58 protein-coding genes, 1 tRNA gene and 1 pseudogene (2 of these 60 cut by a window edge) are annotated in these 54578 nt (G+C 61.3%); 38 read left to right on the top strand and 22 right to left on the bottom strand.

From position 1 onward, the window contains the following. A protein-coding gene (gene ung / locus AB4Z20_RS11605; protein ID WP_258690535.1) for a uracil-DNA glycosylase crosses the window boundary here: on the top strand, positions 1 to 159 show its end. 534 nt of this gene lie to the left of the window's left edge; only the last 159 of its 693 coding nucleotides appear in the window; the start codon falls outside the window, past its left edge; the stop codon is at positions 157 to 159. Positions 160 to 288: 129 nt separating this feature from the next. Here the strand turns inward: ung and AB4Z20_RS11600 are convergent, their stop codons facing one another. From AB4Z20_RS11600 to AB4Z20_RS11585, 4 genes are read right to left on the bottom strand one after another with little or no spacing between them, the layout of a single operon-like run. Further along, the gene (locus tag AB4Z20_RS11600) at positions 289 to 1329 is read right to left on the bottom strand and encodes an AbrB family transcriptional regulator (protein ID WP_258690536.1); all 1041 of its coding nucleotides are present in this window, start codon (positions 1327 to 1329) and stop codon (positions 289 to 291) included. Further along, the gene (locus AB4Z20_RS11595) at positions 1322 to 2836 is read right to left on the bottom strand and encodes a tripartite tricarboxylate transporter permease (RefSeq protein WP_442089903.1); all 1515 of its coding nucleotides are present in this window, start codon (positions 2834 to 2836) and stop codon (positions 1322 to 1324) included. Before AB4Z20_RS11595 ends, AB4Z20_RS11600 begins: the two co-directional genes overlap by 8 nt. A gap of 1 nt (position 2837) precedes the next feature. Then, entirely contained in the window at positions 2838 to 3299 is a 462-nt protein-coding gene (locus AB4Z20_RS11590; protein ID WP_253472222.1) for a tripartite tricarboxylate transporter TctB family protein, read from the bottom strand. Between the two features lie 55 nt (positions 3300 to 3354). Next, positions 3355 to 4347: a Bug family tripartite tricarboxylate transporter substrate binding protein gene (locus AB4Z20_RS11585; protein WP_003198777.1), complete on the bottom strand. Its 993-nt coding sequence runs from the start codon at positions 4345 to 4347 to the stop codon at positions 3355 to 3357. A gap of 424 nt (positions 4348 to 4771) precedes the next feature. On the opposite strand from AB4Z20_RS11585, the gene AB4Z20_RS11580 reads away from it, so the two are divergent. Next, a complete protein-coding gene (locus tag AB4Z20_RS11580; RefSeq protein WP_253472224.1) occupies positions 4772 to 5443 on the top strand; it encodes a response regulator in 672 nt (223 codons plus the stop codon). After that, positions 5436 to 6821 (top strand): sensor histidine kinase, encoded by a 1386-nt coding sequence (locus AB4Z20_RS11575; RefSeq protein ID WP_214512093.1) that lies wholly within the window; start codon positions 5436 to 5438, stop codon positions 6819 to 6821. Before AB4Z20_RS11580 ends, AB4Z20_RS11575 begins: the two co-directional genes overlap by 8 nt. 176 nt (positions 6822 to 6997) lie before the next feature. On the opposite strand, the gene AB4Z20_RS11570 is transcribed toward AB4Z20_RS11575, so the two are convergent. Next, on the bottom strand, positions 6998 to 7819 hold the full coding sequence (locus tag AB4Z20_RS11570; RefSeq protein WP_258690537.1) for an HDOD domain-containing protein: 822 nt from the start codon (positions 7817 to 7819) through the stop codon (positions 6998 to 7000). Positions 7820 to 7854: 35 nt separating this feature from the next. Then, entirely contained in the window at positions 7855 to 8796 is a 942-nt protein-coding gene (ygfZ, locus tag AB4Z20_RS11565; RefSeq protein WP_320390030.1) for a CAF17-like 4Fe-4S cluster assembly/insertion protein YgfZ, read from the bottom strand. Between the two features lie 149 nt (positions 8797 to 8945). Here ygfZ and AB4Z20_RS11560 point away from each other — a divergent pair, with 149 nt between their 5' ends. Both AB4Z20_RS11560 and AB4Z20_RS11555 read left to right on the top strand, forming a co-directional pair. Then, positions 8946 to 9200 carry an FAD assembly factor SdhE gene (locus AB4Z20_RS11560; protein WP_003184348.1) on the top strand — a complete coding sequence of 85 codons (255 nt, stop codon included), beginning with the start codon at positions 8946 to 8948 and terminating at the stop codon, positions 9198 to 9200. Further along, positions 9184 to 9636, top strand: a complete 453-nt coding sequence (locus AB4Z20_RS11555; RefSeq protein ID WP_442089901.1) for a protein YgfX — start codon at positions 9184 to 9186, stop codon at positions 9634 to 9636. The genes AB4Z20_RS11560 and AB4Z20_RS11555 overlap by 17 nt, the downstream gene beginning before the upstream one ends. Here the strand turns inward: AB4Z20_RS11555 and nadB are convergent. Continuing rightward, positions 9605 to 11221: an L-aspartate oxidase gene (gene nadB, locus AB4Z20_RS11550; protein WP_253472232.1), complete on the bottom strand. Its 1617-nt coding sequence runs from the start codon at positions 11219 to 11221 to the stop codon at positions 9605 to 9607. The genes AB4Z20_RS11555 and nadB overlap by 32 nt on opposite strands. Before the next feature lie 559 nt (positions 11222 to 11780). Here nadB and rpoE point away from each other — a divergent pair. From rpoE to AB4Z20_RS11530, 4 genes are all read left to right on the top strand, one after another. Then, a complete protein-coding gene (gene rpoE / locus AB4Z20_RS11545; protein ID WP_003172477.1) occupies positions 11781 to 12362 on the top strand; it encodes an RNA polymerase sigma factor RpoE in 582 nt (193 codons plus the stop codon). A gap of 31 nt (positions 12363 to 12393) precedes the next feature. Continuing rightward, positions 12394 to 12981 (top strand): sigma-E factor negative regulatory protein, encoded by a 588-nt coding sequence (locus tag AB4Z20_RS11540; protein WP_057449745.1) that lies wholly within the window; start codon positions 12394 to 12396, stop codon positions 12979 to 12981. Positions 12982 to 12993: 12 nt separating this feature from the next. Then, positions 12994 to 13941, top strand: coding sequence for a MucB/RseB C-terminal domain-containing protein (locus AB4Z20_RS11535; RefSeq protein ID WP_253472234.1), 948 nt, complete (start codon positions 12994 to 12996; stop codon positions 13939 to 13941). A 234-nt stretch (positions 13942 to 14175) separates the two neighbouring features. Continuing rightward, complete coding sequence (locus AB4Z20_RS11530) at positions 14176 to 15606, top strand: DegQ family serine endoprotease (RefSeq protein WP_072347114.1); 1431 nt, start codon at positions 14176 to 14178, stop codon at positions 15604 to 15606. A 62-nt stretch (positions 15607 to 15668) separates the two neighbouring features. On the opposite strand, the gene AB4Z20_RS11525 is transcribed toward AB4Z20_RS11530, so the two are convergent. Beyond that, positions 15669 to 17102, bottom strand: a complete 1434-nt coding sequence (locus tag AB4Z20_RS11525) for a M48 family metalloprotease (protein ID WP_258690541.1) — start codon at positions 17100 to 17102, stop codon at positions 15669 to 15671. Positions 17103 to 17200: 98 nt separating this feature from the next. On the opposite strand from AB4Z20_RS11525, the gene AB4Z20_RS11520 reads away from it, so the two are divergent. Further along, positions 17201 to 17440 carry a sulfurtransferase TusA family protein gene (locus tag AB4Z20_RS11520; RefSeq protein WP_014337032.1) on the top strand — a complete coding sequence of 80 codons (240 nt, stop codon included), beginning with the start codon at positions 17201 to 17203 and terminating at the stop codon, positions 17438 to 17440. 29 nt (positions 17441 to 17469) lie between these two features. Continuing rightward, positions 17470 to 18540, top strand: a complete 1071-nt coding sequence (locus tag AB4Z20_RS11515) for an AI-2E family transporter (protein WP_442089899.1) — start codon at positions 17470 to 17472, stop codon at positions 18538 to 18540. A gap of 130 nt (positions 18541 to 18670) precedes the next feature. On the opposite strand, the gene AB4Z20_RS11510 is transcribed toward AB4Z20_RS11515, so the two are convergent. Next, on the bottom strand, positions 18671 to 19144 hold the full coding sequence (locus AB4Z20_RS11510) for a peroxiredoxin (protein ID WP_024616115.1): 474 nt from the start codon (positions 19142 to 19144) through the stop codon (positions 18671 to 18673). Between the two features lie 10 nt (positions 19145 to 19154). Further along, entirely contained in the window at positions 19155 to 19715 is a 561-nt protein-coding gene (locus AB4Z20_RS11505; RefSeq protein WP_214512086.1) for a glycine cleavage system protein R, read from the bottom strand. Between the two features lie 315 nt (positions 19716 to 20030). On the opposite strand from AB4Z20_RS11505, the gene dapA reads away from it, so the two are divergent. From dapA to AB4Z20_RS11480, 5 genes are all read left to right on the top strand, one after another. Beyond that, a complete protein-coding gene (dapA, locus tag AB4Z20_RS11500; protein ID WP_253472239.1) occupies positions 20031 to 20909 on the top strand; it encodes a 4-hydroxy-tetrahydrodipicolinate synthase in 879 nt (292 codons plus the stop codon). Between the two features lie 17 nt (positions 20910 to 20926). Continuing rightward, positions 20927 to 22042 (top strand): outer membrane protein assembly factor BamC, encoded by a 1116-nt coding sequence (gene bamC / locus AB4Z20_RS11495; protein WP_253472240.1) that lies wholly within the window; start codon positions 20927 to 20929, stop codon positions 22040 to 22042. 4 nt (positions 22043 to 22046) lie between these two features. Continuing rightward, positions 22047 to 22805 (top strand): MBL fold metallo-hydrolase, encoded by a 759-nt coding sequence (locus AB4Z20_RS11490; protein WP_214512083.1) that lies wholly within the window; start codon positions 22047 to 22049, stop codon positions 22803 to 22805. A gap of 27 nt (positions 22806 to 22832) precedes the next feature. After that, positions 22833 to 23546, top strand: coding sequence for a phosphoribosylaminoimidazolesuccinocarboxamide synthase (gene purC, locus AB4Z20_RS11485; protein WP_018606833.1), 714 nt, complete (start codon positions 22833 to 22835; stop codon positions 23544 to 23546). An 83-nt stretch (positions 23547 to 23629) separates the two neighbouring features. Continuing rightward, positions 23630 to 23719, top strand: a tRNA-Ser gene (locus AB4Z20_RS11480). A gap of 207 nt (positions 23720 to 23926) precedes the next feature. Here the strand turns inward: AB4Z20_RS11480 and AB4Z20_RS11475 are convergent. Then, a complete protein-coding gene (locus AB4Z20_RS11475; RefSeq protein ID WP_041475780.1) occupies positions 23927 to 24193 on the bottom strand; it encodes a hypothetical protein in 267 nt (88 codons plus the stop codon). A 343-nt stretch (positions 24194 to 24536) separates the two neighbouring features. Here AB4Z20_RS11475 and AB4Z20_RS11470 point away from each other — a divergent pair. The 3 genes and pseudogenes from AB4Z20_RS11470 to AB4Z20_RS11460 all read left to right on the top strand — a co-directional run. Then, a pseudogene (locus AB4Z20_RS11470) lies at positions 24537 to 25313 on the top strand (MCP four helix bundle domain-containing protein); the annotation flags it as partial. 69 nt (positions 25314 to 25382) lie between these two features. Then, positions 25383 to 26171 (top strand): methyl-accepting chemotaxis protein, encoded by a 789-nt coding sequence (locus tag AB4Z20_RS11465; protein ID WP_442089928.1) that lies wholly within the window; start codon positions 25383 to 25385, stop codon positions 26169 to 26171. A gap of 13 nt (positions 26172 to 26184) precedes the next feature. Next, entirely contained in the window at positions 26185 to 26931 is a 747-nt protein-coding gene (locus AB4Z20_RS11460; RefSeq protein ID WP_442089898.1) for a phytanoyl-CoA dioxygenase family protein, read from the top strand. Positions 26932 to 26942: 11 nt separating this feature from the next. Here AB4Z20_RS11460 and AB4Z20_RS11455 read toward each other — a convergent pair whose 3' ends face one another. The 3 genes from AB4Z20_RS11455 to AB4Z20_RS11445 form a co-directional block, all read right to left on the bottom strand. After that, positions 26943 to 27311 (bottom strand): cupin domain-containing protein, encoded by a 369-nt coding sequence (locus AB4Z20_RS11455; RefSeq protein ID WP_258690544.1) that lies wholly within the window; start codon positions 27309 to 27311, stop codon positions 26943 to 26945. A gap of 102 nt (positions 27312 to 27413) precedes the next feature. Then, on the bottom strand, positions 27414 to 28220 hold the full coding sequence (locus tag AB4Z20_RS11450) for an AraC family transcriptional regulator (protein WP_014337048.1): 807 nt from the start codon (positions 28218 to 28220) through the stop codon (positions 27414 to 27416). Positions 28221 to 28429: 209 nt separating this feature from the next. Beyond that, on the bottom strand, positions 28430 to 28621 hold the full coding sequence (locus AB4Z20_RS11445; protein ID WP_014337049.1) for a YegP family protein: 192 nt from the start codon (positions 28619 to 28621) through the stop codon (positions 28430 to 28432). 302 nt (positions 28622 to 28923) lie between these two features. On the opposite strand from AB4Z20_RS11445, the gene AB4Z20_RS11440 reads away from it, so the two are divergent. The 6 genes from AB4Z20_RS11440 (at position 28924) to AB4Z20_RS11415 (ending at position 34703) form a co-directional block, all read left to right on the top strand. After that, positions 28924 to 29892, top strand: a complete 969-nt coding sequence (locus AB4Z20_RS11440; protein ID WP_214512077.1) for a glycosyltransferase family 2 protein — start codon at positions 28924 to 28926, stop codon at positions 29890 to 29892. Between the two features lie 2 nt (positions 29893 to 29894). Next, the gene (locus AB4Z20_RS11435) at positions 29895 to 30605 is read left to right on the top strand and encodes a class I SAM-dependent methyltransferase (protein ID WP_253472250.1); all 711 of its coding nucleotides are present in this window, start codon (positions 29895 to 29897) and stop codon (positions 30603 to 30605) included. Between the two features lie 44 nt (positions 30606 to 30649). Next, positions 30650 to 30985: a GtrA family protein gene (locus AB4Z20_RS11430; protein ID WP_442089927.1), complete on the top strand. Its 336-nt coding sequence runs from the start codon at positions 30650 to 30652 to the stop codon at positions 30983 to 30985. Beyond that, positions 30982 to 33069 carry a DUF6311 domain-containing protein gene (locus AB4Z20_RS11425; RefSeq protein WP_442089897.1) on the top strand — a complete coding sequence of 696 codons (2088 nt, stop codon included), beginning with the start codon at positions 30982 to 30984 and terminating at the stop codon, positions 33067 to 33069. The genes AB4Z20_RS11430 and AB4Z20_RS11425 overlap by 4 nt, the downstream gene beginning before the upstream one ends. A gap of 241 nt (positions 33070 to 33310) precedes the next feature. Then, positions 33311 to 34234, top strand: coding sequence for a LysR family transcriptional regulator (locus AB4Z20_RS11420; RefSeq protein WP_253472254.1), 924 nt, complete (start codon positions 33311 to 33313; stop codon positions 34232 to 34234). Positions 34235 to 34337: 103 nt separating this feature from the next. Continuing rightward, on the top strand, positions 34338 to 34703 hold the full coding sequence (locus AB4Z20_RS11415) for a 5-carboxymethyl-2-hydroxymuconate Delta-isomerase (RefSeq protein ID WP_214512073.1): 366 nt from the start codon (positions 34338 to 34340) through the stop codon (positions 34701 to 34703). Positions 34704 to 34706: 3 nt separating this feature from the next. Here the strand turns inward: AB4Z20_RS11415 and AB4Z20_RS11410 are convergent, their stop codons facing one another. Continuing rightward, a complete protein-coding gene (locus AB4Z20_RS11410; RefSeq protein WP_442089895.1) occupies positions 34707 to 35639 on the bottom strand; it encodes a LysR substrate-binding domain-containing protein in 933 nt (310 codons plus the stop codon). A 536-nt stretch (positions 35640 to 36175) separates the two neighbouring features. On the opposite strand from AB4Z20_RS11410, the gene AB4Z20_RS11405 reads away from it, so the two are divergent. The 6 genes from AB4Z20_RS11405 to AB4Z20_RS11380 all read left to right on the top strand — a co-directional run bounded on the left by AB4Z20_RS11405 (position 36176) and on the right by AB4Z20_RS11380 (position 42672). Then, positions 36176 to 37543: a glutamine synthetase family protein gene (locus AB4Z20_RS11405; protein ID WP_258691211.1), complete on the top strand. Its 1368-nt coding sequence runs from the start codon at positions 36176 to 36178 to the stop codon at positions 37541 to 37543. Positions 37544 to 37709: 166 nt separating this feature from the next. Further along, the gene (locus AB4Z20_RS11400; protein ID WP_253472259.1) at positions 37710 to 39359 is read left to right on the top strand and encodes a phosphoethanolamine transferase; all 1650 of its coding nucleotides are present in this window, start codon (positions 37710 to 37712) and stop codon (positions 39357 to 39359) included. Between the two features lie 68 nt (positions 39360 to 39427). Next, positions 39428 to 40069, top strand: coding sequence for a class I SAM-dependent methyltransferase (locus tag AB4Z20_RS11395; RefSeq protein WP_253472261.1), 642 nt, complete (start codon positions 39428 to 39430; stop codon positions 40067 to 40069). 121 nt (positions 40070 to 40190) lie between these two features. Continuing rightward, entirely contained in the window at positions 40191 to 41324 is a 1134-nt protein-coding gene (rnd, locus tag AB4Z20_RS11390) for a ribonuclease D (protein WP_442089894.1), read from the top strand. Continuing rightward, a complete protein-coding gene (locus AB4Z20_RS11385) occupies positions 41321 to 41614 on the top strand; it encodes a YcgL domain-containing protein (RefSeq protein ID WP_003198853.1) in 294 nt (97 codons plus the stop codon). Before rnd ends, AB4Z20_RS11385 begins: the two co-directional genes overlap by 4 nt. 125 nt (positions 41615 to 41739) lie before the next feature. After that, entirely contained in the window at positions 41740 to 42672 is a 933-nt protein-coding gene (locus AB4Z20_RS11380; protein ID WP_253472263.1) for a D-2-hydroxyacid dehydrogenase, read from the top strand. Positions 42673 to 43077: 405 nt separating this feature from the next. Here AB4Z20_RS11380 and AB4Z20_RS11375 read toward each other — a convergent pair whose 3' ends face one another. Then, on the bottom strand, positions 43078 to 43671 hold the full coding sequence (locus tag AB4Z20_RS11375; RefSeq protein ID WP_442089893.1) for a nitroreductase family protein: 594 nt from the start codon (positions 43669 to 43671) through the stop codon (positions 43078 to 43080). A 160-nt stretch (positions 43672 to 43831) separates the two neighbouring features. Between AB4Z20_RS11375 and AB4Z20_RS11370 the strand changes: the two genes are divergently transcribed. Next, positions 43832 to 44281 (top strand): YcgN family cysteine cluster protein, encoded by a 450-nt coding sequence (locus AB4Z20_RS11370; RefSeq protein ID WP_018607524.1) that lies wholly within the window; start codon positions 43832 to 43834, stop codon positions 44279 to 44281. Between the two features lie 31 nt (positions 44282 to 44312). Further along, on the top strand, positions 44313 to 45548 hold the full coding sequence (locus AB4Z20_RS11365) for a hypothetical protein (RefSeq protein WP_442089892.1): 1236 nt from the start codon (positions 44313 to 44315) through the stop codon (positions 45546 to 45548). Between the two features lie 98 nt (positions 45549 to 45646). On the opposite strand, the gene AB4Z20_RS11360 is transcribed toward AB4Z20_RS11365, so the two are convergent. The 4 genes from AB4Z20_RS11360 to AB4Z20_RS11345 form a co-directional block, all read right to left on the bottom strand. After that, a complete protein-coding gene (locus tag AB4Z20_RS11360) occupies positions 45647 to 46024 on the bottom strand; it encodes a YgaP family membrane protein (protein WP_258690548.1) in 378 nt (125 codons plus the stop codon). A gap of 77 nt (positions 46025 to 46101) precedes the next feature. Then, positions 46102 to 46572, bottom strand: coding sequence for an RNA methyltransferase (locus tag AB4Z20_RS11355; RefSeq protein WP_003198862.1), 471 nt, complete (start codon positions 46570 to 46572; stop codon positions 46102 to 46104). A gap of 202 nt (positions 46573 to 46774) precedes the next feature. Continuing rightward, positions 46775 to 47149 carry a YajD family HNH nuclease gene (locus AB4Z20_RS11350; protein WP_003184246.1) on the bottom strand — a complete coding sequence of 125 codons (375 nt, stop codon included), beginning with the start codon at positions 47147 to 47149 and terminating at the stop codon, positions 46775 to 46777. A 49-nt stretch (positions 47150 to 47198) separates the two neighbouring features. Next, complete coding sequence (locus tag AB4Z20_RS11345) at positions 47199 to 47885, bottom strand: spermidine synthase (protein WP_003184244.1); 687 nt, start codon at positions 47883 to 47885, stop codon at positions 47199 to 47201. A 72-nt stretch (positions 47886 to 47957) separates the two neighbouring features. Between AB4Z20_RS11345 and AB4Z20_RS11340 the strand changes: the two genes are divergently transcribed. After that, complete coding sequence (locus AB4Z20_RS11340; RefSeq protein WP_253472271.1) at positions 47958 to 48245, top strand: hypothetical protein; 288 nt, start codon at positions 47958 to 47960, stop codon at positions 48243 to 48245. Between the two features lie 134 nt (positions 48246 to 48379). Here AB4Z20_RS11340 and AB4Z20_RS11335 read toward each other — a convergent pair whose 3' ends face one another. Together AB4Z20_RS11335 and AB4Z20_RS11330 are read right to left on the bottom strand one after the other, a co-directional pair. Continuing rightward, positions 48380 to 48853 carry a cyclic nucleotide-binding domain-containing protein gene (locus AB4Z20_RS11335; RefSeq protein ID WP_003184242.1) on the bottom strand — a complete coding sequence of 158 codons (474 nt, stop codon included), beginning with the start codon at positions 48851 to 48853 and terminating at the stop codon, positions 48380 to 48382. 246 nt (positions 48854 to 49099) lie between these two features. Next, positions 49100 to 51154 (bottom strand): S9 family peptidase, encoded by a 2055-nt coding sequence (locus tag AB4Z20_RS11330; protein WP_253472273.1) that lies wholly within the window; start codon positions 51152 to 51154, stop codon positions 49100 to 49102. A 135-nt stretch (positions 51155 to 51289) separates the two neighbouring features. Between AB4Z20_RS11330 and AB4Z20_RS11325 the strand changes: the two genes are divergently transcribed. From AB4Z20_RS11325 to AB4Z20_RS11310, 4 genes are all read left to right on the top strand, one after another. Continuing rightward, positions 51290 to 51787 (top strand): MFS transporter, encoded by a 498-nt coding sequence (locus AB4Z20_RS11325; RefSeq protein WP_214512060.1) that lies wholly within the window; start codon positions 51290 to 51292, stop codon positions 51785 to 51787. Between the two features lie 32 nt (positions 51788 to 51819). Then, complete coding sequence (locus tag AB4Z20_RS11320) at positions 51820 to 52596, top strand: class II glutamine amidotransferase (protein WP_014337068.1); 777 nt, start codon at positions 51820 to 51822, stop codon at positions 52594 to 52596. A gap of 12 nt (positions 52597 to 52608) precedes the next feature. Beyond that, positions 52609 to 53151: a DUF2937 family protein gene (locus tag AB4Z20_RS11315; RefSeq protein WP_018607553.1), complete on the top strand. Its 543-nt coding sequence runs from the start codon at positions 52609 to 52611 to the stop codon at positions 53149 to 53151. Positions 53152 to 53437: 286 nt separating this feature from the next. After that, positions 53438 to 54578, top strand: partial view of an MFS transporter gene (locus AB4Z20_RS11310; protein ID WP_253472275.1) — the 5' portion only. The gene runs 146 nt beyond the window's last position; the window shows 1141 of its 1287 coding nt (coding positions 1–1141); its start codon is at positions 53438 to 53440; its stop codon lies off the right edge, out of view.

Raw genomic sequence — 54578 nt, 5'->3', positions numbered from 1 at the left:
CTGATCGACGCCACCAAGCACTTGGTGCTGACCTCGGTCCACCCGTCGCCGTTGTCGGCTTATCGGGGTTTTCTGGGGTGCGGGCATTTCAGTCGGGCCAACAAGTTCCTCGAGCAACATGGCGAGGCGCCTATTGATTGGCGGTTGCCGCCGCTTTAAGTGGTCGGCAGTAAGGGCCTCATCGCGAGCAAGCTCGCTCCCACATGGGTTTTGTGGTGGGATGCAAAATGGGTGCTCGCCGCAGATCCTCTGTGGGAGCGAGCTTGCTCGCGATGAAGGCAACTCGGTCTACAAGTCCGAACCCGGCTTGCGCATCCAATACCTGAACAACGGCTCCGCCAGAAACAGCACAAACAACAACCGCATCACCTGCAACGCCGTCACCAATGGCACCGACAGTTGCAACGTCTCGGCCGTCAGGCTCATTTCCGCGATACCTCCGGGCATCATGCCCAGGGTCAGTGAACGCAGGTCCAGCTGGGTCAGGGTGCTCAGGCCCAACGCCGCGAGAGTGGCGATCAGCATCGTCAACACCGTGCCGATCAGGGTACGCCCCATGAACGACGGCGCCCGACGAAAGAACTGCCGGTTGAAATGACAACCCAATCCGCTGCCGATCAACCACTGGCCGACCTGGCTGGCGCCGTTGGGCAGGCCGATGTGCAGGTCCCAACCGACGCTCACCGCCGCACTGACCAGCAATGGTCCGAACAACCAGGGATTGGGTTGGCGCAAGCGCTCCCAGACCCAGGCGAGCAGGGCACCCGCCGGGAACAGCATCGCCAGCCACAGCCAGTCCACCGTCGTGGCGTGTTGCACCGGTGCACCTTCGCCCAACAGGTACTTGAAGGCCGCCGGTACGCACAGCACCACTACCAGCACTCGCAGGCTCTGGCCCGCCGCAACACGACTGAGGTCGGCGCCGTTGCGGGCGCCGAGGTTGACCATTTCGCCGGAACCGCCCGGCATGCTCGAGAAGAACGCGGTGGCGCGGTCCTCGCCGGTGCGACGCATCAGCCAGACACTCACCACACTGGACACGCTGGTGATCAGCGCGCCGAAGAAGATCAGGCCGAAGTGGCTCAGGACCTGCTCCATCACCACCGGGGTGAAGTGCAGGCCGATGCCGATGCCCACCACCCATTGGCCGCATTTACGGCCACCGGGGATTTCCATCAGTTGCCACGGCGTAAGACAGCGCACCAGGATGATCGCCAGCAACGAGCCGACCATCCAGGGCAAAGGCCAGCCGATCAGGCTGGCCAGGTAACCGCCGGCCAGGCCGACCAGCGGTGTTCCCCACCATTGTCTGAATATCGCCTCAGACATTGGCCAGGGCGCGACGTTGTGCGGCGCGGCGCCGCCAGATCCGCAGCAATGGCATGAACAGCATGATCGCCGTCAGCACCCAGCAGCCGAAGGTGATCGGGCTCGACCAGAGGATCTCCAGCGCACCGTTGGAAATCGATAGCGCACGACGCAGGTTCTGCTCCATCAGGCCACCGAGGATGAAGCCCAGCAGCACCGGCGACAGCGGGAAGTCCAGCTTGCGCAGGATATAGCCGAAGATGCCGATACCGATCATCAGGAACAGGTCGAACGTGGTGGCATGCACCGCATAGACACCGATCCCGGTGATGATCGCGATGACCGGAACCAGCGCCCAGTTCGGCACGGCCAGGATCCGGGTGAAGATGCGGATCATCGGGATGTTGAGAATCACCAGCATGACGTTGGCGACGAACAACGACGCGATCAGGCCCCAGACGATGTCCGGCTGTTGCTGGAACAGCAGGGGACCAGGCGTGATGTTGTACAGCGACAGCGCGCCGATCATCACCGCCGTGGTGCCCGAGCCGGGAACACCGAGGGTCAGCATCGGCACCAGCGCACCGCAGGCCGCGCCACCGATAGCGGTTTCCGGGGCGGCGAGGCCGCGCTTGTCGCCCTGGCCGAACGTGCCACCGGCGCCGGCAATGCGTTTTTCGGTCATGTAGGCCACGGCACTGGCCAGGGTCGCACCAGCACCCGGCAGCACGCCCATGATGAAACCGAGTACGCCGCAGCGCAGGTTCACAGTGAAGACCGACGCGGCTTCCTTGAAGTTGAACATCATCCGCCCGGTGGCTTTTACCGCTTCCTGGCCGCGATGGGTTTTTTCCAGCAGCAACAGGATTTCGCTGATGGAGAACAGGCCCAGCACCAGCACGACGAACTGGATGCCGTCGGTCAGGTGGATGTTGTCACCGGTGAAGCGGTAGACGCCGCTGTTGGCATCGATCCCGACACTGGACAGGAACAGGCCGATCAGCGCCGCGATGAAGGTCTTGAGCGGTCGGTCGCCGGCCATGCCACCGAGGCAGACAATGGCGAACACCATCAGCACGAAATATTCCGCCGGCCCGAAGGCAATCGCCCATTTGGCCAGCAGCGGTGCGAACAACACCATGCCGCAGGTGGCGATGAGCGCGCCGATGAACGAACTCCACGCCGACAGCGACAACGCCACGCCGGCCAGGCCTTGGCGGGCCATCGGGTAGCCGTCGAGGGTGGTCATCACGGTGGAGGCTTCACCCGGGATGTTGAGCAGGATCGAGCTGATACGTCCGCCGTATTCGCAACCCAGGTACACCGCGGCCAGCAGGATCAGCGCCGATTCCGGCGGCAGCCCCAGGGCAAAGGCAATCGGGATCAGCAGCGCCACGCCGTTGATCGGGCCCAGGCCCGGCAGCAGGCCGACCACGGTGCCGATCAGGGTGCCGGTCAGTGCTGTGACGAGGTTGTAGGGAGTCAGTGCAACGCCAAAACCCTGGCCGAGATAATTCAGGGTATCCATATCAATTCTCCAGGACGTCGAGCAGGCCCAGGGGCAGCGGCACGTCCATCAGCTTGTCGAACAACAGATAAAGACCGATGGCCATCAGGCTGATGATCACCACGCTCGGCACCCAGCGACCGCCGTAAAGGCGCGCCATCGGCACGCCGATCAGGATGCTGGCAAGGATGAAGCCCAGGGGTTCGAAGGTCCCGGCGAATACCAGCAGCAGCACCACGCAGATGCCGATTTTCTGCAAGGTTTCGCGGTCCAGGTGCGGGTCTTCGTCGCTGTGCACGATGGGTGTAGGGCGAAACACCATGTACAGCAATGCCAGCCCCATCAGCCCGAGCATCAGCAAGGGAAAGGCGCGCGGGCCGACCGGTTCGTAGGAAAAGGCGGCTTGATAGGGCCAAGCCATCAGCGCCAGGCCGATACAGACCAGTAGCAGCACCGCGGCAAAAATACGTTGGATGGTGAGCATGACTAACTCCTGGGCGACGCCGACAGTGCCGGCGCCGCCGCGAGAACAGAGACGGTTACTGGATCAGGCCGAACTCTTTGGCCAGCACCTTGTAATCAGCCACTTGTTTCTTCACATAGGCATCCAGTTCCGGTCCGGTCATGGCGAACGGGAACAGCTCGCGCTGGTCGCGCAACTTGGCGAACTCTTCGGAAGCCAGCAGTTTGTCGAACGCGTCTTTCCACCAGGCGTAGTCTTCATCGCTGACCTTCGGCCCGAGGTAGAAGCCACGGACCACTGGCCAGAGGATGTCGTAGCCTTGTTCGCGAGCGGTCGGGATGTCTTTCATTTCCGGCTCGTCCAGGCGTTTATCGGAGAACACTGCCAGCAGGCGCATGTCACCACTCTGGATGTGCGGCATGGAGTCGGAAATGTCCGTACTGCCGACCTGAATATGACCGCCGAGCAGGGCCGTGGCGATTTCACCACCGCCTTCGAGTGCCACGTAGCGCAGTTTGCGCGGGTCGATGCCGGCAGCCTTGGCGATCAGGGCTGTTTGCATCCAGTCCTGGCTGCCGACGGTGCCGCCGGAGCCGATCACCACCGAGCCTGGATCTTTCTTCAGGGCCTGCACCAGATCGTCGAGGTTCTTGTAGGGCGAATCGCTTTTTACCGCGATGGCGCCGTAGCTGGTACCAACGGCCGCCAGCCAGCGCACGGCGTTTTCATCGAAACGACCGAACTTGCCTTGGGCCAGGTTCAGCAACGAACCACTGGACCAGGCCACCAGCGTGCCGGCGTCGGCCGGACGTTGGGCGACCACTGCGTTGTACGCCACCGCGCCAACACCGCCGGGCATGTAGGTCACGCGCATGGGTTTGGTCAGCAGCTTCTGGTTCACCAGCGCGCTTTGCGCCAGTTTGCACGTCAGGTCGAAACCGCCGCCCGGTGCCGCCGGGGCGATGCATTCGGGGCGCTTGGGCTCTTTGGATGGATCGGCGGCGAGCAACTGCCCGGCGAACATCAGGCATCCGGCGGCCAGGGCTACTTTACGCAGTGATAGGTTCATTGTTGTCTCCACAGGATTGTTGTTATGTGTGGTGAAAATGTGTCGTGACGGATCCCGCCCAGGTCATCGCTGATGGGGCGCGCAGGTCGTTACCGGGATTGAATACAGGGCGACACCGCCCAAGGCGGTCTGGTTGGAGCGAGAAGGGCGAGCAGGCGCTGGGGCCTGTAGCTGCATGGACAGCATGGTGAGTACTCCGCTTTTATTTTTCTTATTTTAGGACGAAAACGCTTCGTGGCATTTTTCATTCGCGATCGGGCCGCGGCGGTCAGTCGAAACTATCCGTAAAGTGACTCTAACGGCTCAACCTTTCGCTAACCTTTCAAAAGCTTTCAGCGTGTTTTTTGCCTTCACAGTCGCGGATGCGGCTGTAAACTCCGCGCCAAAGAATGGCGTCGGCCATCCCTGAATCGAGGAATAATCCATGCGTGTTCTGCTCGTCGAAGACCATCTGCAGCTCGCCGAAAGCGTTGCCCAAGCGCTCAAGAGCACTGGTTTGACCGTGGACGTGCTGCACGACGGCGTCGCGGCCGACCTGGCCTTGAGCAGCGAGGAATACGCAGTAGCGGTCCTGGATGTCGGGCTGCCGCGCATGGACGGTTTCGAGGTTCTGGCGCGTCTGCGGGCCCGTGGCAAGACCTTGCCGGTGCTGATGCTGACCGCTCGCAGCGACGTCAAGGACCGTGTCCATGGCCTGAACCTCGGCGCCGACGATTACCTGGCCAAGCCATTCGAGCTCACTGAGCTGGAGGCCCGGGTCAAGGCACTGTTGCGCCGCAGCGTGCTGGGCGGTGAACGCCAGCAGCGCTGTGGCGGGCTGGTCTATGACCTGGACACCCGCCGCTTTACCCTCGACGATGAGCTGTTGACCCTGACGTCCCGCGAGCAAGCCGTGCTGGAGGCGTTGATCGCCCGGCCGGGGCGGGTGATGAGCAAGGAGCAACTGGCGGCCCAAGTGTTCGGCCTGGACGAAGAGGCCAGCCCCGACGCCATCGAAATCTACGTCCATCGCTTGCGCAAGAAACTCGATGGTCGTGCGGTGGCGATCGTGACGTTCCGCGGCCTTGGCTACCTATTGGAAAATCGCAATGCATAAGCCCGACAGCCTGCGCTGGCGGCTGCTTCGCAACCTCGCACTGCTGCTGGTGGTCTTGATGCTCGCCAGCGGCTTGAGCGCCTATTGGAACGGTCGCGAGGCTGCCGACACCGCCTACGATCGGACCCTGCTGGCCTCGGCCCGGACCATCGCCGCGGGCCTTTCGGCGCGTGACGGCAGCCTCAGTGCGGATGTGCCCTACGTGGCCCTGGATACTTTCGCCTACGACAGCGCCGGGCGCATTTATTACCAGGTCAATGACATCGACAAGAAGCTGATTTCCGGCTACGAAAACCTCCCCGGCCCGCCGCCCGGCACGCCGCGCACGGACGATTACCCAGCCCTGGCGCGTTTTTACAACGCTCGCTATCAGGGCCAGAACGTGCGGGTGGTGAGCCTGCTCAAGGCCGTGAGCGAGCCGAACATGAACGGCATGGCGGAAATTCGCGTAGCGGAGACTGAAGAGGCGCGGGTCAGCATGGCCCGCGGGCTGATGGCCGACACGCTGTTGCGCCTGGGCATGCTGGCCGTGGGCGCGCTGCTGTTGGTGTGGTTCGCAGTCAGCGCGGCATTGCGCCCGCTGGAGCGCTTGCGCACGGCGGTGGAGGAACGCCAGTCGGATGATCTGCGACCGTTGCCGCTGGTGGAAGTGCAGCACGAATTATGGCCACTGGTGCGGGCCCTCAACCATTTCACCGAGCGTCTGCGCGGGCAATTCGAGCGTCAGGCGCAGTTCATCGCTGATGCCGCCCATGAGCTGCGCACGCCCTTGGCCGCGCTCAAGGCGCGTCTTGAGCTGGGCTTGCGAGCCAGCGAACCGGCGACCTGGCGTGAAACCCTGGAAACTGCGGCCCAGGGTACTGACCGGCTAACCCACCTGGCCAACCAACTGCTGTCCTTGGCGCGTGTGGAAAACGGCGCCCGGGCCATTGCCGAGGGCGGTGCGCAACTGCTTGATCTCAGTCAGTTGGCCCGTGAGTTGGGCATGGCCATGGCGCCGCTGGCCCATGCCCGAGGGGTGGCGCTGGCCCTGGAAGCCGACGAACCGGTATGGCTGCGGGGCGAGCCGACCTTGTTGAACGAGTTGTTGAGCAACCTGGTGGACAACGCCCTGGCCCATACCCCATCGGGCGGCAATGTAATCCTGCGGGTTTCTGCCCCGGCCGTGCTGGAGGTCGAGGACGATGGCCCCGGCATTCCGCTGCACGAGCGGGACCGGGTGTTCGAGCGCTTCTATCGACGCAACCAGCAAGTGGCCGGTTCGGGGCTGGGCTTGGCGATCGTCGGCGAAATCTGCCGTGCGCACCTGGCGCAGATCACCTTGCACGATGGGCAGGAGCGCGGGTTGAAGGTGCGGGTGAGTTTTATCCCAGGGTAACCCTGACGATGCAAAACCCTGTGGCGAGGGAGCTTGCTCCCGCTGGGGTGCGAAGCAGCCCTACGCTTTTGCGGCCGCTGCGCGACCGAGCGGGAGCAAGCTCCCTCGCCACAAAAGCGTCTCCTGACCACAAAAGAGCGGCATGGCCAGAGAGGCCTTCGTGGCTTCAGATGTCTCTAATAGAACATCGACCGCGCTTCTTCGATATCCGCGCAGCGGGCCTTGTTCTCCGGGTCGATGCCCAGTTTCTTGAAGGCGGGAACCCCGGACATGTCAATCATGCTCAGGGGATGGTCGGTGTCCTTGTAGCAATACAGCGCTGCGACCTGCACCAGGTCGACATAATCGATTTGCTTGGAATCCCGGGTGAAATCCAGATACAGCCCCGGCAGTTTCACCAGCCGCTCCGGAAACTCCCAGACGCTGAGTAGTTTGTCCCCCAGCACCGGGTGAATCGTTTCGATGACGTGGTTGAGGCTGACCGGGTCCGACAGCAATTCATTGTTGTCTTGCGCATACGTCAGGATCGGCAACACGCCGATCTGGTGCACCAGCCCACCCAACGCAGCCTGGTCGGGCTTGAGTTGGGTGTAACCGCGACACAGCGCATAGCTGACGCCGGCGATCTCCAGGCTCTTGCGCCAGACGTCGCGCATCTTCAGTTCCACCACCTCGGAGCGGGCGTGGAAAATCTGCTCCATGACCAGGCCGATGGCCAGGTTGCTGCTGTAGTTGACGCCCAATCGAGTGATGGCCGTGTGCAGGTCGGTGACTTCCTGGGTGGCGCGCAGCAGTGGGCTGTTGACCACTTTTATCAGGCGTGCCGAGAGGGCCGTATCGCGGCCGATCACTTTGCTCAGGTTGCTGACGCTGATTTCCGGGTCTTCGGCGGCCCGGCGAATCTGCAGGGCCACTTCCGGTAATGTCGGCAGAACCAAGTCATCGTTGTCGATGGCCTGCACCAAATCCCGTTGGACCTTATCCGCCAAATCGCTCATTTCGGTTCTCTAGGGTATTGCGGCAAATGCTGCGATCAGCGCTGGATTTCGCGGTCGCGATCCAGTTCGTAAGGCAGGTCCAACTGTTGAAGGCGTGGGCCTTCCAAGGTACCGAGGTGCAAATTGTCGTCTTCTGCTGCTTCGGCCTGCAATACCGCCAGTAGTTCGATGCTTCCTTCGCCGCGGGCGGCCATCACCACTTCGCCGATGGAACTGCCATGCGTGGGGGAGAACAGCGCCGTGCCGGGTTCCGGCAGTTCGCTGGCGTCCAGTTGCAAGCGGTACAGGCGTCGCTTGAGCTTGCCCAGGTATTGCATGCGGGCGACGATTTCCTGGCCGGTGTAGCAGCCTTTCTTGAAACTGACGCCGCCGACGGCTTGCAGGTTGAGCATCTGCGGGATGAACAGTTCGCGGGTGGCCGGCATGACCTGGCCGATTCCGGCGCGGATCTGGCCCAGCAGCCAGGGGTTCAGGTCCGCTTCGGCCAATTCTGCGCCCAGGCGGGTTCGCAGCTTCTGTGCCTGTTCGGCGGGTGCCCACAATTCGGCGCGACCGGGAGATACGCGGATGGCGATCAAGGCTTCATGACGAGCCACACTGTCGGTGTCGCTTGGCAGTTCGAGGCCCAGGCCAGTCAGCGCCTTGTCGGCGTTTTCCAGGCCGAAGCGAACCCAGGCCGCGCTTTCGTCGGTGAGCTTGGATTTGGAGAACACGGCATATTTTTTCAGGTCGGCCAGTTGCGGTTCGAGCAGTTCGGCGGCCATGGCCATCAACACACCGTCGCCTTCGAGCAGGATGCGGAAGCTCGATTGCATCCGGCCTTTCTGGGTGCAGCGGGCGCCGAGGCTGGCCCGGCTGTCGCTCAGGTAGTCGAGGTTGCAGGTCAATTGGCCTTGCAGGAATTTGCTGGCATCCACGCCGCGGACCGCGAGGACGCCTTCGTGGGACAGGGTGCAAAAAAAAGCGGAATCAGCCATGGGTCATCGCAGGATAAAAGGTCTGGTGGACATCATAAGGTGGCGCCCTTGAAATGGGTAGTTCACAAAGGATCGGTGGTGCCCGACCAAAGCTGTCTGTTCCACTGCGGCGGGGCCTGTATACTTGCGCTCTATTTGAGGAGCGCTCCATGGTCGAAGATGTTGAACTGAATCGCCTCTACTGGCACAGCCGCCGTGGCATGCTTGAACTGGACGTGTTGCTGGTGCCATTCGTCAAAGAGGTTTATCCCCATCTCAATGAAGTGGACCGCGCGTGCTATGTCCGCCTGCTCGAATGCGAGGATCAGGACATGTTCGGCTGGTTCATGGAGCGCAGCGAATCCGAAGACCCTGAGTTGCAGCGCATGGTCCGGATGATTCTGGACCGTGTCCAACCCAAGTAATCGCTTCGAATGCCGCTGGCAGGCCTCCGGGCAACTGCTGGCGGCCTATCTGCTGGCCCAGGTGTTCGCCCTGGGTTCGTTGTTCCTGTTGTCCGTGCCGTCCTGGTTCGCAGCGCTTGGCATCGTATTGTGCCTGGCCCATGGCGCCTGGGTGATTCCCCGATATGTAGTGCTGACCCATCGCCGGGCTTTCTGCGGGCTGCGTCGTAATGCCGCTGGCTGGCAACTCTGGAGTCGGGCCGATGGGTGGCGGGCTGTGCAACTGCGCCCCGATAGCCTGGCGTTGCCGATGATCGTCGTGCTGCGTTTTCGCTTGCAGGGTGAACGGCGGGTCCGGTCGGTGTGTGTGCCGCGCGACGCGCTGGCGCCGGATATCCATCGGCGCCTGCGGGTGCGGCTCAGGTTCAGTCGGCGTAGGTGGGCGGCACCAGGATAGTATCCCGTGCCTCGGGCAGCAGGTTCGGGTAGTCCAGCGTGTAATGCAGCCCCCGGCTTTCCTTGCGTTCCATGGCCGAGCGAATCATCAGTTCGGCCACCTGGGCCAGGTTGCGCAGCTCGATCAGGTCGCGACTGACTTTATAGTTGCTGTAGAACTCGTCGATTTCATCCAGCAGCAGGCGCACCCGATGTTGTGCCCGTTGCAGGCGCTTGTTGGTGCGCACGATGCCCACGTAGTCCCACATGAATCGCCGCAGTTCGTCCCAGTTGTGCGCGATGATCACGTCTTCGTCCGAATCGGTGACCTGGCTGGCGTCCCACGAGGGCAGGGCGGCTGGAACGGCAATCTGCGGCAATTGCGCCAGGATGTCTGCCGCCGCCGAGCGGGCGTAGACAAAGCATTCCAGCAGCGAGTTGCTGGCCATGCGGTTGGCGCCGTGCAGGCCGGTGAAGCTGGTTTCGCCAATGGCGTACAGGCCAGGCACGTCGGTGCGGCCCTGTTGGTCGACCATCACGCCACCGCAGGTGTAATGCGCTGCCGGCACCACCGGGATCGGCTGCTTGGTGATGTCGATGGAAAACTCCAGGCAGCGTTCGTACACCGTCGGGAAGTGGCTCTTGATGAACGCTTCGGGCTTGTGGCTGATGTCCAGGTAAACGCAATCGATACCCAGGCGCTTCATTTCGTGGTCGATGGCCCGGGCGACGATGTCGCGCGGTGCCAGTTCGGCGCGCGGATCGAAGCGCTGCATGAAGCGTTCGCCGTTGGGCAGCTTCAAGTGTGCACCTTCGCCACGCAGGGCTTCGGTGATCAGGAAGCTCTTGGCCAGCGGGTGATAGAGACAGGTGGGGTGGAACTGGTTGAACTCCAGGTTCGCCACCCGGCAACCCGAACGCCAGGCCATGGCGATGCCATCGCCGCAGGCGCCGTCGGGGTTGCTGGTATAAAGATAGACTTTTGCTGCGCCGCCGGATGCCAGGATGACGAAGCGCGCGCCGTAGGTGTCGACTTCACCGGTGCCGCGATTGAGCACGTAGGCGCCGAGGCAGCGATCGCCGTCCAGGCCCAGGCGTTTTTCGGTGATCAGGTCGACCGCGACGCGCTGTTCCAGCAATTCGATGTTCGGCCGCAGTCGCGCTTGTGCGAGCAGGGTCTTGAAGATCGCTGCTCCAGTGGCGTCGGCCGCATGGATGATGCGCCGATGGCTGTGACCGCCTTCGCGCGTCAGGTGGAACTCGAAACCGCCGTCTTCGGTGCCCGATTGTTCGTCACGGGTAAACGGCACACCCTGGTCGATCAGCCACTGGATGGCTTCCCTGCTGTGCTCCACGGTGAAACGCACCGCCTGTGGATTGCAAAGGCCACCGCCGGCGTTGAGGGTGTCGTCGACATGGGATTCAATGGTGTCGGTATCGTCCAGTACGGCTGCGACACCGCCCTGGGCCCAGAAGGTCGAACCGTTGGCCAGGTCGCCCTTGCTCAGGACTGCAATGCGCAAATGCGCGGGCAAAGTCAGTGCCAGGCTCAATCCGGCGGCTCCGCTGCCGATTACCAGAACATCGTGTTGAAACTGTTGGCTCATTCGAATGGTTTCCGCTCAAGGCGACCCGGGTCGGGGTTGGCGCAAGACACCGCTTCAACGGGTCAGGCAGCCACGCAGCCCACTAGTATATAGAGGGGGGGATCGGCACAATAGCCGGGCATTCATGGCAATGTGAAACCAGCGTGACAGAAAAGCGACACGCTTCGTCGGATCGCCGGTTTGGGTACAACATCGATAAGGCCGCCGTTTCGAGGACAGAACGCTGTTTATCTCGTCACGGTTGCCTGATATTCAGTGTGCAGCGCTATAAATAGCGGGAACTTTTGCCGAGCGCCTACGTTCAATAGACGGTTGTCTGCAAAAGGGAGCAGCGTCGGGTTGGTGCAAGATTTCGATTGGAGTCTCTGCCGTCAGTCCCGGTGACAGATTATTCGCGCAGCCGGGGAATCTCCTGCTGCGTTTTTCGTGCGTGCCGAGATCAGAGCGCGCCGGAAACTTGCTTGGAAGGGGGAGAACTTTTGCGAAAAGCCCGAGTCTATGTTTGCAAGCCCGGACAATTAGTAATGCAAGCCTCCTTCGAGCTTATCGAGGAGTGTTCATGCTAACCCAGGAAGAGGATCAGCAGCTGGTCGAGCGCGTCCAACGCGGCGACAAGCGAGCTTTCGATCTGCTAGTGCTTAAATACCAGCACAAAATTCTCGGGTTGATCGTGCGTTTCGTGCACGACACCCATGAAGCGCAGGATGTCGCTCAGGAAGCCTTCATCAAGGCCTACCGCGCACTTGGTAATTTTCGCGGGGACAGCGCGTTTTACACGTGGCTTTACCGCATCGCCATCAACACGGCGAAAAACTATCTGGTTTCACGCGGCCGCCGGCCGCCGGATAGCGATGTAAGTTCTGAGGATGCCGAGTTCTATGATGGCGATCATGGCCTCAAGGATCTCGAGTCACCAGAACGCGCGTTGCTGCGGGATGAGATCGAAGGCACTGTCCATCGAACCATCCAGCAATTGCCCGAAGATTTGCGTACGGCTTTAACTTTACGCGAATTCGACGGTCTGAGTTACGAAGACATTGCGAGTGTCATGCAATGTCCTGTAGGCACCGTGCGCTCCCGGATCTTCCGCGCCCGGGAGGCCATTGATAAAGCCCTGCAACCTTTGTTGCAGGAAAACTAGAGACAGCGGCGACAGCCAAGAGAGGAACGCCATGAGTCGTGAAGCCCTGCAGGAATCGCTGTCCGCAGTTATGGACAACGAAGCGGACGAACTGGAATTGCGTCGGGTATTGAATGCCTTCGACGATGTTGAAACCCGTGAGACCTGGGCTCGTTACCAGATCGCCCGGGCCGTGATGCACAAGGACTTGTTGCTTCCACGCCTGGACATCGCTGCGGCCGTTTCCGCTGCATTGGCTGACGAAGCCGTACCGGCAAAAGCCTCCCGCGGACCATGGCGCAGCCTGGGTCGCCTGGCAGTAGCCGCTTCGGTCACCGTGGCCGTACTGGCCGGTGTGCGCCTGTACAACCAGGATGAGATTGCCGGCGTGCAGATGGCGCAGCAGTCCAACCAGCCAGGCCTGGTCGCTCCACAGGTCAAAGGCCCAGCAGTACTGGCCGGTTACAGCGAAGGCTCGGAAACCGCAGGCCCGATGGTCAATGGTGTTCTGCAAGGCCAACCTGGCTGGCATGATCAGCGTCTGCCCAACTACCTGCGTCAGCATGCTCAGCAAGCTGCCCTGAAAGGTACTGAAAGCGCGCTGCCTTACGCCCGTGCAGCCAGCATGGAAAACCGTTAATAAGGAAAACCATTGCGCGCCATACCTCTATTCACGCTTCTGCTTGGTGGCTGGTGTGCGATTCCAGCCCATGCCGATGAGGCTCAGGATTGGTTGAACCGCCTGAGTCAAGCCGAGCAGCAGCAGAGCTTCCAGGGCACCTTCGTTTACGAGCGCAACGGTAGTTTTTCTACCCATAACATCTGGCATCGCGTCCAGGATGGCAAAGTCCGCGAGCGGTTACTCCAGCTCGACGGCTCGGCACAGGAAGTCATGCGCATTGATGGACATACTCAATGCGTCAGTGGCTCCTTGATCGCGGGGCTGGGCAATACGCCTGACGGCACCTCACGTGCGCTCGATCCGCAAAAACTCAAGAATTGGTATGACCTGGCCGTCATTGGCAAGTCGCGCGTGGCCGGGCGTCAAGCGGTCATTGTGGCGTTGACGCCCAAGGACCAGCATCGCTATGGCTTCGAGCTGCACCTGGACAAAGAGACCGGCTTGCCGCTCAAGTCCCTGTTGCTCAATGACAAGGGCCAGTTGCTCGAACGTTTCCAGTTCACCCGCTTGAATGTCGCCGCGCCGACAGACGGTGATCTGCAAGCCAGCGCCGAATGCAAGGCTGTCACGCAGGATTCCGTCAAGGTCGTCGCGGTGAAAGCCGCCTGGCACTCGGACTGGCTGCCGCCTGGTTTCGAGCTGTCCAGCAGTGCCGTGCGCAAGGACCCGGACACCCAGGTCCAGGTCAACAGCTTGATGTACGACGATGGCCTGGCGCGCTTCTCGGTGTTCCTGGAACCGTTGAACGGTGCCAACGCCACTGATACCCGTACTCAGCTCGGCCCGACGGCTGCCGTCTCCCGCAGGCTCACGACGCCCCAGGGCGAAATGATGGTCACGGTGGTCGGTGAGATTCCTATCGGTACGGCGGAACGGATTGCGCTTTCCATGCGCTCCGACGTCACGGCGACTCAATAGCCTGCTGGCTGCATGGGTGGTTCGATTGTGCGAGAGGCTGATGATGCCAGGGCTTGATCGAAATGCCGAAACTTCCTGTCAGTATTTTCATTTGCAAAAACCCAGCTTTTTTTCTATAGGTCAGAGCCGCTCGGCCCTGGCCTTGTCTGTTTCCGGAACAAAAATACCGGCGTATCTTTTCCTGGTATTCCTTGCTCCATATCGCTTAACCATGCTCGTCGTAACGGGAGCCGTATGTCGATACCACGCTTGAAAACCTATCTCTCCATCCTTGCCACCGTGCTTGTGCTCGGCCAGGCCGTTCCTGCCGTGGCGGTCGAGTTGCCCGACTTTACGCAATTGGTCGAGCAGGCGTCGCCCGCGGTAGTGAATATCAGCACGACCCAGAAACTGCCGGATCGCCGCGTATCGGACCAGCAAATGCCGGACCTGGAAGGCTTGCCGCCGATGCTGCGAGAGTTCTTCGAGCGCGGCATGCCGCAACAACCCCGTTCGCCCGGCGGTGGTCGCCAGCGCGAAGCGCAATCCTTGGGTTCGGGTTTCATTATTTCGCCTGATGGCTACATCCTGACCAACAACCATGTGATCGCCGATGCCGACGAAATCCTGGTACGCCTGGCCGATCGCAGTGAGCTCAAGGCCAAGCTGATCGGCACCGATCCACGTTCCGACGTGGCGCTGTTGAAAATCGAAGGCAAGGATCTGCCCGTGCTCAAGCTGGGCAAATCCCAGGACCTGAAAGCCGGCCAATGGGTCGTGGCCATCGGTTCGCCGTTCGGCTTCGACCACACCGTGACCCAGGGCATTGTCAGCGCCATCGGTCGCAGCCTGCCGAACGAAAACTACGTGCCGTTCATCCAGACCGACGTGCCGATCAACCCGGGTAACTCCGGTGGCCCGCTGTTCAACCTCGCGGGTGAAGTCGTCGGCATCAACTCCCAGATCTATACCCGTTCGGGTGGCTTCATGGGTGTGTCCTTCGCGATTCCGATCGACGTTGCCATGGACGTGTCCAACCAACTGAAAAGCGAAGGCAAGGTCAGCCGTGGCTGGTTGGGCGTGGTCATTCAGGAAGTGAACAAGGACCTGGCCGAGTCGTTCGGGCTGGAAAAACCGGCCGGTGCGCTGGTGGCGCAGATCCAGGAAGGTGGCCCGGCTGCCAAGGGCGGCCTGCAAGTGGGTGACGTGATCCTGAGCATGAATGGTCAGCCGATCGTCATGTCTGCCGACCTGCCGCACTTGGTGGGTGCCCTCAAGGCCGGTGCCAAGGCCAATCTGGAAGTGATTCGTGAAGGCAAGCGCAAGAACGTCGAATTGACCGTCGGCGCCATTCCTGAAGAAGGCAAGGAGTTGGATTCGCTGCCCAAGTCTGGCGTCGAGCGCAGCAGCAACCGTCTGGGCGTGGCGGTGGCCGAACTGACTGAAGAGCAGAAGCGCACCCTGGAGCTCCAGGGCGGTGTGGTGATCAAGGAGGTGCAGGATGGTCCTGCCGCCCTGATCGGCCTTCAGCCGGGCGACATCATTACGCACCTGAACAACCAGGCCATCGGTTCCGCCAAGGAGTTCACCGACATCGCCAAGGCGTTGCCGAAGAATCGTTCGGTGTCGATGCGGGTCCTGCGCCAGGGGCGTGCCAGCTTCATCACCTTCAAGCTGGCCGAATGACCGGTTAGCGGCTCAAAAAAAACCGCCTCGAGAGAGGCGGTTTTTTATTGCCTGGCAAATGCTCAGCCCATCATGTCCTTGACCATGCGTTCCTGCTCCATGAGTTCCCGCTGTCGGGCATCGATGCGTGACGACAGGGGAAAATTGGTGCCGGCGCGCCGTTTGGCGAAGTCCAACTGCTGAATGGCCTGACGGTAGTCGCCTACCAGTGCGAAGTACTCGGCACGAGCCTGATGCAGGCCGATGATGTTGCCCGACAGCCCGCGGGTCTCGGCCACCATGTACCAGACGTCCGGATCGTCCGGGCGGGTCTTGAGCAAGGATTCCAGGGCCTTCTCGGCATCGGCGGGGCGGTTCTGCTTGAGCAGCAGGTCGACGCGTACCTGGTTGAGTGGATAGTTGCCTGGGTATTGGCCCAGCATCCGCTCGACGCGCGATTGAGCGTCGGCCAGTTTGTTGTTGGTGATGTCCAGGTCCACCTGGGCGAGGTTGTAGATGATCTCGTTGGGCGATTTGGCCAGCAACGGCTGGAGGTTCTCCCGGGCTTCATTCAACTGGCCCCCCTTGATCTGCGCGATCGCCAGGCCATAGCGTGCCACGTCGTTCTTCGGGTTCTCATCCAGCTGCGCCCGGAAGCGCTTGGCGGCCAGGCCCGGGGTTTCTTCGTAGGTCAACTGGACCCGAGCGCGAATCAGTTGATAGCGCACACTGTCCTCGATACCGCCCGGCTTGGCCTGTTCGGCGCGGTTGCGGGTGTCGGCGATCCGGGATTCGGTCACCGGGTGAGTCAGCAGGAATTCCGGGGGTCTGGCGTCGAACCGGTACTGGCGCATCAGACGCTCGAACATGGTCGGCATGGACCGTGGATCATAGCCGGCTTTCTCGAGGTTCTGGATGCCGATGCGGTCCGCTTCCTGTTCGTTCTGGCGCGAGAAACGCCGTTGTTCCTGGATGGCCGCAGCCTGGGTCCCGGCGATGGCCGCGATCCCCGCGTCACCGCCACCGGCGGCGGCAATCACGATGCCGGCCAGCAGCGCGGCCATCATTGGCACTTGCATGCGCTGCTGGGCTTCGACGCCGCGGGCGAAGTGGCGTTGTGACAAGTGCGCCAGTTCGTGGGCCATGACCGAGGCGTATTCGCCTTCGGTCTGTGCATTGAGGAACAGGCCGCCGTTGACCCCGACGATTCCGCCAGGTGCGGCGAAGGCGTTGAGCTGCGGGCTGTTGATCAGGATGAACTCCAGGCGTCGGTCGTTGACCTGGCTGGTTTCCACCAGTTTATAGACGCTGGATTCGACGTAGTCCTTGAGCTGTGGATCGTTGAGCTGTGAAACCTGGCTGCGCAGCAGGGCCAGCCAGGCGCGGCCCAGTTGGTGCTCCTGTTCTGGCGAGACGATGGCAGAACTGGCATCGCCAAGTGACGGCAGGTCGTCGGCGAAGCCCGGTGAGGCAAGCAGGCAAGCGAGCGTCAGCAGGGTGGGGCGCAGAAATGTCATGCACGAAGCCTTAGTCGACAAAGACCTTACTGTAGCCGGACACCGGGCCCGGGACCAGATATTCTAGGCCGCTCAACGATCTGCCGCGGAGTGAACCCATGACTGATGCTGTAGCCCACGATGCCGAACTGGACGCCAGCGGCCTGAACTGTCCGTTGCCGTTGCTCAAGGCCAAGCTGGAACTCAATCGCCTGGCCAGCGGCAGTGTGCTCAAGGTGATCGCCACGGACGCGGGCTCGCAGCGTGATTTCCGCACCTTCGCCCGATTGGCCGGTCATACGCTGCTGCGTGAAGAAGACGATAACGGCGTCTACCGTTACTGGCTGAAAAAGGCCTGAAAACCGACAGCGTTTCTTAAGGATTTTTAATGTTCAAAGTGTTACGCGACTGGATCCAGCGCTACTTCTCCGATGAAGAAGCTGTGGTCCTGGCAGTGCTGCTATTCCTGGCCTTTACCGCCGTGCTCACCCTGGGCGGCATGCTGGCGCCGGTGCTGGCGGGGATGGTGCTGGCGTACCTGATGCAAGGGTTGGTCACGACCCTGGAGCGCTTGCGGTTGCCGGGTGCGGTGGCGGTGGGCTTGGTGTTCGCCCTGTTCATGGGCTTGTTGTTGGTGTTCATAATCGTGATCGTGCCGCTGCTCTGGCACCAGTTGGTGACGCTCTTCAACGAGTTGCCGGGGATGCTTGCCAAATGGCAGTCCGTGCTGTTGCTGTTGCCCGAGCGTTATCCGCACCTGGTGTCCGACGAGCAGGTGTTGCAAGCCATTGAAGTCGTGCGCGGCCAGATTGGCAAGTTCGGCCAGTGGGCGCTGACGTTTTCGCTGTCCAGCCTGCCGCTTTTGGTCAACATCATGATCTACCTGGTGTTGGTGCCGATCCTGGTGTTTTTCTTCCTCAAGGACCGGGAAATGATCGGTCGTTGGGTCCGAGGCTACCTGCCGCGTGAGCGAGCGCTGATTACCCGGGTGGCCCAGGAGATGAACCGGCAGATCGCCAACTACATTCGCGGCAAAGTCATCGAGATTTTCATCTGCGGTGGCGTGACCTACATCGGCTTCGTCGCCCTGGGGCTCAATTATGCCGCCTTGCTGGCGCTGCTGGTGGGCATCTCGGTGGTAGTGCCTTATGTCGGCACCGTGGTGGTGACCGTGCCGGTGGCCTTGATTGCGCTGTTCCAGTGGGGCTGGAGCGATCAGTTCATCTACCTGATGGCGGTCTACGGGATCATCCAGACGCTGGACGGCAACGTGCTGGTCCCGCTGCTGTTTTCCGAGGCGGTGAACCTGCATCCGGTGGCGATCATCTGCGCGGTGCTGCTGTTTGGCGGGCTGTGGGGGGTCTGGGGGGTGTTCTTTGCGATTCCCCTGGCGACGCTGTTCAAGGCGGTGCTGGATGCGTGGCCGAGCAAGGAGCCGGTGGTGGCGCCGTTGTTGTAGCTTGGGTAATGGGGTGAGGCTTTTGGCCCCATCGCGAGCAAGCTCGCTCCCACAGGGATTTGATTAACACCACCAATCCAGTGTGGGAGCGAGCTCGCTCGCGATAGCGCCAGTACAGGCAGCGAAAATTTCAGCCCTTGTTGAGGGCCTGAGCCGCCGCCAAAACCGCATCCACATGCCCCGGCACCTTCACGCCACGCCATTCCTGGCGCAGCACGCCGTTCTTGTCGATCAGGAATGTGCTGCGATCAACGCCCAGGTACTCCTTGCCATAGAGCTTTTTCAGCTTGATCACGTCGAACAGCTGGCAGACGGCCTCGTCCTTGTCGCTGATCAGCTCGAACGGGAATTCCTGCTTGCACTTGAAGTTCTCGTGGGACTTGAGGCTGTCCCGGGAGACGCCGAACACTTCGGTGTTGGCGGCCTGGAACTGCGCATACTGGTCCCGAAAACCCTGGCCTTCGGTGGTGCAGCCCGGGGTGCTGTCCTTGGGGTAGAAGTAGATCACCACCTGTTTACCCTTGAGGGCGGCGAGGCTGATGGTCTGCCCGCTGGTGGCGGGTGCCTGGAAATCGGTAACCGGCTGGTCGACTGCAACGGCCATGAACGCTTCCTTACATTGGGTTTTGTGGGCGCCACGGTTCGATCAGGGCATCCAGGTTCATCGCATCGGCGAAGTCCAGGAACTGATCGCGCAGCCAGCTGATCTGGGTGCCGGCCGGCAGGGTCACGGTGAACGTGGCATTGAGCATGGTGCCGCCGGTCTGCGGGGCCTGGTAGGTGTCGCAGGTCAGGTTTTCCAGCTCGACGTGATGGTCCATGAAGAACTGGCACAGCTCGTTGATGATGTCCGGACGATAGGCTGAGCTCACATAAGCCACGTAGGGCAGGGCCTGGGGACGGTTCTCCAGCGCGGCGCTACGCACCACGTTGACGGTGAAGGCATGCTTCTTGGCCAGCGCCGGCAGGCTGCCTTCCAGGCGAGCCAGGGCGTCCCAGCTGCCGGAGATCTCGAGCACGAGTGCACTGCATTCGCCATGACGGGTCAGGCGTGAGGTCACGACGGCGCAGCGATTTTCATGGCTGGCGCGGCACAGGACGTTAGTCAGCTCCATGGGGTTGGCGCCAAGGGCACTGATAACAAGGAATTGTTCGCGGACTGTGGGGGTGGACATGCAGCATTCCTAAAGCGATGAGCGGTCGGTACTGTTGCCGCTCGATACAGCGCCAGGCCCTGAGAAACGAACGGCTCAAGCCTTGTGCCCGGGGTTGCGCTGCATTCCATGACAGCAGGAACGCACCAGGACAAACCCGGGATCGGGGCTTGCGGCGACGAAAACGGAGGCTGGAAACCGGCGTATGAGCTTGTCGGTACCGATCAAAGCCTGAAGGGTAGCGAAAACCATCGCCAAGGGGAATGGTAGTTCGCTTGTACAAGCATCTTGGCGCCAGTACCATTACCGCTCTCTTTTTCCGGCAGGAGCGGTTTCATGATTGCGGGCAGTATGGTGGCACTGGTCACACCCATGGATGCACAAGGGCATCTTGACTGGGCCAGCCTCAGCAAACTCGTGGACTTCCACCTTGAGAACGGCACCCATGCCATTGTCGCTGTCGGTACCACCGGCGAGTCGGCAACCCTCGACGTCAATGAGCACATCGAAGTCATCCGTGCCGTGGTCAAGCAGGTCAACGGGCGCATTCCCGTCATCGCCGGCACCGGCGCCAACTCGACCCGCGAGGCCGTCGAGCTGACCCGCAACGCCAAGGAAGCCGGTGCCGACGCTTGCCTGCTGGTCGTTCCGTACTACAACAAGCCGACCCAGGAAGGCTTGTACCAGCACTTCAAGCACATTGCCGAAGCCGTCGACATCCCGCAGATCCTCTATAACGTTCCCGGCCGCACCTCCTGCGACATGCAGGCCGAGACCGTGATCCGCCTGTCCACCGTGCCGAACATCATCGGCATCAAGGAAGCCACCGGCGACATGAAGCGCGCCAAGGCCATCCTCGATGGCGTGAGCAAGGACTTCATCGTGCTGTCTGGCGATGATCCGACCGCGGTCGAGCTGATCCTGCTGGGCGGCAAGGGCAACATCTCCGTCACTGCCAACGTTGCCCCACGCGAAATGGCCGACCTGTGCGAGGCCGCGCTCAAGGGCGACGCCGAGACCGCACGGGCCATCAACGAAAAACTGATGCCATTGCACAAGGACCTGTTCCTCGAGGCCAACCCGATTCCGGTGAAGTGGGCCTTGGTTGAAATGGGCCTGATGCACGAAGGCATCCGCCTGCCACTGACCTGGCTGAGCACCCCCTGTCACGAACCGCTGCGGCAGGCCATGCGCCAGTCCGGCGTCCTGGTTTAATTGAGGAAGTACAACGCATGAAGCGAATGGCCGGACTTTCCGCACTTGCCTTGATTATCTCCAGCACCAGCGGCTGCGGATGGATCTGGGGGCCGGAAGGTTACTTCCGCGACCGTGGTAGCGATTACCTGCAGGCGCAACAGACTGCACCGATGCAACTGCCGCAAGACGTCAGCGTTGCCAAGCGCCTCGATCCGCTGCTGCCGATCCCGCGCAACGTAGCCGACGACAGCGTCAAGGGCGAATACATCGTCCCACGTCCACAGCCGCTGTCGGCCGTGGCCGATGCCAGCGACTACACCCTGCAGAAGAGCGGCGACTCCAGCTGGGTCATGGGCCAGCATCCACCGGCCGAAGTCTGGCCGGTGGCGATCCAGTTCTTCCAGGACAACGGTTTCCGCCTGGACGAACAGCGCCCACAAACTGGCGAATTCACCACCACCTGGCAGCGCTCCGATGAACTCTCTGCTGCCATGGCCAAGCGCATGAGCGCCGCCGGTGTCGCGGCCGACAGCGAAACCCGCGTGCGGGTGCGTATCGAGCCGGGCGTGCAGCGCAACACCAGTGAAGTCTATGTGGTCAGCGCCGAACGGCCTGCCGGCAGCACCGCCGACGTGGCCTTCAGCAACCGTTCGGTCAATACCGGCCTCGACGCTGCACTGGTGGACGACATGCTCGCCAGCATGAGCCGTAACGCGGAGCAGGGCGGTTCGGTCTCGATGCTGGCCTCCAAGGAGTTCGATGCGCCGAGCCGCGTCAGCCTGAGCGAAGACGGCAGCGGCAACCCGGTGCTCAACGTCGGCTCCGACCTGGACCGTGCCTGGTCGAGCGTCGGCCGTGCGCTGGAGCAGGGTGAGTGGCGCGTTGAAGACATCAACCGCAGCCTGGGCCTGTACTACATCAACCTCGCTGAAAAGGCCGAGAAGAAAGACGATAAGCCTGGCTTCTTCAGTGGCCTGTTCGGCAGCAAGCCGGACAAGGAAGAAATCGAAGCCCGCGCCGAGCGTTATCAGGTTCGCCTGAGCAAGGTCGGCGACAACGTCCAGGTCACCGTCGAGAAGAACATCAACACCGTGGCGCCGGCCGATGTGGCCCGCAAGGTGTTGGGCGTGATTCAGGACAACCTGGGCTGATCCGATGCGTTTTGCCGTTCTCGGCAGCGGTAGCCAAGGGAACGGCACGCTGGTAGCCAGCGCCGGCACGTATGTGTTGGTCGATTGTGGTTTCTCCCTGCGGGAAACCGAGAAGCGCCTGTTGCGCCTGGGTGTGCACCCGGCGCAACTGAGCGCGATACTCGTGACCCACGAACATGCCGACCACGTGCATGGCGTGGGTTTGCTGTCTCGGCGCTACAATCTGCCGGTGTACCTGAGCCGTGGGACACTGGAAGGCCTGCGCAAACCCATCGAGCCGGCCGGGTTCGTGGCCGGTGGCGAGCAACTGCGCATCGGTTGCCTGGATATCAGCGTGGTCAGCGTGGCGCACGATGCCCGGGAACCGACGCAATATGTGTTCAGCGACGGCGAGCGGCGCTTTGGGCTGCTGACCGACCTGGGGTCGTATTGCGACAGGGTGATGGACAGTTACCGGGACCTCGATGCGTTGATGATCGAGTCCAACCACTGCCGCGACATGTTGGCGCGTGGTTACTACCCGTACTTCCTCAAGCAGCGGGTAGGCGGGGAATACGGGCATTTGAACAACCACCAGGCAGCGTTCCTGGTGGCCGAGTTGGGCTGGCAAGGCCTGCAACACCTGGTCCTGGCCCATCTGAGCAGCAAGAACAACCTGCCGCAGCTGGCCCGGCAATGTTTTGTCGACACCCTCGGGTGCGACCCGGACTGGCTGCAACTGGCCGATCAAGATTCAGGGCTCGACTGGCGACATATCGCCTAGCCCACTACTTAGCAAGCGGAGCCCATCATGGAAAAACGTGAAGAACTCTACCGCGGCAAAGCCAAGTCGGTTTACAAGACCGACGACGCTGACCGCTTGATCCTGCTGTTTCGCAACGACACTTCGGCGTTCGACGGCAAGCGCATCGAACAGCTGGACCGCAAGGGCATGGTGAACAACAAGTTCAACGCCTTCATCATGCAGAAGCTCGAAGCCGCCGGCGTGCCGACCCAGTTCGACAAGCTGCTGGGCGACAACGAATGCCTGGTCAAGAAGCTGGACATGATCCCGGTCGAATGCGTCGTGCGTAACTACGCCGCCGGCAGCCTGGTCAAGCGCCTGGGCGTGGAAGAGGGCATGAAGCTCAACCCTTACACCTTCGAGCTGTTCCTGAAGGACGACGCCAAGGGCGACCCGTTCATCAACGAATCCCACGTCGTGGCATTCGGTTGGGGCACCGCCGAGCAACTGGTCCGCATGAAGGAGTTGTCCCTCAAGGTCAACGAAGTGCTGACCAAGCTGTTCGACGACGCCGGCCTGCTGCTGGTGGACTTCAAGCTTGAATTCGGTGTGTTCAGCGACGGCTCCATCGTCCTGGGCGACGAATTCAGCCCGGACGGCTGCCGCCTGTGGGACAAGGACACCAAGAAGAAGATGGACAAGGACCGCTTCCGCCAGGGCCTCGGTGACGTCATCGAAGCCTACGAAGAAGTCGCCCAGCGTCTGGGTGTGCCGCTGTAATCGACGCAAGCATCTGATAGCACGGAAAAAATTTCGCTCGGGGGTTCGCTTCCGGCGAATGTGCTGGTATGATGCGCGCCACTGGAGAGATGCCGGAGTGGCCGAACGGGACGGATTCGAAATCCGTTGTACTGGCGACAGTACCTAGGGTTCAAATCCCTATCTCTCCGCCATTATTGTGTATGACTAAGCCCCTGAAATGGTTGAACATTTCAGGGGCTTTTTCGTTTTCGTCATCTGTCAGTCTGGCGTAAATCCTGTGGGAGCAAAGCTTGCTCGCGATTGAGGTAAGCCAGCTAACAACGATATTGGCGACTCTACCGCTATCGCGAGCAAGCTTTGCTCCCACAGACTTTATCTCTAGCTGACAAGTATTATCCCTAGGCAGGTTCCGCATCCAAGCGTCGGGCTATGACGTCGAGCACGTCGCAGCCATCCCTCAAGGAGATGCAGCACAGCTGTGCAAAGTCCTGGAGGACCACTGAATCACTCGGAATGTCCCCTCGCATGGCGAGGTTCTCTAAAAGCTGGGTGACCGCGCGAATTCTATAGCCCGCCGTGTCGAGCAGGATGTGCAAAGGCGCAGAAGTGTCGACGAAGAGGGGTTGATCATCGGCATTGCTGGTAAGAGCCATGTATCTATTCATTTCAAACTCCGCTTGATTGAGGGCTTTCTTACCATTTGTCATTGAGTCGCCAAACCCAAGCCGTTCTTACGAGCGACATTTGGACTATAGGGCCGCGCTGGAGAAATCATCAATCAGATGATGAGTCAGAAAATTCTCTAAATTATGTGGGCGGGAAATGTCAGAAAAGTCCCCGCTGCAATTGCGTTCTCCCAGCTTTTTATCCCGCCCCAACCCCCTCCATAACCCGCATAACCACGGCATTTCCAACACCCAAAGCTTTGTAACAATTGGACTAATGGTCTATAGCTCAAGGCATGGCTGCCGATAGGCCAGTTAATCCCCATGAAAGGAGTGACACCCCATGCCGCGGTTTTTTGCCGATCTGGGCTTTCGCTGGAAAATCACCCTGCCCATTGCGTTCCTGGCGTTGCTGTTGGTGCTGATGGGGTGGTCGGGCATGCGTGGCATTAGCCAGGTGACTGAGTCGAGCACGCAATTGACCAAGCGCTACCTGCCGGCCATCAGCCTGTTGCTCAACGCCGATCGTGATCTCTACCAGGCCTTTGTTGCCGAGCGCAGCCTGCTTGGGGGCAATGCGGGCAGTCATTCCGAGGCACTGCGTGCCAGTCATCGGGACAATCTGAAGCAAGCTTATGATCGCGTGCAGAAATATGCGGCGATGCAGCCGAGTGCCGAGGCGTTGGCGCTGGTCAGTCAGTTCAATGACCGTTTTGCACAGTGGTCGCAGGTTTCGCGGCAGGTGGTCGAGCAGGCCGCGAGCAATCCGCAGGCGGCCAGTGCGCTGAGTTTTGGTGACGGTGAAAGTAAGTTCGACACCATGCGCGATGCCATCGACAAGCTGGGTGAACTGGAAGACGAAGCATCGCTGCGCGAGGGGCAAGCGGCGATTGACCATGGCCAGGCTGTTGGGGTGCAGCAGGGCGGTATCTTGTTGGTGGGTCTGCTGGGTTGCATCCTGCTGATTGTGGCCTTGCCCATGGTCGTGCTGCGCCCAATGCGTCGACTGCTGCACCGTGTTGAACAGATCGCCGAGGGCGGTGGCGATCTGAAGGGCCGTCTTGAGGTGCGTTCGGCTGACGAGTTGGGCCAGCTTGGCAGCGCGTTCAACCGCTTCCTCGATAAGCTGCAGCCGTTGATTGCCGAAGTGGGCCGCGTGACCGGGGAGGTGGATGCCGCCGCGCGGGCCATGGCGAATATGGCCGCGACCAATGACAAGTTGATCAGCAGCGAACACGCGGCGCTCGACCAGGTCAGTACCGCGGCGACCCAGATGAGTGCCGCGGTGCATGAGGTGGCACACAATGCCGTGAACGCGTCGGACGCCGCGCAGCAAGCCAGCAGTCAGTCTCGTGACGGCACCGCGGTCGTCAGCAGCACCATCGAATCGATCCGTCAGTTGGCCCAGGAAGTGGAGAGCGCTTCGGGCACCATTGAGGCACTGGCCCAGGAAACCTCCAGCATCGGTGCCGTGCTCGAGGTGATCCGGGGCATTGCCGAACAGACCAACCTGCTCGCGCTGAACGCGGCCATCGAGGCGGCACGGGCGGGCGAGCAAGGCCGCGGTTTCGCTGTCGTGGCCGATGAAGTCAGGGCCCTGGCGGCGCGTACCCAGGATTCGACCAAGGACATTCAGGTGCGTATCGAACGGCTGCAAAGCGGTGTCGCCAGGGCCGTGCAAGCCATGCAGGTCGGCAGCAGCAAGGCCCGTGACAGCGTCGAACGTGCGGCGGGTGTCGATCAGGTGCTCAGCGGCACCAGTGGCTCGATTCAGCGGATCAACGACATGGCCGCGCAGATCGCCAACGCCTGTGAGGAGCAGAGCAGTGTCACCGAAGAAATCGCCCGCAACATCTCCGACATCCGCGACTTGTCCAACGAAGCGGCAGCAAATTCTGCCCAGAGCATGCATGCCAGCCAGCAGCTTTCCGGCCTGTCGAGAAACCTGGCAGAACTGACCGGCCGCTTCCGCACTTGAGACGGATGCGGTCGTGTCCATCGACGATCGCCTGAGAGCCCTGCACCAGGACGGTTTCGTCCTGATGCAGGGCGTGTTGGATGCCCGGCAGATCGCCGACCTGCGCCATGCCATCGACCAGTTGAAGCCCCGGCATTGGGACTACAGCGGCGTCATCGATCATTACAAATGTGTGTTCAATCGCGATCCGTTCTGGCTGCCGTTCCTGGATGTGGCCGGGGTGATCGAGCTGGCCGAGGCGGCCCTGGGCGATGATTGCCATGTCATCGGTCAAACGGCCTGGCGCTGCCGTCCCGGTTTTACCGGGGCGCCGTTGCACCTGGATTATCTGGTGATGCAATTGCCGCCAGGGTTGTTGGCCGACCCTGGCTTTGAACTGCCGATGCAGGTTTTTACCGCGCAGTTTTACCTGGATGACATCGACGCCGACTTGAGCCCGACCCAGGTCATTGCGGGCAGCCACAAAGCCGGTCGGGCGCCAGTGAAGGGCGAAACGCAATGGCAGGGGCGCCCCGCGCAGCCCGTGCTATGCCGGGCGGGCGATGTGCTGGTACTGCGCAGTGAGTTATGGCACGCCGGCAGCGACAACCGGACCGCCGACCGCACGCGTTACATGCTCCAAGTGCACTATGGCCGGCGGATGGTCGCGCAGAAGTTCTCACCTTACTTGCATTGGCAGTTCAACCCTGTGGTCTTGGCCGCCGCGACACCTCGTCAGCGACGGTTGTTGGGCGATCACCAGGAAGCTGAATACGATTGAGCCTGGCTCAGTCAGATCCACACATCATTGACTGCCGTTCGCTCATTGGTTTGCTCGCCGGTATTGAGGACGCCGCGAGGCTCGATCAACAGCAGTTTCACTTCGTGTGCGGCGCTGGGCTTGTGCTCGACACCTTTTTTGACCACGTACATTTCGCCCGGCCCTATGGTCACCGCACCGTCGAGAAAGTCGATACGCAACTCGCCCTCCAGCACGATGAAGGTTTCATCGGTGTCGGCGTGGGCGTGCCAGATGAATTCGCCTTCGAGCCGGACGATCTTGAATTGGTAGTCATTCATTTCGGCCACGACTTTCGGTGCCCATTGTTCGTGGAACAGTGCGTATTTCTGAGCGAAGTTGATGGGGGCGTAGTGGGTCATCGAGGCATGCTCTTCAGGTGGGTGGTGAGCTGTACCTTACTGTCGGAGCCTGGGTGCGTATTGGATGATCGTGCAGCTTTTTGCCGTGCGCAGCCTCTGCCTTCAGCGCAGCATTTTCAGCCAGCGTGCCGGTGAAATACCGAAGGCCTGGGTGTGCAGTCGGGTCATGTGGCTCTGATCGAAAAAACCACAGGCCAGGGCTGCTTCGCTCAACGGCATGCCATGCAATACCAGGCGCCGGGCTTCGTTCAAGCGGCGCTGAGTGATGTAGCGATAGGGGCTGGTGCCGTAAAGTGCCCGGAAATCCCGGGACAGGCTCCATCGATCCCGGCCGCTGGCCTGCACCAGGTCATCCAGTGTGATCGCCTGGTGGAGGGCATCGTGGATGAACAGGCGGGCACGCTCCGCCGCCGGGTAGTCGATCAGCCGCCGCCCACGTCGGCTGCCGGCCGCGATGTCGAGTGCCTGGGCCATATCGTAGATGGCGTCCTCTTCCTCCAGCGGGTCGAGGGGATGATCCAGGCCGTTCAATAGTCGACGGGTCGCGATGTTGAGGCGAGGGTCGTTGGACAATCCTCCTCCGATGAAGGGCAATGGCTTGCCCCCCAGCACTTGCTGGATCAGCGACGGTTCTATGTAGAGCATCCGGTAGCGAAAACCCTCGCTCGTCCCGGCTTCGCCATCGTGCACCTCGTCCGGGTGCAGGACGACGGTGCCGCCGGGCTGGCTGTGGCGTTTGCTGTGGCGATAGTTGAAGCTCTGCACGCCGGAAAGTGTGATTCCGATGGCGTAGGTGTCGTGGCGATGGGTGGTGTAGCCATGCCCGCTGAAATAGGCCTCGATGCGTTCCATTTTCCTCGATTCGGGCGCCCGTACCAGCCAGTCGCGATTATGGATTGATCGAGTCATTGCACCAGCCTCCTGCTTTAGTCCGCATACCCTACCTGCCTGAAAACTTTCGTTACAGCAAAAAAAAGCTAAACCGGTGTAGGAGCTGCGTAGGAGCTGTCGAGTGCAACGAGGCTGCGATCTTTTCCCTGACACTTGAATCTCAGGCGAAAGATCAAGATCAAGAGATCGCAGGCTTCGCCAGCTCCTACAGGGCCCGCGCGGCGCTGTTAGATCTCCTTTACCGGCGTTTCGCCCTGGACATTCTTGATCAGCCCGATGACGTGAAGGCAGTCACTCTTGTTCACATAGGATTCGCCGCTGGCGATCGTTTCGTGGTTGCCGGCTCTCAAGCGCCAGCGCCATTGGCCTTTTCCAGTGCTCGGGGTGCCTCGGGTCTGTCGATAGATTTCAAAATACATCGGTTCGCTCCCTGCGATTCATTCAGTCAAGACATGCGTTGGACATGTGGCTGCCAGCCTAGCCAAGTGGCTGGTTTTGGCTACGGGAAATTCGTTTCCATTGGTTATCAAATATTGCCGGAAATGAGCCTGGATCGGGCGTTCGACTACTTCCATGGAAAAAGTCATGTTGCGAACATGTGGTCGGCTGGAAGTTCGGGCTTGATCCTTGCGTTGCCCTGCTCGGTCCTGCTTAATACGTTTCGACGCCTAGGGCCGCAAGCCGATGGGACTGAAAACACTATAAGAAAAAGAGCCATCAAGTGACTGAATATCCAGGAACGGATCTGCAGGGTCGTCTAGCGCTTTCGCTTGTCATTCCGGTCTACAACGAAGTCCAGTCCATCGATGTGTTCATGGCCAGGATCGACCAGGTCTTTGCCCATGAATCGCTGGTGAGCCTGGAGCTGGTGTTCGTCAACGACGGCAGCGTGGACGACACATTGGTGCTGCTGCTGGAACGGCAGAAGACCGATCCGCGCATCCGAGTCGTCGACCTGAGTCGCAACTTCGGCAAGGAAGCGGCGTTGAGTGCCGGCCTGCAAGCCGCCCGCGGCCAGGCGGTGGTGCCGATCGATGTCGATCTGCAAGACCCTCCCGAAGTGATCCTGGAAATGATTGCCCATTGGCGCAACGGTGCCGAAGTGGTGCTGGGCCATCGGATCAACCGCGACTCCGACTCCTGGGCCAAGCAGGTTTCCGCCAACGGGTTCTACCGGCTGCACAATAAAATCGCCGACCACAAGCTGCCGGAGAATGTTGGCGATTTTCGCTTGATGGATCGCTGTGTGGTCGATGCCCTGCAAACCCTGCCTGAATCGCGGCGCTTCATGAAAGGGCTGTTTGCCTGGGTAGGATTCCGCACCACCTACGTGGATTACGTCAGGCCTGAGCGGGCCGCCGGTGAAAGCAAATTCAACGGCTGGCGCCTGTGGAATTTTGCCCTTGAAGGCATCACCAGCTTCAGCACCGAACCGCTGCGTATCTGGACGTACCTGGGGCTTTGCGTGTCGCTGGTGTCCTTTGCGTTCGCCATCTTCATCGTGCTTCGGACCCTGATTTCCGGGGTTGACCTGCCGGGCTATGCCTCGCTGATGGTGGCGGTCACGTTCCTGGGCGGGTTGCAACTGATCGGCATCGGCGTGCTGGGTGAGTACCTGGGCCGCACCTACATCGAATCCAAGCGTCGACCGGTTTTCCTGGTGCGGCGCATCTATGACGCCAAGGACTGACCATGGACCTCAAGGAAACCGACATCCTGGGCCCCGAGATCGGGCAGCATTGGTACTACCGCTCGAAGGCGCGCGCCATGCTGCACATGCTCAAGGGCACCTCGGCCAGTACACTGCTGGACGTGGGCGCCGGGTCGGGCTTTTTTTCCCATCACCTGCTGACCCATACCGCAACGGCCCAGGCCTGGTGCGTGGACATCAGTTACCCGGCCGACTCCGACGCCAGCACCGCCGGTAAACCGGTCCGCTACCGTCGTGCCATCGACACGCTGGACGCTGACCTGGTATTGCTGATGGACGTGCTGGAGCATGTGGACGATGACGTGGGGCTGCTCAAGGCCTACGTCGACAAAGTGCCGTCCGGCAGCCGTTTCCTGATCACCGTGCCGGCGTTCCAGTTTCTCTGGAGCGGGCATGATGATTTTCTCGAGCACAAGCGCCGCTACACCCTCAAGCAGCTGGAAAGTGTCGTGGCGCAGGCCGGTCTGCAGGTCCAGCAAGGTGCGTATTACTTCGGCCTGGTATTTCCCATTGCCGCCGGCCTGCGCCTGTTGCAGCGCAAGGCGTCCGGAGCCCCGGCCAAGTCGCAGCTTGCGCGGCATCATCCGCTGGTCAATGGCGTGTTGAGGTCACTGTGCAGCCTGGAGCGTCCGTTCATGGGCGCCAATCGTATGGCCGGCCTGACGGTGTTCTGCCTGGCGCAGAAGCCGTGACCTGGACGCACTCGCCGTTGCTGCGACGTGCCTTGCGCTTTGCCATGACCGGCCTGCTCGTCACGACGGTGCATGTGGTGGCTGCGGTGCTGTTCGTGCACCTGATCCTGGCGAACCCGCCACTGGCCAATGGTTTCGCCTTTGTCGTGGCGACCGTGGTGTCGTACCTGATCAACACCCTCTGGAGCTTTTCCAGCCGCTTGCATGGCCGCACCCTCGGCCGTTTCGTGGTGGTCTCGATCGGCGGGTTGGGGCTGGCGATGCTGGTGGCCTGGGTGGCCCAGCGCGTCGGCCTGGATTACCTGGCGGGCATAGCAGCCGTGGCGCTGATTATCCCGGTGTTCACCTTCATCCTGCATAATTTCTGGACGTATCGATGACCGTTCGTGGTGAGCGTTACTGGGTTTGCTTGTTGCCCATCCTGTTGGGTGCGCTGGCGTTTCTGCTGGTGATCGGCCCGCGGGTACTGGATCCGACGAACATCGGCTGGTTGGGGGAGGGCGATGCGGCGACCCATTATATGGGCTGGGCGTTTTTCCGCAGTTCGCCCTGGACCTTTCCGTTGGGCATGAACCCTTCCTATGGTTTGGAATTGGGCAACGGCATCATTTTTTCCGACTCCAACCCGCTGCTGGCGTTCCTGTTCAAACCCTTCAGTGCCTGGCTGCCCGAGACGTTCCAGTATTTTGGCCTGTGGTTGCTGGCCTGCTTCATCCTGCAAGCCTGGTTCGCCTGGAAATTGGTCGGTCTGCTGACGCCATCTCTGTGGATCAGGCTGTTGGGGACCGGGTTGTTTGTGTTCTCGCCGCCGATGTTTCTGCGCATGGGCGGGCATCTGTCGTTGTCCGGGCATTTCCTGATCCTGGCGGCCTTGTACCTGGCGCTACGACCGGGCTTGCAGAAGCGGCGGCTGGCCTGGGGCGTGCTGTTGGCCGCGACAGCGTTGGTGCATGCCTACCTGTTGGCCATGGTGGCGCTGATCTGGTTGGCTGACCTTGCCAGCCAGGCCATCAAGGGCCGGTTGTCCCGACGCGATGCCTGGATCGAGCTGGGTGGCTTGTTTTTGCTGGTCGCGTTCTGCTGCTGGCAAGCGGGTTATTTCAGCGTGGGTGGCGGGACCGTGGCAGGCGGTTTTGGGTTGTACCGTCTGAACGTGATGTCGCTGGTCAACCCCAGTGGCTGGTCATACACCTTGCGCGATATGCCCCAGGGCCCCGGGGACTACGAAGGTTTCAATTACCTGGGCTTGGGCGTCCTCCTGCTGGCGATCTGCGCCGGCGTGGCATTGCTGCAAGGCAACACCGGTTTGGCGAATGCCGTGCGCCACAGGCGGCTGTTGCTGTTGGCATTGATCGGGCTGACGCTGTTTGCGCTGACCAACAAGCTCGGCATCGGCATGCAGAATATGCATTACTGGCTGCCCAAACCCCTTGAACTCCTGGCAAACGTCTTTCGTGCGGCCGGCCGGATGTTCTGGCCGGTGTTCTACGCCATCGTATTTACCGTCATTTTCCTGGTGATCCGCGGCAACAAACCACGGGCGGCGGCGTGTCTGCTGGCCATCGCCCTGCTGGTGCAAATCCTGGATACCCGCGCTGGATGGGCCGGCCTGCGCCAGAGCCGGATGATGCCGGCCGCCTCCAGTTGGCCCACGTCCATGAATGATCCGTTCTGGGCCAGTGCGGCCAGCCATTATTCGAAAGTCCGGACGCTGCTGCCGCAGAACCAGCCGGAAAATTGGCTGCTGACCAGCCAATACGCCCTGAAGCATGGGTTGGAAACCGATGGCGTGTACCTGGGACGCATGGGCACCCGTGAGATCGAACAAGCCCAGCGCCGCGCCGCGCAGATGCTTGCCAGCGGCGAGTATGCAGCGGATTCGCTGTACATCCTCGACCCTGGCGCCGCGCTTCAGGCGGCGAAGACCGTCAATCGCCAGACCGACCTGTTGACCCGTATCGATGGCCTCGTGGTGCTGGCGCCGGGTTGGAAGTCATGTGCCCAATGCCCACCGCTTGCCGATGAGACGCTGGATGTGCAGGTGAAGATCGGCGAGCGCCAGGTGTTCAGCCGAATCAACGCGATGTTGGTCGACGGCTGGGGACGCGTCGAGGATTGGGGGACTTGGTCGGAAGGGACCGAGGCTGAGATTGTCTTGCGCATTGCGCCAGAAGCGCGCGTCCTCTCGATCGACGCGGCGGCGTTCGTGCAGCCCCCCCTGCATACGCGCCAGCGAGTGGACGTCTCGATCAACGGTGTGGCGGCGTTGTCGACGCAGTTCACGCGCCTGCAAGACAACACCCTTGAACTGCCCCTGACACCGGCCATTCGTGAAACGATGGGCGCGGATGGGGCGTTGCGCGTGCATTTCCATTTGCCCGATGCCATCAGCCCCAAGGCGCTGGGGTTGGGGAGGGATGAGCGAGTCATGGCGCTGGGGCTGAAGTCGCTGATCGTGAGGTAGGGCTTTTTCATTGTGGCGAGGGAGCTTGCTCCCGCTCGGTTGCGCAGCAACCGCAAAATCTTGGGGCCGCTTCGCCCGAAGCGTCGGACCGGCCCCGCGGGAGCAAGCTCCCTCGCCACAAAAGCAGGGTGCCTCTTCCAATTTATTTGACGGTATTACACAGGCGCTTAGCCTTTTTGCGCATAGACGCGCAGCCCCTGGCGTTTCTACACTGCATCCCATCAAGGATCGAGGGCAGTGGATGAACCGCAACGAATTGCGCAAGGCCGACATCAACCTGATGGTGGTTTTCGAAACGCTGATGCTTGAGCGTAACGTGACGCGGGTGGCGGAAAAACTGTTCCTGGGCCAACCGACCATCAGCTCGGCCCTCAATCGTTTGCGCAAGATGTTCAACGACCCGTTGTTCATTCGCGTCGGCCACCGCATGGAGCCGACGGCCCGGGCTGAAGAAATCATCCGGCATCTATCACCGGCCCTCGATTCGCTGTCAGTGGCCTTGAGCCTGACCCACGATTTCGATCCCACCAGCAGCACCATGACGTTTCGCATCGGCCTGTCGGACGACGTCGAGTTCGGCCTGTTGCCACCCCTGCTGAGCAGCCTGCGGCAAGAAGCGCCGCAAATCGTGTTCGTGGTGCAGCACGTCGATTACTGGCGCATCCCCGATTTGCTGGCGTCAGGCGACATCACCGTGGGCATCAGCCAGACGCGCGGGCTGCCGGCCAACGCCAAGCGCAAATTGTTGCGACACATCCAGCCCCGCGTGTTGCGCGCCGATGCGTCGGACACGCCGCTGACCCTGGACGAGTATTGCGCGCGGCCTCATGTGCTGGTGTCCCATACCGCGAACGTTGCCGGGTTTGCCGATGAATGGCTGGCCGAGATCGGACGCACACGCCAGGTCGTGCTGTCGGTGCCGCAATACAGCGCATTGCCGGCATTGCTGGCCGGCACTGACCTGATCGCCAGCTTGCCGGACTATACCGCCGCCGCCATGGCGGCTTCGGGGCAACTGTTCGACGAACCCTTTCCTTTCAAGACCCCGACCCTGGATTTGTCCATGGTCTGGCTGAGCCATGTCGACAGTGACCCGGCCGAGCGCTGGTTGCGGTCGCGGTTGGAGGCCTTCATGGGCGAGCGTGGGGGCTTGGTGCAACCCTGACACCGGCCCGCAGCGAAACAAAACCTGCCCCAACGTTTAAAGTCGAGGTAAGGTTGTGACGGCTGAAATCCCCTTGTCATATTTTCGAATCGGAGTCGAACACATGCCTCACCTGCACATGGAGTACACCGCCAACCTGCCTGAGCTGAAGGCGGATGTCGCATTGCTGCGCCTGAACAATGCGTTGGTGGCTTCCGGTCAATTCGCTGCCGAGCTGGACATCAAGAGCCGGGCCGTGAAGCTCGAGACTTTCCGGGTGGGCACGGGGCTGGGCGAGCGGGGCTTCGTGCACGTGAAGCTGGCCTTGCTGAGCGGTCGCTCGCCGGAAATCAAGAAGCAGCTGGCCGATAGCCTGCTGGCCGTGATCCAGGAACTGGGGCCATGGCCGGCCGACGTTAGCGTGCAACTGTGCGTGGAAATCCTCGACATCGATCGAGGCCCGTATGCCAAGGACTTGATCGGTCAATAACGATCAGGTGTTGCGGGCGGCGCAGGCCTTGATGATCTGTTCGCGCAGCCAGGCGTTGGCACTGTCCTGATCGCCGGCCAGGCTCCACTGCATGTTCAGGGTGAACCCCGGCAGGCCCTGGGGCGCTTCGTGATGATTGAAGATCGCCTCGTTGGCCAGCAGTTTCTGGATGCGGCGGGGCAGGGTCAGGATGAAGTCGGTGCCGGTGATCATCTTCAGTGCGGCACTGTAGCTGTTGGCGCGGGCGGCAATCTGGCGTTGATGCGCCTGCTGCGACAGCCAACCGTCCACCATGTTGGTCGCTGACGACCAGGGCGTCGGAAACACGTGTCGACGCCGTACGAAAGACTGAAGGCTCAGTTGCGGCTCAAGTGGCGTCGCCCGTTTATCCACGACACAAACCAGGTCTTCCTCCAGCAACTGCCGGGATTTGAAATCGGCATGGTTGCTGTGGAAGTTCGGGCCGAAGCAGATCACCAGGTCCAGGCTGCCGTCGCGCAACTCTTCGGCGGGGATGTCGGCTTCGAGCTTGTGCACGTTCACCACCACCGGCAGATTGGCGTAATCGAAGCCTTGCAGCAGTTGCGGCAGGATCAGCTGTTCGAAATATTCCGGTGCGCAAATATTGAAGGTAATGGCTTGCCGGGTCGGATCGAATGTGGGTGTACCGGCATGGCACAGGTTGATGCTTTGCAAAATGGCGCGCACATGGTCGTACATGCCCTCGGCCTTATAGGTGGGGCGCATGCCGGTGCGGGTGTTGATGAATAGCTCGTCTTCGAAGCAGGTTCGCAGTTTCTTGAGGCAATAACTGACGGTTGACTGACTGACGCACAATGCCTCGGACACGCCGGTGACACTGCTTTGCTCGTACACGGCGCTAAACACCATGAGGTCTTGCATGTCGAGCTTTCTGAGGGAGTTACTGTTCAGCATCCGTTCTGTCTCTCGCTGTGCTCCTTGCGCGGATTTTGCGCAAACCAGGCTGACGATCCTAACGGAACGAACGTGCCAAGAGAATGCCAGGCAGGCGCTTTCATGGTCGGGAACGGGACAGATAATGTAGGGAACACGACGTGTTGATCAACGACTGTTTGGTTTGCCTATGTTTAGTTAGCTGCGATCCAAGCTCCATCAAATCCAGGTTTAACCTCCCTGGGTGCCATGGGACGCTTGTCCGATGTGTTTCCTGTGATGCGCTCATGGACGGTTGGCCCCTGGCATTCCAATACCCCTCATCTGCCGCGGTCGATCCGGTCGGCCGGTTCACGCCTGCCATGGCCCCAACCCTCAATGCGTTGCCCTCCGAGCTGGCCTTTTGGGCGCTCTGGCATTGCCGTCACGCCCGTCCTCCAGATACTCGTATTACCTGTTGATCATTCGCAGTGCTCGCTCAATGGCGAGCACAGACTGACGGTGCCTTGTCGCCCGTCCGACATGGAAATACGAGCCTTCTCATGAGCCTTGCCAAGATTTCTTTCGCACCCGTGCAACACGCCGAGGTGTTCCTTGCGCAGAACCCTGATATCGAACTGTTCGAGCTGTTCATCCTCGACAACAACGGCGTGCCCCGGGGCAAGTTGTTGCATCGGGACGAATTGCTGGCGGTTTTCGAAAGTGGCCGGCCACTGCCCAGTACGATTCTCGGGCTGACCGTCAATGGCGATGATGTGGAAAATTCCGGGCTGGTGTGGGACGTCGGTGACATCGATTGCCGTGCCTATCCCCTCAGCGGCAGCTTGCAGCGCATGCCGTGGCGATTGATTCCCACGGCCGCCGTGCAGGTCAGCATGCATCCCCAGGAGGGCATGCCAGCGACCATCGCTGATCCACGTTATCTGCTCAGCCAGGTGATCGAGGCCTTGCAGGCCGACGGCTATTACCCGGTGATGGCGGCGGAGCTGGAGTTCTATCTGCTGGACGCGCAACGCGACAGCCAAGGCCGGCCACAACCGGCGCGGGACGCCGACGGTGGCCGACCGCGTGCTACCCAGGTCTATGGCTTGCGCGAGCTGGAGCAGATCGAGCCGTTCCTGGCCGACCTGTACGCTGCGTGCAAGCTGCAAGGCATTGCGGCCCGGACCGCCATTTCCGAATACGCACCGGGACAAGTGGAGATCACCCTTGAACACCGCAGCGATGCCTTGCAAGCCATGGATGAAGCGGTGCGCTACAAGCGACTGGTCAAGGGCGTGGCCCACAAGCACGGCATGCAGGCCTGTTTCATGGCCAAGCCGTTCGATCACTTGGCGGGCTCCGGCATGCACATGCATGTCAGCCTGGCGGACCGCGATGGTCACAATTTGTTTGCCAGTGACGCCGCCGACGGCACGCCGCTGTTGCGCCAGGCAGTGGGTGGGATGCTCGATACCCTGCTCGATTCGCTGTTGATGTTTTGTCCGAACGCCAACTCCTACCGGCGATTCCAAAGCAACAGCTACGCACCACTGGCGGCGACCTGGGGCGTGGACAACCGCACGGTGAGCCTGAGGGTACCGGGCGGCCCGGCGTTCTCGCGGCACATCGAGCATCGTATCTGCGGCGCCGATGCCAACCCTTACCTGGCTGCGGCGGCGATACTGGCCGGCATTCATCGTGGCCTACGTGAACAGTGCGACCCCGGGAAGCCTGTCGAAGGCAACGGTTACGCCCAGGCGAGCGAGCTGTTGCCCACCGACTGGCTCACCACCCTGCGTGCCCTCGAGGCATCGACCTGGGCCCGGGAAGCGTTTGGCGATGAGTTTCTTGGCGTTTATCTGGCGGTCAAGCGCGCCGAATACCGTCAGTTCATGGGGGAAGTCGGGGAGCAGGACTGGCGCTGGTACCTGCATCAGGCCTGAAACCGGCTGGCCAGCGGTTTCTTAAATAATTATTTAGTAGCAACTTTTTCACGAAAAATTGATGGTGGGCTACCTAAAGTTTGTGCTGCCGTAGGAAATGAATTTTTCACATTTTCCTGCGGCACTTCTTTTTCAAAGAGCAACTTTCAGGAAATCGTCAACCATCATGCTGACCATTAAAGCCGTGCGCCCCGAGTGGGTGACACTGGCCGCCAGTGCCTTTTTGTTAGTGGGTTTCAATCTCGTTCTCTGGCAACACTTGCTGGCGATCACCACGGCTGACGCTCGTGGCCTGCTGATGTGCGTGGCGTTTGGCCTGATGATTTTCTGCGCGTTCAACCTGGTGTTGACGCTCGTGGCCTTCCGTCCGCTGCTCAAGCCCGTGCTGATGCTGTTGTTCCTGATCAGTGCTGGCGTGGCGTATTTCATGGCCCAATACGGCGTATTGATCGATGCGGGCATGTTGCGCAACTTTGCTGAAACCAATGCCACGGAAGTCCGCGATCTGTTGTCGCTGAAGTTATTTATCTACCTCGGGTTATTGGGGGTGCTGCCTTGCTGGTTATTGTTCAAGACCCCGATCAGCTACCGTCGCTGGCCCAAAGAGTTATTAAGTAAGTTGCTGGTCGGTGTGGCCTCGGCCGCGGTGATTGGCATGGTCGCACTGGCCAACTACCAAGGCCTGTCTTCGTTGTTTCGCAACCACCACGAGTTGCGCTTGATGGTCGTACCGAGCAATTACATCGGTGCTTCGTTCGGCTACTTGCGTGAGCAGGTCGCGTCGGCCAAGCGGCCGTTCATCGCGCTGGGCGAGGACGCGAGCCGTAACCCTGCCTGGCAAACCCACAGCCGCAAATCCCTGACCGTACTGGTGGTGGGCGAGAGTGCCCGGGCCGAGAACTTCGGCATCCTCGGCTATAACCGCGATACCACACCGACACTGAACAAAGAGGCCGGCCTGATCGCCTTCACCGACGTGCATTCCTGCGGCACTGAAACCGCCGTGTCGGTGCCCTGCATGTTTTCCAACATGGGGCGCAAGAACTACGACGCCAGCATCGCCAAGAATGAAGAGGGTTTGCTGGACGTGCTCAAGCGCGCCGGGCTGGAGGTGATCTGGCGGGACAACCAGTCTGGCTGCAAGGGCACCTGCGACCGGGTCACCGTGCAGGATGTGAGCAATCTGAAGGATCCAAACCTGTGTGCGAGCAGCGAATGCCGTGACGAAATCCTGCTCCAGGGTTTGCAGCATTTCATCGACACGCTCGACAAGGACACGGTGCTGGTGCTGCACCAGATGGGTAGCCACGGGCCGGAATACTTCAAGCGCTATCCCAAGGAATACGAGCATTTCACCCCGGTGTGCGAAAGCAACGCGCTGAACAATTGCAGCCGCGAGAGCATCGTCAACGGCTACGACAACACGCTGGTGTACACCGATCATGTGCTCTCGACCCTGATCGATCTGCTGCGGGCCAACCAGGACAAGGTCGACACGGCCATGCTGTACCTGTCGGACCATGGCGAGTCCCTGGGCGAATACAACCTGTTTCTCCATGGCACGCCCTACATGCTCGCCCCGGAGCAACAGAAACACGTGGCGATGCTTGCCTGGTTTTCCGACAGTTATCAGAAGTCTTTTTCGGTCGACACCCATTGCCTGCAACTGAGTCGGCAAAAGCCCTTGAGCCAGGACAACCTGTTTCACTCGATGCTCGGGCTGCTGGAAGTCAACAGCCAGGTCTACAACCGGGACCTGGACCTGTTCGCCAACTGCCGCGGTGCGGTGATTGACGGTGTCCTGGCCCGAGAGTGATGACCTGGACCTTTTTTTCACGCAGCGTTGTTTAACCTGTCATCCATCCAATCCCAAGAGCCGTTCGTATGTCCGGGCTACCCCCATCCACCGTCGAGCTTGAGTTCGCCAGGCAGCATGACCAGGAACATGCGCAGGTCTGCTGTCGGCCGGCGCCTCGACGGTTGCGCCTGGCGTTCTGGCGCGACGAGCACATGGTGCGCAACGCCCTGAAGGTGGCGGGCGAGCCCGGGTTGGTGCTGGATGTGGCCTGTGGCGCGGGACGGTTCTGGCCGGTGCTGGCCGAGCACGCCAACCGGGTGATCCTGGCGGCGGACCCGTCGCCGGACATGCTCGAACATGCGCTCACCCACCATGGCGGCGCGTTGCTCCAAAGGGTCAAGACCTTCCCGAGTTCAGCGTTCACCATTGGGCTGTCGGCCAACGCGGTGGATTGTATTTGTTGTCTGCAACTGTTTCGCCACGTCAGCGCCAGCGAGCATCGCCTGGCGCTGTTGCGCGAATTTCATCGGGTCAGTCGCGACACGGTGATCGTTTCGGTGCAAATCGAAGGACGCCTCAAGATCGGCCAGGCGCCGCAACGAAGCCTGGCCGACAAGGCCGATCTCGAAGCCGAGTTTCGCCAGGCCGGTTTTAACGTGCTCTGGTATCAGGATTTCCTGCCCGGTTTCGCGCTGACGCGTGTTTATGTATTGCGTAAGACCGGTTAAGTCCTGATGTAGGACTATTCTTGCTTTTTCGCAGGCGATTTCTCTTAGGCTGCTGCTCTATGGATGCTCGCAATCGCCGGCGGCGATATATACTGCGCGCCATTCTTCAAGGGAGAGCCGTGTGGCCATCGATATTCACTGGATTCGCGACAACGATAGCCTCGGTCAGTTTTGCGCCGAGTGGCAGCAGTTGCCATTCGTCGCCCTCGACACCGAATTCATGCGGGTCGACACTTTTTACCCTATTGCCGGTTTATTGCAGATCGGCGACGGCAAGCGTGCCTACCTGATCGACCCCTTGACCATCGACAATTGGCAACCCTTGGCCGCACTGCTGGAAAACCCGGCGGTGCTCAAGGTGTTGCACGCCTGCAGCGAAGACCTTGAAGTGCTGCTGCGCCTGACAGGCAGCCTGCCTGCGCCGCTGTTCGATACGCAATTGGCCGCCGCCTACCTGAACCTGGGTTTCTCCATGGGCTATTCGCGGCTGGTGCAGGAAGTGCTGGGTATCGAGTTGCCCAAGGGCGAGACCCGTTCCGACTGGCTGCAACGGCCCCTGTCCGAGACACAGATCAGCTATGCGGCAGAGGATGCCGTGCACCTGGCAGAAGTTTTCGTACTGCTGCGCCCGAAGCTTTCCGACGAAAAATACCGTTGGGTCCTGGAAGACGGCGCCGAACTGGTGGCCAACCTGCGTCGCGAGATCGACCCGTACGAGGTCTACCGCGAGGCCAAGCTCGCCTGGAAACTGTCCCGCGCCCAATTGGCCGTGCTGCGCGAGCTGTGCGCCTGGCGCGAACGTGAGGCGCGGGCCCGTGACCTGCCGCGCAATCGCATCATTCGCGAGCATTCGCTGTGGCCCCTGGCCCGTACCCAGCCGGATAACCTCGGCGCGTTGGCGAAGATCGAAGACATGCACCCGCGCACCGTGCGCCAGGACGGCCAGTTTCTGCTGGACCTGATCCAGCGCGCCGCCAGCGTGCCGCCCGAGCAATGGCCACCGGCCGTGGCCGAGCCATTGCCCATCGAGGCCTCGGCCCTGGTCAAGCGTCTGCGGGCGCTGGGGCAGGCTGAAGCCGAGCGCCTGGAAATCGCCCCGGAGCTGATGCTGCGCAAGAAAACCCTCGAAGCGCTGATCAAGAGCGGCTTCCCCGAGGGCCCTTACCAATTGCCCGATTCGCTGCGTGGCTGGCGCCGCGAATTGATGGGCCAGGCGCTGCTCGACAGCCTGGCCACTGCCGGAGAACAGCCTTGAAACGTATCTGCTCCATCTATCGAAGCTCGAAGAAAAACGAGATGTACCTGTATGTGCTCAAGAGCGATGCCTTGGAGCGTGTACCTGAGCCGTTGATGGCCGCCTTTGGCAAGGCGATCCATGCCTTCGACCTGGTCCTGAGCCCCGAACGGGCGCTGTCCCGGGAGGACATCAACAAGGTGTTGGAAAACCTCGACACCCAGGGCTATCACTTGCAAATGCCGCCGGCCGAAGACGAGTACATCGAGCATTTGCCCGAAGAGTTGTTGCGCCGCAACGACCCGGTCTGACGGTCTCTGAGGCACCTGTTCTGGGTGCCTCTGGAAAACACTGGAATGGTTTATTGACGACGATCGTATGGATGGAGCGACACTCTGTCGGCGGTTGTCTGCACTGTTTTTGAAAGGTTTGATTCATGCGCGTTCTGATTGCCGAACACGACCACCCGGTGTACGCCCAGCTTCTGCGTCAGGCGGCACCCGATATTGAAGTGCTGACCAGCGGCGACTCCGCCGAATTGTCACGACTGGCCACCGATTGCCCGGTCTGGCTCGGCCAGCCTGATCTGCTGGCGACCCTGTTGCGTCAAGGCCATAGACCCAGCTGGCTGCAATCGACCTGGGCAGGTATCACGCCGTTGCTGGCCGAAGGCTTGACGCGCAATTACCGCCTGACCCGTGCGGTGGGTATTTTCGGCCAACTGATGGCCGAGTACGTGCTGACCTACATGCTCGGCCATGAGCGCGAGGTGCTGGCACGTCTGGTCAGCCAGGTCGAGCGCAAGTGGGATAACCGCCAGGGGCAAGGCCTGGCCGGGCGCAAGGTATTGATTGTCGGGACCGGTGATATCGGCCAGCGTGTGGCGCAGTTCCTCGTGCCGTTCGGTGTGCAGTTGTACGGCGTTGCCCGCGAAGCCCGGGCGTTGGCGCCGTTCATCGAGGTCGGGGCGCTGAAGGATCTGCCACGCCTGGTGGGCGAGGCGGATTACGTGATCAATTTGCTGCCCAACACCCCCGATACCCATGATGTGTACGACGCGGCGCTGTTCAAGCAATTCAAGCCGACCGGGTTGTTCATCAACGTCGGTCGCGGCGTGGCGGTAGTGGATGCGGACCTGGTGCAAGCCCTGAAGGAAGGGCACCTGGCCGGTGCGGTGATCGACGTCTGCCGCCAGGAGCCGCTGCCGCAGCGCCACCCCTTCTGGACCGCCTGGGGCCTGCTGCTGACCGGCCACAGCTCGGCACCGACCTCGCCACCGATGATGGTGCAGTTGTTCCTGGAAAACCTGCGGGCCTACCAGGCGGGCGAAGCACTGCGCGGGGAAGTGGACTTCACCCGGGGCTACTGAAGCTAACCCCTATCAAACTGTGGGAGCGAGCTTGCTCGCGATAGCGCCAGGTCAGCTGCATCGATGCCGACTGAGACACCGCCATCGCGAGCAAGCTCGCTCCCAGAGTGGGTCTCCAGCGGGCACAAGAAATGCGTTCGCCACAGATCAAACTGTGGGGGCGAGCTTGCTCGCGATAGCGTCAGGTCAGCTACATCGATGCCGACTGAGACACCGCCATCGCGAGCAGGCTCGCTCCCACAGTGGGTCTCCAGCGGGCACAAGAAGTGCGTTCGCCACAGATCAAACTGTGGGAGCGAGCTTGCTCGCGATAGCGTCAGATCAGCTACATCGATGCCGACTGATACACCGCCATCGCGAGCAAGCTCGCTCCCACAGTGGGTCTCCAACGGCCATAAAATGGGGTTACAGGCTGAAGTCGCCTTCTGCCACCAGTTCGCTCAACGGCCGGCGCGAGCTTGGGGTTTCGCGGGCCTGGAGGTACTCGGCCAGTGTCGATTTGTCCCCCAGCTTGCCAATCGCCACGGCGGCGTGCAGGGCGTAGCCTTCCGGGATCTTCAGTTCCTTGCGGGTCAACTCCTGGTCGAACCCGGCCATGCCGTGGGTGTGCCAGCCGCTGAGGCTGGCTTGCAGCGCCAGGTGGCCCCAGGCCGCACCCGTATCGAAGGTGTGGCTCTGCGCTGGGGTTTCTTCGGTGGCGCCGGGCACGGCGAAGGTGGTTTTCGAAATAACGATCACCAGTGCCGAGGCGTGTTGGGCCCAGCCGCGGTTGAATTCATTGAGCAGGCCCAGGAAACGCTCCCAATTCGGCGTGTCGCGGCGCGCATACAGGAAACGCCACGGCTGGGAGTTGTACGCCGACGGCGCCCAGCGTGCAGCTTCGAAGAAGCCCAGCAGGGTTTCTTCGGCAATGGTCTCGCCGGTAAAGGCACGGGGCGACCAGCGTTCGATGAATTGAGGGTGAATCGCGTAATCGGCAATGCGGGGGTTGGCACTCATGGGCTTACCTGATTGGGGTTTGGAAAGTCGATGAAACAACCTACGTCCCGCCGCCCGGCCTGACAAGTCCCTGCCTACCGACAGTCGCCAATGCTTGGCCTGAAGGGGCCCGGGCACTAGACTGTCGGCCTTTTCACCACTTGATGTTGATGCTTGAGCCATGGCCGCCAAAGTCGAACCGTTCTGGAAACGCAAAACCCTCGATCAGCTCGATCTGCAGGAATGGGAATCGCTGTGCGACGGCTGTGGCCTGTGCTGCCTGCAAAAACTCGAAGACGAAGACGACAATAGCGTCTACTACACGCGCATCGCCTGCAAACTGCTGGACCTGAAAACCTGCCAGTGCACCGACTATCCCAACCGCCGCGACTTTGTCCCCGACTGCATCCAGCTCACGCCGGGCAAGGCCGATGAGTTCAAATGGCTGCCGCCGACCTGCGGTTATCGGCTGGTCAGCGAGGGCAAGGACTTGCCGTTGTGGCACCACCTGGTCTGCGGTGATCGCGATGCCGTGCACCACGAACGCATTTCCCAGTCCGGGCGTATGCTGGCCGAAGGCAGCGTGCCGGAAGACGATTGGGAAGATCATCTGATTTTCCGCGCCGGCTGAGCCGTCGGGCGGCGCGCCCCAGGGAGAACCCATGGCTGCAGGATTGAAACGGGTGCTGGCCGCCGGGCTGCTGGCGATGTGCGGGCCGCTGTGGGCGGCGCAGAAAGTCGATCTGGATTATCACGTGCACCTGTTGCCCCAGAGCGATCAGGCCGAGGTGCGCCTGACCCTGACCCTGGCCCGGGGTTCGGCGGTGCGCAGCCTGGATTTCGACCTCGGCGACGGCAGTCGCTACAGCGATTTCAAGGCCGACGGCCAATGGCAACTCACCCCCGGCAAAGAGGCGCGAGGTGTCTGGCGGCCGGCAGCCGACAAGGCCAGCCTGAGCTACCGCGTGCGCATCAGCCATACGCGCAAGAACGCCACCTTCGAAACCCGCATGACCCCGACTTGGGCGTTGCTGCGCGGCGACGACCTGGTGCCGTCGGCCAAGCTCGACCAGCAGGACGGCGTCGAACTGGTGGCCCGTCTTGAAGTTGAATTGCCTAATGGCTGGAAAAGCATCGAGACGCCCTGGCCGCGCATCGGCAAGCAACGCTTTCGCATCGACAACCCCTCGCGCCTGTTCGACCGCCCCACGGGCTGGATGCTCGCCGGCAAACTGGGCAGCCGCCGCACCCGCCTGGGCGAAACCGAGGTGACGGTGGCCTCGCCCCAGGGCCAGGGCATGCGCCGGATGGATGTGCTGACGCTGCTGACGTTCGTCTGGCCGCAGGTACAAGCGCTGGTGCCGCGCCATCCGGCCAAGTTGCTGATTGTCGGCGCTGGCGATCCGCTGTGGCGTGGCGCCCAGGCCGGTCACGACTCGATCTACCTGCACAGCCGTCCGCCGCTGGTCAGCGAGCGGGGCAGTAGCCCGTTGTTGCGGGAGTTGGTGCAGGCGCTGGCCCGGGTCAATGATCATGATCGCAGTGACTGGATCAGCGAGGGGCTGACCGAGTACTACGCCATCGAACTGCTGCGCCGCGCTGGTGGCCTGAGCGATGAGCGTTATCAGACCCTCAATGACCGGCTCGCCCGCGACAGCAAGGGCGTCACCACCCTGCGCGGCGAACAGATCAGCCCCGCGGCGGTGGCCAAGGCGGTGTTGCTATTGCAGGAACTGGACCGCGAGATTCGCCTGAAAACCCGCAACAAGCGTTCGCTGGATGATGTATTGCAGGGGGCGATGCGGCTGGAGACAGTGGATACCAAGGAGTTTGTGCAGCTCAGTGAGAGCGTCCTGGGTGGGGCTTCTACTGTGCTGGATACCAAGTTACTTCAGTAATATCGCTATCGCGGGCAAGCCTTGCTCCCACAGGTGTTGCATCGTATCTGTGGGAGCAAGGCTTGCCCGCGATGAGGCCATCAGCGGCACTGCAAAAATCAGAGCCCAACCTTGGGCGAATCCAACGAATCATTCCCCGTCACCGTAGCCGTGCCAGTCGCCGCCTCGGCATTGGCCTTCAGGCGGCTCAGCTCATCGCCGGCCTGTTCGATGCGGGCGCGGGCGTTGCTGAGGTTCTGCCGATTCTTTTCCAACAAGGCCTTGGCCGAGCAATGCCCAGTGATCCCCCGCGCCAGCGCCATGCCGCCGATCGCCAGTTGAGCCAGGCCGACCACACCGCCACGGCGCAAACCCTTGCCCATCATCAGCACACCGCCGGCCAGTGAGCCAATGCGTTCCCAACCCTGCACGTTTTGCGGCGGATGGGATTGGAAAGGGGTGGTCTCAATCGGCTCGAACGGATTGTTATCGCTCATGATCTGTCTCCAGTGTGGGGATTGGTATAAAACTGACTGCCCGAGCGATTGCCTTGTTCAATCGAATGTTGCACCGATCAGCGGAATTGCGGCCCCGAACGGGTGTTGTTGCCTTTGGCCATGCGGTCATACAGCACGACGTTGACGGTGGCGGCCAGGTTCATGCAGCCGGTGGTGGGGATGTACACCACGTCCTCGCACCAATCGCGAATGTCCTTGTCCAGTGAACCGTCTTCCGGGCCAAAAATGTACAGCGCCCGGTCGGGGTGGGTGTATTCGGGCAGTGGGCGAGCGCCTTCCACCAGCTCCACGGCCACCGGCACACAGCCCAGGGGCAGGATTTTCTTCAGGTCGTCGATACCGATCAGCGGGATGTCGTAGTGGACTTTCTTGGTGTCGGTGACGAAGTCGGCGGCACGCTCATAGCGCTTGCCGGTGTAGAACACCGACGCCACGCCGTAGCAGCCGGCGGCACGCATGACCGAACCGACGTTTTCCGGTGACTTGGGGTTGAACAGACCGATGCAGCTATAGCGTTTGTTGGCCACGGGCGGGGTGCCTTTGGGGAAAAGGCGCGATTATACGGGGAATGGGGGAGGGTGGTCAGTTTCGAGATGTGTGGTGTTTGTTGATCGCCATCGCGAGCAAGCTCGCTCCCACAGATTTTGTGAACGCCGAAAATCCAATGTGGGAGCGAGCTTGCTCGCGATGACGGCCTTGCAGTCTGTAAAGATTTTTTGGTGATGACGATTACTCGTCCTTCTTCATCAACCCGGCCAGTGCGGCGAAGGGGTTGTGGGTCGCCTTGGCGATTTTCGGGGTGCTCAGGGAGCCGTCGCCGAAGTATTGCTGGTCGGTGTAGCGCGAGTGTTCGTTGTCGTGGCAGTACAGGCACAGCAGTTCCCAGTTGGAACCGTCCTGCGGGTTGTTGTCGTGGTTGTGGTCGCGGTGGTGAACGGTCAGTTCGCTCAGGCGCTTGCCGGAAAACTCACGGGCGCAGCGGCCACAGACATGGGGGTACATTTTCAGGGCTTTGTCGCGGTAGCCCATCTCCCGGTCGCGCTGGGCATCGGCGAGGATGCGGTCCAGCTTGGCGGTGTTGGACGGTGGCGTTGACGAACTCATGGGTTCACCTTTGTAGAAAAAGACTGATGACGGTTGGACAGAGTTTAGCTCAGCCCTTGAGCTTCTCGGCAATCCAGATGGTGTGGCGGGTGCCTTTGTTGCCATGGGCGAACACTTGCACCTCTTCGGCCTTGAAGCCGGCCTTCTTCAGCTTGTCGGAAAACTGCCGGTCAGCGCTGGCCGACCACACCGCCAGCACGCCTTTGGGCCGCAGGGCCTTGGCGCAGGCGGCCAGGCCTCCCGCCGAATACAGCCAACTGTTGGCTTTCTGGGTCAGGCCTTCCGGGCCGTTGTCGACATCGAGCATGATCGCGTCGAAACCCTGGGGTTCGGCTTGCAGCACCTTGGCCACGTCTTCCATGCGGATGACTGTGCGCGGGTCCGACAACGGTCGCCCGGCCTTTTCACCCAGGGGGCCACGGTTCCACTCCACCACGCCGGGCACGAGTTCGGCCACCACCACTTCGGCGGTCTTGCCCAGGTGCTTGAGGGCCGAGGCGAGGGTGAAGCCCATGCCGAGGCCGCCGATCAGCACGCGCGAGCCGGGACGACCGGCGACCTTGCGGCAAGGAATCTCTGCCAGGGCATCTTCGGAACCGTGCATGCGGGTGTTCATCAACTGCCCGCCGTCACCGCCCTGGATCTTGATGACGAAGTCTTCGCCGTACTCGAACAGGCACAGGGCACCGCCGTTATCAGGGATGGGTGTGGTGTCGAGCAGAACGAAACGTTTCATGGAAATCTCGTAGGAGGGCAAACCGCGCGGTAACGACTAGCCTTAAAGCAGACAATAGCCACGGAGCCATTGATGAAGTGCATCATTCTAACGGCCATTGCCCTGGCGGCGCTCTCAATAAGTTGCGCCCAGGCTCAACAACCGACGATTCCGGTCAACCCGCCCAGCATCCCCGGGGCGCCTGGCACCGCCACTCCCATGCCCTATCCGCCGGTCACGCCCAACGGGGTGCCCAAGGCTGGCCCCGGAAGCGGCGGGCCGCCCTTGCTGCCACCGATCGAAATGCCCAAGCCACCCAAGGACCAGCCGATACCGGGCATGGAACCCAAGCCTGTGAAGGCCAAGTCGCCGGGGGGGTAGGATAACGAAACCCTGTGGGAGCGAGCTTGCTCGCGATGGCGTCGGGTCAGTCAGCATTGATGTTGCCGCAGAGACCGCTATCGCGAGCAAGCTCGCTCCCACAGGGAAACTCCAGCTAGATTTAATGGTTGCGATCAGACCTGCTGCGACAACAACTGCCCATCGGCCATGCGCAGGCGCTTGGACAGGGAGACGGCGAGGGCGCGGATGATCTTGGCGGCGATCTTGGGGGCGTCGTTGAGCATTTTTTCCAGGGAGTCCTTGCCCAGGTTCAGCAACTGGCAATTGCTGGCAGCGATGCAACTGGCCGAGCGCCGTTCGCCGTCGAGCACGGCCATTTCGCCGAATGCCCGGCCGCTGCGCAGCGTGGCGATGGTCACGGGTTGGCCGTCGGGGCCGGTTTTCTGCACGGCCACCTGGCCGGTGTGGATGATGCACATGAAGCTGCCGGCATCACCCTCGCGGAAAATCGCTTCGCCCTCGGCGATGGCGCTGATGCTGAAATAGCCCGACGCCGCGGCGAAGTCGACAGGCAGCAACTGGTCGAACAGACCGCAGTCCATCAACCAGTCGCGGATTTCTTTGTTCAGTAAGGTCGGTTCTGACATGTTGGCACGGTCTTTTTCTTGTGTTTGTTGCAGGTTCAGTTTGGCCCGGGTGTAAGCAGACCTCTGGGACAGACTCTTGTGGGAGCAAGGCTTGCCCGCGATGGCATCAGCTTGATCTGACAGACAGAACTGAGTCGCCTGTATCGCGGGCAAGCCTTGCTCCCACAAAGTCTTGCTCCTACATTGGACTGGGGTTTATCTGGGCCCGGCGCATGGAGCTAAGACCCGGCCATCCCCCAGAGTTCCTCAGACCACCCCCAAAACCTTCAAGACAAATGCATATTCGAGCGCTACGTCACGCAATCCCTGGTAGCGCCCGCTCATTCCGCCATGGCCGGCGCCCAGTTCGGTCTTGAGCAGCAGGGGGTTGTCGTCGGTTTTGGTGGCCCGCAATTTCGCCACCCACTTGGCCGCTTCCCAGTACTGCACGCGGCTGTCGTTGTAACCGGCGATCGCCAGCAGCGCCGGGTAGGCCTGGGCGCTGACGTTTTCGTACGGGGCGTAGGCTCGGATCCGATCATAAACGTCCGGCTCCTCTGGGTTGCCCCATTCGTCGTATTCGGTGACGGTCAGCGGCAAGTCCGGGTCGAGCATGGTGTTGAGCACGTCGACGAACGGCACCTCGGCAATCGCAACCTTGAACAGCTCCGGGCGTTGATTGAGCACCGCACCGATTAGCAGGCCACCGGCGCTGCCGCCGCTGATTGCCAGTTGCTCGGCGGTGGTGAAACCGTTGCTGATCAAATGTTCGGCGCAGGCGATGAAGTCGCTGAACGTGTTGTGCTTGTGTTCCTGCTTGCCGGCGCGATACCAGGCTTCCCCCAGCTCACCGCCGCCGCGCACATGGGCGATGGCAAACGCCACGCCGCGGTCGAGCAGGCTCAGCCGCGCATGGGAAAACCACGGGTCGAGGCTCTCGCCATAGGCACCGTAGCCGTACAGGTACAGCGGTACCGGCTGGCCGAGGGCTTCGCGCTTGACCACCAGGCTGATGGGCACCTGGGTGCCGTCCGGTGCCGTCGCCCAGAGCCGCTGGCTGACGTAGGCATCGGCATCGAACGGCCCCAGCACCGGGGTTTGCTTGAGCACGACCTGTGCGCCGCTGGCCAGGTCCAACTGGCGGATCTGCGCGGGACGGTTCAGGGCCTCGTAGCGCAGGCGGATGCGATCGCTGACGAATTCCAGGCTGTTCTGCACATGCAGGCTGTAGGCCGCATCCGGCAGTTGCACCCGATAGGCCGGCAAGCCTTGCGGGTGTACCTCGATGATGGGCAGGCCGCCTTCGCGCAGGCTCAAGGTCATGGCCCCGGCGTTCAGGCTCAGGCCGTCGATCATCACCGTGTCGCTGTGGGGGATAAGGTTCTGCCAGTCGGCCTCGGTCGGCGCCACGCCGGTGTCGGCGGCCTGGTACAACGCGAAATTGATCCCGTCACGGTTGCTGCGGATCAACCAGGTCCATTGGCCATCGAGCAGGCCGTGGTCGACGTCGTATTCATGGTTTTCCACGCGGGGCGCCAGGCAGGTAAAGGGGCGCTGCGGGTGCGCGGCGTCCAGCACCCAGATTTCACTGGTGGTCTTGCTGCCCAGGGACAGGATCAACTGCTTTTCTGAGCTGGAACGGTAGCAATGCAGGAAAAAACGCCCGTCTGGCTCATGGAACACTTCTTCGGCGGCCGTGCCATCCAGGCGATAGCGCCAGAGTTTGTGGGGGCGATGAGTGTCGTCCAACTCGCCAAAAAACAGCGTCAGGCTGTCGTTGGCCCAGGTCATGCTGCCGTCGCAATCGGTGAAGGACAGTTCGCTGACCTTGTCGTTGGACAATTCCTTCACGAACAGGGTGTAGATCTCATCGCCCGTGGTGTCCAGGCTGTAGGCCAGGCGCTGGTGGTCGGGGCTGATGCTGAAGGCGCCCAGGGAAAAGAAGCCACCGCCGGCCAGCACGTTCGGGTCCAGCAGCAGTTGTTCACGGCTTTCATCCACGCTCAGGCTGTCATCGGCCGGACGCGGGCAGCGGTAGTGACGCGGGTATTCGTCACCGGCTGTGGTACGGGTGTAGTACAGGTACGGGCCCCAGGGCGAGGGCAGTGACAAGTCGGTCTCGAGAATCCGCCCCTTGATCTCCTGGAACAGGGTTTCGCGCAGTTCGGCCTGGTCGGCGAGTTGCGCCTCCTGGTAGCTGTTTTCGGCCTTGAGGTAGTCGAGCACGGCGTCGGTGTCGCGTTCCTGCAGCCAGGCGTATGGATCAACACCGGCGTCCCTGCGGGCAATCGGGGCGTTGGAAACGTGGGCAGATAGGGACATGAAAGGCTCTCGAACGTTGTACGAAAAGGGACACATGGCCTGGACAGAATCAACCACACAGGCCATTCGCCAGATGCCGGGGCAGCCTGACGAGCGAAAAGCCGTTACTATAAGCGTCTCTTTGCCTGCCTTGCCATGGACACCATGACCGAGAATGACTATCTGATCGCCTGGGGCCTCTACGCCTTCGCCGCCCTGGGCTGCCTGTTGGTGTGGATGCGCATGACCCGCTGGATGTGGCGCTGGTTGCGCGAACCGCTGCGGTTGCTGCTGGCGGTGTTGCTGTTTTGCCCGACCATCGTTGATCCGGTGAAGGACAAGGTCGCCCCGGCCCTGGCCATTGTTGCCCTGGACGTGCTGTTCAAAGTCGGCAACAACGTCTGGCGGGCGGCTTCCGATCTGCTCATGTACGGCATGATCGCCTTCGGCCTCTACTTCATTTTGGTGCTGATCCGCTTCCCCATCGAGCGGGCCGCCAACGCTCGCAAGGAACGGGCCGCCGCCGCAAAAGCCGCCGCCGCGGCCGATGAGCCGGAGGACGAGCCGCCATTTGGCGTGGCCGGTGATGACCGTTACGGTCGCCCGCCCGTGCCGAGCAACCCCCAGCGTTCGCGTATCGAACCGCGCCTGTAACCGGGCCTGCCCCTTGAAGCGAGAGTTCGAGCATGTGTGAGTTATTGGGCATGAGCGCCAATGTGCCGACCGACATCGTGTTCAGCTTCACCGGGCTGATGCAGCGCGGAGGCAAGACCGGGCCGCACCGGGACGGTTGGGGCATCGCCTTCTATGAAGGCCGTGGCCTGCGCCTGTTCCAGGACCCGGCCGCCAGCAGCGAATCGGAAGTGGCGAACCTGGTGCAGCGCTATCCGATCAAGAGCGAAGTGGTGATCGGGCACATTCGCCAGGCCAACGTGGGCAAGGTCTGCTTGTCCAATACGCACCCGTTCGTGCGTGAGTTGTGGGGCCGCAACTGGTGTTTTGCCCACAACGGCCAACTCGCCGATTTCCAGCCGGGCGTGAGCTTCTACCGCCCGGTGGGCGATACCGACAGCGAAGCGGCCTTCTGCGATCTGCTCAACCGCGTGCGCCAGGCCTTCCCCGAACCGGTGGAGGTGGAACAATTGCTACCGGCGCTGATCGAGGCCTGCGCCGAATACCGCAGCAAAGGCGTGTTCAACTGCTTGCTCAGCGATGGCGACTGGCTGTTCTGCTATTGCTCGACCAAACTGGCCCAGATCACCCGTCGCGCGCCGTTCGGCCCGGCGCGGCTCAAGGATGTGGATGTGATTGTCGATTTCCAGGCTGAAACCACGCCCAACGACGTGGTGACGGTGATCGCCACCGAACCGTTGACCGAAAACGAAACCTGGACCCGCTACGAACCGGGCCAATGGAGCCTGTGGCGACGCGGCGAATGTGTCAGCCACGGCCGGACCGAATAAGGACGTCACGTTATGTTGCTCAGTTATCTACGGCTGGTGTTGTTCGCGGTGGGCCTGTTGGTTGGGGTCCAGGTGCCGGGCTTCATCAATGATTACGCCAAGCGGGTCGAGGCACACCTGATCGAGGCACAGACCGGCTTGCAAGGGTTCCAGGGCACCGCCAACCAGTTCTTCAAGGGCGACATGCAAGCCCTGGTGGCCCATTACCGCGCCAGCGAAGACCCGATCTTTCGCAGCGACGCCGACAGCCTGAACACCTTGCTCGTGCGCCAGCAGGCCTTGGACAAGCAGTTCCAGGCGATGCAAGGCCCGTGGTACATCCGCTTGCTGCAAGTGGCGCTGGCCGCCGATCCGGACATCCGCAAGGAAACCTGGAACGGCTACAGCTACCAGATCCTGTTGACCCCCGAGGCCATGGTCTGGGGCATCAGCGGCGCGATGTTGCTGTCGTTCGGCCTGGAATGCCTGTTCCGCCTGATCGACTGGGTGGTGCTGGGCGGCAAGCGCCTGCGCCAGGGTCGGCCGATTGAAGAGCGCGACCTGCGCGGGCTCTGACACCGCTGCGAGGCTCTGTGGTGAGCTTGCCCGCGATAGCTTCAGCTTGATCTGACCGACAGAACTGAGTCGCCTGTGTCGCGGACAAGCCTTGCTCCCACCCAAGCTCCCTCGCCACCAAAGCGGTCCGCCTTTGCTGGCGATGTTCTGCCCAATCAAGTTTTTCTTATGACCCAGCCAAGGTTTTATTCGTTGGACGGGATCGGCCGCGCGCTCAAGAATCGACGCATCGGTCTCCACGTCAGCGTCGTCGAGACTTACAACAATAAAACTGCGGAGAACCACCATGAGTGCACCCGACACGCTCGGCGTCCCCCAACCCCAGGCCCGTTCCGGCCCATTTGACTGGTATCGCAACATCAACCAGCAGGAACGTCGCACCTTCTGGAGCTGCAAGATCGGCTACGCCCTGGACGGCATGGACACGCAGATGCTCAGTTTCGTGGTGCCGACCCTGATCGCGATGTGGGGCATCACCACCGGACAGGCAGGCCTGATTCACACCAGTACCTTGATCGCTTCGGCCATTGGCGGCTGGGTGGCGGGCATTCTCTCGGACCGCATCGGTCGGGTGCGCACCCTGCAACTGACGGTGCTGTGGTTCGCTTTCTTCACCTTCCTGTGCGGCTTTGCCCAGAATTACGAACAACTGTTGATCTCCCGCACACTGATGGGCTTTGGCTTCGGCGGCGAGTGGACTGCCGGCGCGGTGTTGATGGGCGAGGTGATCCGCGCCAAGGACCGCGGCAAGGCCGTGGGCATGGTGCAGTCCGGGTGGGCGCTGGGCTGGGGCATGACGGCGATCCTGTATGCGCTGCTGTTCTCGGTGCTGCCGCCGGAAGACGCCTGGCGCGCCTTGTTTATCCTGGGCATTGTCCCGGCGATATTCGTGATATTCGTCCGGCGCCTGGTCAAGGACCCGGAAGTCTATAGCCAGGCCAAGGCTCGGCAAACGCCAAGCAACCCGGCGAAGTTCTACGAGATCTTCGCCCCCGGCATACTCTTCACCACCCTTCGTGCCTCGTTGCTGACCACCGGTGCCTTGGGCGGTTACTACGCCATCACCTCCTGGCTGCCAACGTTCCTCAAGAATGAGCGGGGCTTGAGCGTGTTGAGCACCGGTGGCTACCTGGCGATGGTGATCGTCGGTTCCTACATCGGTTACGTCATCAGCGCGTACCTGTCGGATATCCTGGGTCGGAAAAAGAATTTCGTCCTGTACGCCGTTGGCTCCTTCACCATCGTGCTGCTGTATACCCAACTGCACGTGAGCAATAACGTGATGCTCTGGCTGGGCTTTCCCCTGGGGTTCTTCGCTTCGGGCATGTTCAGCGGCATGGGCTCGTTCCTCACCGAGCTGTTCCCGACTCGCATTCGGGGTTCGGGCCAGGGTTTTTGTTACAACATCGGTCGCGCGTTGGCGGCAA

The sequence above is a fragment of the Pseudomonas sp. KB_12 genome (genome assembly GCF_052114545.1).
GTDB lineage: Bacteria > Pseudomonadota > Gammaproteobacteria > Pseudomonadales > Pseudomonadaceae > Aquipseudomonas > Aquipseudomonas brassicacearum.
Note: the sequence above shows the minus strand (reverse complement) of the source record. Positions and strands in the feature narration are given on the sequence as shown.

Excerpts from the sequence above, each read along its gene's own strand:
- AB4Z20_RS11360 (WP_258690548.1), bottom strand. The coding sequence starts at position 46,024 with ATGAGCGATAACAATCCGTTCGAGCCGATTGAGACCACCCCTTTCCAA.
- dapA (WP_253472239.1), top strand. The coding sequence starts at position 20,031 with ATGATTGCGGGCAGTATGGTGGCACTGGTCACACCCATGGATGCACAA.
- AB4Z20_RS11475 (WP_041475780.1), bottom strand. The coding sequence starts at position 24,193 with ATGAATAGATACATGGCTCTTACCAGCAATGCCGATGATCAACCCCTC.
- purC (WP_018606833.1), top strand. The coding sequence starts at position 22,833 with ATGGAAAAACGTGAAGAACTCTACCGCGGCAAAGCCAAGTCGGTTTAC.
- AB4Z20_RS11580 (WP_253472224.1), top strand. The coding sequence starts at position 4,772 with ATGCGTGTTCTGCTCGTCGAAGACCATCTGCAGCTCGCCGAAAGCGTT.
- rpoE (WP_003172477.1), top strand. The coding sequence starts at position 11,781 with ATGCTAACCCAGGAAGAGGATCAGCAGCTGGTCGAGCGCGTCCAACGC.
- AB4Z20_RS11585 (WP_003198777.1), bottom strand. The coding sequence starts at position 4,347 with ATGAACCTATCACTGCGTAAAGTAGCCCTGGCCGCCGGATGCCTGATG.
- AB4Z20_RS11600 (WP_258690536.1), bottom strand. The coding sequence starts at position 1,329 with ATGTCTGAGGCGATATTCAGACAATGGTGGGGAACACCGCTGGTCGGC.
- AB4Z20_RS11365 (WP_442089892.1), top strand. The coding sequence starts at position 44,313 with ATGGCTGCAGGATTGAAACGGGTGCTGGCCGCCGGGCTGCTGGCGATG.
- AB4Z20_RS11540 (WP_057449745.1), top strand. The coding sequence starts at position 12,394 with ATGAGTCGTGAAGCCCTGCAGGAATCGCTGTCCGCAGTTATGGACAAC.
- AB4Z20_RS11570 (WP_258690537.1), bottom strand. The coding sequence starts at position 7,819 with ATGAGCGATTTGGCGGATAAGGTCCAACGGGATTTGGTGCAGGCCATC.
- AB4Z20_RS11445 (WP_014337049.1), bottom strand. The coding sequence starts at position 28,621 with ATGTATTTTGAAATCTATCGACAGACCCGAGGCACCCCGAGCACTGGA.
- AB4Z20_RS11375 (WP_442089893.1), bottom strand. The coding sequence starts at position 43,671 with ATGAGTGCCAACCCCCGCATTGCCGATTACGCGATTCACCCTCAATTC.
- AB4Z20_RS11370 (WP_018607524.1), top strand. The coding sequence starts at position 43,832 with ATGGCCGCCAAAGTCGAACCGTTCTGGAAACGCAAAACCCTCGATCAG.
- AB4Z20_RS11515 (WP_442089899.1), top strand. The coding sequence starts at position 17,470 with ATGTTCAAAGTGTTACGCGACTGGATCCAGCGCTACTTCTCCGATGAA.
- AB4Z20_RS11400 (WP_253472259.1), top strand. The coding sequence starts at position 37,710 with ATGCTGACCATTAAAGCCGTGCGCCCCGAGTGGGTGACACTGGCCGCC.
- AB4Z20_RS11345 (WP_003184244.1), bottom strand. The coding sequence starts at position 47,885 with ATGAAACGTTTCGTTCTGCTCGACACCACACCCATCCCTGATAACGGC.
- AB4Z20_RS11455 (WP_258690544.1), bottom strand. The coding sequence starts at position 27,311 with ATGACCCACTACGCCCCCATCAACTTCGCTCAGAAATACGCACTGTTC.
- AB4Z20_RS11465 (WP_442089928.1), top strand. The coding sequence starts at position 25,383 with ATGGCGAATATGGCCGCGACCAATGACAAGTTGATCAGCAGCGAACAC.
- AB4Z20_RS11590 (WP_253472222.1), bottom strand. The coding sequence starts at position 3,299 with ATGCTCACCATCCAACGTATTTTTGCCGCGGTGCTGCTACTGGTCTGT.
- AB4Z20_RS11525 (WP_258690541.1), bottom strand. The coding sequence starts at position 17,102 with ATGACATTTCTGCGCCCCACCCTGCTGACGCTCGCTTGCCTGCTTGCC.
- AB4Z20_RS11410 (WP_442089895.1), bottom strand. The coding sequence starts at position 35,639 with ATGCTGAACAGTAACTCCCTCAGAAAGCTCGACATGCAAGACCTCATG.
- AB4Z20_RS11330 (WP_253472273.1), bottom strand. The coding sequence starts at position 51,154 with ATGTCCCTATCTGCCCACGTTTCCAACGCCCCGATTGCCCGCAGGGAC.
- AB4Z20_RS11490 (WP_214512083.1), top strand. The coding sequence starts at position 22,047 with ATGCGTTTTGCCGTTCTCGGCAGCGGTAGCCAAGGGAACGGCACGCTG.
- AB4Z20_RS11450 (WP_014337048.1), bottom strand. The coding sequence starts at position 28,220 with ATGACTCGATCAATCCATAATCGCGACTGGCTGGTACGGGCGCCCGAA.
- ygfZ (WP_320390030.1), bottom strand. The coding sequence starts at position 8,796 with ATGGCTGATTCCGCTTTTTTTTGCACCCTGTCCCACGAAGGCGTCCTC.
- AB4Z20_RS11335 (WP_003184242.1), bottom strand. The coding sequence starts at position 48,853 with ATGTCAGAACCGACCTTACTGAACAAAGAAATCCGCGACTGGTTGATG.
- AB4Z20_RS11415 (WP_214512073.1), top strand. The coding sequence starts at position 34,338 with ATGCCTCACCTGCACATGGAGTACACCGCCAACCTGCCTGAGCTGAAG.
- AB4Z20_RS11530 (WP_072347114.1), top strand. The coding sequence starts at position 14,176 with ATGTCGATACCACGCTTGAAAACCTATCTCTCCATCCTTGCCACCGTG.
- AB4Z20_RS11505 (WP_214512086.1), bottom strand. The coding sequence starts at position 19,715 with ATGTCCACCCCCACAGTCCGCGAACAATTCCTTGTTATCAGTGCCCTT.
- AB4Z20_RS11435 (WP_253472250.1), top strand. The coding sequence starts at position 29,895 with ATGGACCTCAAGGAAACCGACATCCTGGGCCCCGAGATCGGGCAGCAT.
- AB4Z20_RS11595 (WP_442089903.1), bottom strand. The coding sequence starts at position 2,836 with ATGGATACCCTGAATTATCTCGGCCAGGGTTTTGGCGTTGCACTGACT.
- AB4Z20_RS11340 (WP_253472271.1), top strand. The coding sequence starts at position 47,958 with ATGAAGTGCATCATTCTAACGGCCATTGCCCTGGCGGCGCTCTCAATA.
- AB4Z20_RS11350 (WP_003184246.1), bottom strand. The coding sequence starts at position 47,149 with ATGAGTTCGTCAACGCCACCGTCCAACACCGCCAAGCTGGACCGCATC.
- AB4Z20_RS11315 (WP_018607553.1), top strand. The coding sequence starts at position 52,609 with ATGTTGCTCAGTTATCTACGGCTGGTGTTGTTCGCGGTGGGCCTGTTG.
- AB4Z20_RS11560 (WP_003184348.1), top strand. The coding sequence starts at position 8,946 with ATGGTCGAAGATGTTGAACTGAATCGCCTCTACTGGCACAGCCGCCGT.
- AB4Z20_RS11575 (WP_214512093.1), top strand. The coding sequence starts at position 5,436 with ATGCATAAGCCCGACAGCCTGCGCTGGCGGCTGCTTCGCAACCTCGCA.
- AB4Z20_RS11510 (WP_024616115.1), bottom strand. The coding sequence starts at position 19,144 with ATGGCCGTTGCAGTCGACCAGCCGGTTACCGATTTCCAGGCACCCGCC.
- AB4Z20_RS11425 (WP_442089897.1), top strand. The coding sequence starts at position 30,982 with ATGACCGTTCGTGGTGAGCGTTACTGGGTTTGCTTGTTGCCCATCCTG.
- AB4Z20_RS11320 (WP_014337068.1), top strand. The coding sequence starts at position 51,820 with ATGTGTGAGTTATTGGGCATGAGCGCCAATGTGCCGACCGACATCGTG.
- nadB (WP_253472232.1), bottom strand. The coding sequence starts at position 11,221 with ATGAGCCAACAGTTTCAACACGATGTTCTGGTAATCGGCAGCGGAGCC.
- bamC (WP_253472240.1), top strand. The coding sequence starts at position 20,927 with ATGAAGCGAATGGCCGGACTTTCCGCACTTGCCTTGATTATCTCCAGC.
- AB4Z20_RS11520 (WP_014337032.1), top strand. The coding sequence starts at position 17,201 with ATGACTGATGCTGTAGCCCACGATGCCGAACTGGACGCCAGCGGCCTG.
- AB4Z20_RS11325 (WP_214512060.1), top strand. The coding sequence starts at position 51,290 with ATGGACACCATGACCGAGAATGACTATCTGATCGCCTGGGGCCTCTAC.
- AB4Z20_RS11380 (WP_253472263.1), top strand. The coding sequence starts at position 41,740 with ATGCGCGTTCTGATTGCCGAACACGACCACCCGGTGTACGCCCAGCTT.
- AB4Z20_RS11420 (WP_253472254.1), top strand. The coding sequence starts at position 33,311 with ATGAACCGCAACGAATTGCGCAAGGCCGACATCAACCTGATGGTGGTT.
- AB4Z20_RS11395 (WP_253472261.1), top strand. The coding sequence starts at position 39,428 with ATGTCCGGGCTACCCCCATCCACCGTCGAGCTTGAGTTCGCCAGGCAG.
- AB4Z20_RS11430 (WP_442089927.1), top strand. The coding sequence starts at position 30,650 with ATGACCGGCCTGCTCGTCACGACGGTGCATGTGGTGGCTGCGGTGCTG.